At 73.0% G+C, this 41,213-nt stretch carries 31 protein-coding genes; 16 read left to right on the top strand and 15 right to left on the bottom strand.

The annotated features are described in order from the left end of the window. The first annotated feature begins 413 nt into the window (after nt 1-413). Nucleotides 414-1,190, top strand: coding sequence for a PE-PPE domain-containing protein (locus ACFXDE_RS24180; RefSeq protein ID WP_380441304.1), 777 nt, complete (start codon nt 414-416; stop codon nt 1,188-1,190). A 151-nt stretch (nt 1,191-1,341) separates the two neighbouring features. Here ACFXDE_RS24180 and ACFXDE_RS24175 read toward each other — a convergent pair whose 3' ends face one another. After that, nucleotides 1,342-1,638: a hypothetical protein gene (locus ACFXDE_RS24175; protein WP_380441306.1), complete on the bottom strand. Its 297-nt coding sequence runs from the start codon at nt 1,636-1,638 to the stop codon at nt 1,342-1,344. 122 nt (nt 1,639-1,760) lie between these two features. Here ACFXDE_RS24175 and ACFXDE_RS24170 point away from each other — a divergent pair, with 122 nt between their 5' ends. Then, nucleotides 1,761-3,059 (top strand): ALF repeat-containing protein, encoded by a 1,299-nt coding sequence (locus ACFXDE_RS24170; RefSeq protein WP_380496853.1) that lies wholly within the window; start codon nt 1,761-1,763, stop codon nt 3,057-3,059. A 177-nt stretch (nt 3,060-3,236) separates the two neighbouring features. Continuing rightward, on the top strand, nt 3,237-4,604 hold the full coding sequence (locus ACFXDE_RS24165) for an ALF repeat-containing protein (protein ID WP_380496852.1): 1,368 nt from the start codon (nt 3,237-3,239) through the stop codon (nt 4,602-4,604). A gap of 87 nt (nt 4,605-4,691) precedes the next feature. On the opposite strand, the gene ACFXDE_RS24160 is transcribed toward ACFXDE_RS24165, so the two are convergent. The 6 genes from ACFXDE_RS24160 to ACFXDE_RS24135 form a co-directional block, all read right to left on the bottom strand. Continuing rightward, complete coding sequence (locus ACFXDE_RS24160) at nt 4,692-7,247, bottom strand: collagenase (RefSeq protein WP_380496851.1); 2,556 nt, start codon at nt 7,245-7,247, stop codon at nt 4,692-4,694. A 347-nt stretch (nt 7,248-7,594) separates the two neighbouring features. Beyond that, nucleotides 7,595-8,059 (bottom strand): barstar family protein, encoded by a 465-nt coding sequence (locus tag ACFXDE_RS24155; protein ID WP_380496850.1) that lies wholly within the window; start codon nt 8,057-8,059, stop codon nt 7,595-7,597. Next, entirely contained in the window at nt 8,056-12,546 is a 4,491-nt protein-coding gene (locus ACFXDE_RS24150) for a polymorphic toxin-type HINT domain-containing protein (RefSeq protein ID WP_380496849.1), read from the bottom strand. Before ACFXDE_RS24150 ends, ACFXDE_RS24155 begins: the two co-directional genes overlap by 4 nt. Nucleotides 12,547-13,093: 547 nt before the next feature. Continuing rightward, the gene (locus ACFXDE_RS24145; RefSeq protein WP_380496848.1) at nt 13,094-15,040 is read right to left on the bottom strand and encodes a trypsin-like serine protease; all 1,947 of its coding nucleotides are present in this window, start codon (nt 15,038-15,040) and stop codon (nt 13,094-13,096) included. A 456-nt stretch (nt 15,041-15,496) separates the two neighbouring features. Then, complete coding sequence (locus ACFXDE_RS24140; RefSeq protein ID WP_380449123.1) at nt 15,497-16,057, bottom strand: Imm1 family immunity protein; 561 nt, start codon at nt 16,055-16,057, stop codon at nt 15,497-15,499. 11 nt (nt 16,058-16,068) lie between these two features. Beyond that, complete coding sequence (locus ACFXDE_RS24135) at nt 16,069-20,658, bottom strand: polymorphic toxin-type HINT domain-containing protein (protein ID WP_380496847.1); 4,590 nt, start codon at nt 20,656-20,658, stop codon at nt 16,069-16,071. Between the two features lie 796 nt (nt 20,659-21,454). On the opposite strand from ACFXDE_RS24135, the gene ACFXDE_RS24130 reads away from it, so the two are divergent. From ACFXDE_RS24130 to fxsT, 5 genes are all read left to right on the top strand, one after another. Then, nucleotides 21,455-22,411 (top strand): ABC transporter ATP-binding protein, encoded by a 957-nt coding sequence (locus tag ACFXDE_RS24130; RefSeq protein WP_380496846.1) that lies wholly within the window; start codon nt 21,455-21,457, stop codon nt 22,409-22,411. Then, complete coding sequence (locus ACFXDE_RS24125; protein WP_380496845.1) at nt 22,408-23,274, top strand: ABC transporter permease subunit; 867 nt, start codon at nt 22,408-22,410, stop codon at nt 23,272-23,274. Before ACFXDE_RS24130 ends, ACFXDE_RS24125 begins: the two co-directional genes overlap by 4 nt. Before the next feature lie 34 nt (nt 23,275-23,308). Then, the gene (locus tag ACFXDE_RS24120; protein ID WP_380443285.1) at nt 23,309-24,580 is read left to right on the top strand and encodes a sensor histidine kinase; all 1,272 of its coding nucleotides are present in this window, start codon (nt 23,309-23,311) and stop codon (nt 24,578-24,580) included. After that, nucleotides 24,577-25,245 carry a response regulator transcription factor gene (locus tag ACFXDE_RS24115; RefSeq protein ID WP_359970122.1) on the top strand — a complete coding sequence of 223 codons (669 nt, stop codon included), beginning with the start codon at nt 24,577-24,579 and terminating at the stop codon, nt 25,243-25,245. Before ACFXDE_RS24120 ends, ACFXDE_RS24115 begins: the two co-directional genes overlap by 4 nt. 103 nt (nt 25,246-25,348) lie before the next feature. Continuing rightward, nucleotides 25,349-28,924 (top strand): FxSxx-COOH system tetratricopeptide repeat protein, encoded by a 3,576-nt coding sequence (gene fxsT / locus ACFXDE_RS24110; RefSeq protein ID WP_380496843.1) that lies wholly within the window; start codon nt 25,349-25,351, stop codon nt 28,922-28,924. Nucleotides 28,925-28,996: 72 nt separating this feature from the next. Here fxsT and ACFXDE_RS24105 read toward each other — a convergent pair whose 3' ends face one another. From ACFXDE_RS24105 to ACFXDE_RS24085, 5 genes are all read right to left on the bottom strand, one after another. Further along, nucleotides 28,997-30,073 (bottom strand): hypothetical protein, encoded by a 1,077-nt coding sequence (locus ACFXDE_RS24105; protein WP_380496841.1) that lies wholly within the window; start codon nt 30,071-30,073, stop codon nt 28,997-28,999. A 123-nt stretch (nt 30,074-30,196) separates the two neighbouring features. Then, nucleotides 30,197-31,567: a serine/threonine-protein kinase gene (locus ACFXDE_RS24100; RefSeq protein WP_380496860.1), complete on the bottom strand. Its 1,371-nt coding sequence runs from the start codon at nt 31,565-31,567 to the stop codon at nt 30,197-30,199. An 11-nt stretch (nt 31,568-31,578) separates the two neighbouring features. Next, nucleotides 31,579-32,355, bottom strand: coding sequence for a serine/threonine protein kinase (locus ACFXDE_RS24095; RefSeq protein ID WP_380443294.1), 777 nt, complete (start codon nt 32,353-32,355; stop codon nt 31,579-31,581). A gap of 154 nt (nt 32,356-32,509) precedes the next feature. Continuing rightward, entirely contained in the window at nt 32,510-32,740 is a 231-nt protein-coding gene (locus tag ACFXDE_RS24090) for a hypothetical protein (RefSeq protein WP_380443296.1), read from the bottom strand. Nucleotides 32,741-33,171: 431 nt separating this feature from the next. After that, the gene (locus ACFXDE_RS24085; protein ID WP_380443298.1) at nt 33,172-33,654 is read right to left on the bottom strand and encodes an SRPBCC family protein; all 483 of its coding nucleotides are present in this window, start codon (nt 33,652-33,654) and stop codon (nt 33,172-33,174) included. 64 nt (nt 33,655-33,718) lie between these two features. On the opposite strand from ACFXDE_RS24085, the gene ACFXDE_RS24080 reads away from it, so the two are divergent. After that, entirely contained in the window at nt 33,719-34,312 is a 594-nt protein-coding gene (locus ACFXDE_RS24080) for a TetR/AcrR family transcriptional regulator (RefSeq protein ID WP_380496839.1), read from the top strand. 119 nt (nt 34,313-34,431) lie between these two features. Here ACFXDE_RS24080 and ACFXDE_RS24075 read toward each other — a convergent pair whose 3' ends face one another. Next, nucleotides 34,432-35,562 carry a methyltransferase domain-containing protein gene (locus tag ACFXDE_RS24075; protein ID WP_380496837.1) on the bottom strand — a complete coding sequence of 377 codons (1,131 nt, stop codon included), beginning with the start codon at nt 35,560-35,562 and terminating at the stop codon, nt 34,432-34,434. 108 nt (nt 35,563-35,670) lie between these two features. On the opposite strand from ACFXDE_RS24075, the gene ACFXDE_RS24070 reads away from it, so the two are divergent. The 4 genes from ACFXDE_RS24070 to ACFXDE_RS24055 all read left to right on the top strand — a co-directional run bounded on the left by ACFXDE_RS24070 (nt 35,671) and on the right by ACFXDE_RS24055 (nt 38,728). After that, nucleotides 35,671-35,934 (top strand): hypothetical protein, encoded by a 264-nt coding sequence (locus tag ACFXDE_RS24070; RefSeq protein WP_380496836.1) that lies wholly within the window; start codon nt 35,671-35,673, stop codon nt 35,932-35,934. Continuing rightward, complete coding sequence (locus ACFXDE_RS24065) at nt 35,906-36,433, top strand: DUF6879 family protein (RefSeq protein WP_380496835.1); 528 nt, start codon at nt 35,906-35,908, stop codon at nt 36,431-36,433. The genes ACFXDE_RS24070 and ACFXDE_RS24065 overlap by 29 nt, the downstream gene beginning before the upstream one ends. A gap of 23 nt (nt 36,434-36,456) precedes the next feature. Beyond that, on the top strand, nt 36,457-37,305 hold the full coding sequence (locus tag ACFXDE_RS24060) for a helix-turn-helix domain-containing protein (RefSeq protein ID WP_380496834.1): 849 nt from the start codon (nt 36,457-36,459) through the stop codon (nt 37,303-37,305). A gap of 289 nt (nt 37,306-37,594) precedes the next feature. Continuing rightward, nucleotides 37,595-38,728: a methyltransferase domain-containing protein gene (locus tag ACFXDE_RS24055; RefSeq protein ID WP_380496833.1), complete on the top strand. Its 1,134-nt coding sequence runs from the start codon at nt 37,595-37,597 to the stop codon at nt 38,726-38,728. A 128-nt stretch (nt 38,729-38,856) separates the two neighbouring features. Here the strand turns inward: ACFXDE_RS24055 and ACFXDE_RS24050 are convergent, their stop codons facing one another. Next, the gene (locus tag ACFXDE_RS24050; protein WP_380496832.1) at nt 38,857-39,063 is read right to left on the bottom strand and encodes a DUF397 domain-containing protein; all 207 of its coding nucleotides are present in this window, start codon (nt 39,061-39,063) and stop codon (nt 38,857-38,859) included. Then, nucleotides 39,053-39,889 carry a helix-turn-helix domain-containing protein gene (locus ACFXDE_RS24045; RefSeq protein WP_380496831.1) on the bottom strand — a complete coding sequence of 279 codons (837 nt, stop codon included), beginning with the start codon at nt 39,887-39,889 and terminating at the stop codon, nt 39,053-39,055. The genes ACFXDE_RS24050 and ACFXDE_RS24045 overlap by 11 nt, the downstream gene beginning before the upstream one ends. A gap of 117 nt (nt 39,890-40,006) precedes the next feature. Here ACFXDE_RS24045 and ACFXDE_RS24040 point away from each other — a divergent pair, with 117 nt between their 5' ends. The 3 genes from ACFXDE_RS24040 (at nt 40,007) to ACFXDE_RS24030 (ending at nt 40,993) form a co-directional block, all read left to right on the top strand. Then, complete coding sequence (locus ACFXDE_RS24040; RefSeq protein WP_380496830.1) at nt 40,007-40,198, top strand: hypothetical protein; 192 nt, start codon at nt 40,007-40,009, stop codon at nt 40,196-40,198. Next, on the top strand, nt 40,198-40,449 hold the full coding sequence (locus ACFXDE_RS24035; RefSeq protein ID WP_380496828.1) for a hypothetical protein: 252 nt from the start codon (nt 40,198-40,200) through the stop codon (nt 40,447-40,449). The genes ACFXDE_RS24040 and ACFXDE_RS24035 overlap by 1 nt, the downstream gene beginning before the upstream one ends. Nucleotides 40,450-40,531: 82 nt before the next feature. Beyond that, nucleotides 40,532-40,993, top strand: a complete 462-nt coding sequence (locus ACFXDE_RS24030; protein WP_380496827.1) for an NUDIX domain-containing protein — start codon at nt 40,532-40,534, stop codon at nt 40,991-40,993. The last annotated feature ends 220 nt before the right edge of the window (nt 40,994-41,213 follow it).

Genomic DNA, 41,213 nt, shown 5'->3' with positions numbered 1-41,213 from the left:
TGTGGGCGGGCTGCGGCCCTCGCGGCCCTCGCGCCGCTGGCGGGGCCGGCGGGGGAGTACTGGCGGGCGCGTGCGGGGCTGGCGTGGTCGTGAGGAACTGAGGGGTCGGGGGTGTGGGCGGGCTGCGGCCCTCGCGGCCCTCGCGCCGCTGGCGGGGCCGGCGGGGGAGTACTGGCGGGCGCGTGCGGGGCTGGCGTGGTCGTGAGGTCCCGAGCGGTCGGGGCCGACCGGCTCCCCCGATGTCCGCACCCGCTATGACGGCGTCAAAAAACAGCCCCTGACCAGGCATTCCGGGCACCGGCCAGATATGGCCGGTGCCCGTCCTGGTTCCCCGCGGCGCCCGGACAACACGATGGCCACAGGTCGCCGCACCCGACGCGGCGCCCCACCCGACCAGAGGGAGCTGACCCCACATGACCATGCGTGCCAGCCTCGCCCGCCGCCTCAAGGCCGTCCTCGCGACGACGGCGCTCGCGCTCACCGGCGCCGCCGTCGTGCCCACCGCCGCGCACGCCGACACCGCGCAGCCGCACCACTACTACATCGAGCTCGGCGGCACCGGGACGGCCCTGGCGGCACCCCGCTGCACGTACACCTTCGACCTCGCCAACCAGCACCTGCCGGCCGGCAGCACCGCGATCCCGGTCTGCTACCCGGCCAGCGGCGGCCCGTTCATCGGCGGCCAGAACCAGCAGCCGGCCCCGTTCGAGCCGAGCTTCGGCGACAGCGTCAACGCGGGCTACTGGAACGCCAAGGCGGCCCTGGAGAAGGCCTACAAGGCCGACCCCACCGCCCGCTTCACCATCGCCGGCTACTCGCAGGGCGCCTGGGTCGGCGACCTGCTGCTCCAGACCATCGCCAACAACGGCACCGCCGTGCCCCGCGAGCAGGTCGACGGCATGCTCTACGCCGACCCGATGCAGCCCGGCACCGGCTTCTGGCACCTCGTCCCGCAGGGCACCCTGATCCCGTTCGTGGCGTACTCCCCGGGCACCGGCCCGGAGAACTTCCCCGGCGGCATGCCGGTCCAGCGCTTCTGCATCAAGACCGACGGCGTCTGCGACGCGACGTCCCTGGACTCCTTCAGCGGCTTCCTCGCGCAGCACCCGCGCTACCCCGGGAGCATCATCGTCGACACCCTCGCCAACACCGGCGGCAACGGCACCAAGTGGTACCCGGCCGGCGCCTGACCGGATAACGGGGGCGGAGAGCCACGGGGGAACAACGGGGGAGACGGGGGAGCAACGGGGGAGTAACGGGGGAAAACCGGCGCCGCGGTCCGTGGGGGGACCGCGGCGCCACACCCGTCCCTCCTCCTTCCCCCCCCCCGCGGGCGGTGCGTCAGGACAGCTCCAGCCGCGCGTGCGTCGCATCGGCGAAGACCTCCAGCAGTACCCGGCCCACCGGATGCTCCTCCGACAGGAAGGCGCTGCGCCGGGCGCGCACGACCAGGACGTCGTGGGAGTCGAGGAGGTCGGAGAACCCGCGGTTCTCGATGATGTCCCAGAGCGCGTCCAGGCTGCGGCCCTGCCAGTGGTGCAGGGCCTCGTGGTTGACGGCGACGAGGGCCGTGCGGAAGTCCATCAGTGAGTCGACGTCGTGGTCCCGGACGTCGACCAGCAGCTCGCTCTTCTCCATGACGTCAGCGTAGGGGGCGCCGTGGGACGGGACGGTCGGGTAAATGATTGGTATGGCAATAGCAAAAACCGATCTATGCTGTCGTCGTTCACAAACTCTTCGCACGAATCAGGTTTCGCTGGATGAAGCTGCCCAAGGTGTCCGCCGTGCTCGCGGCCGCGGTGCTGGCCCCCGCCGTCCTCTTCCCGTCCTCGGCCGCGGCCGCGGACAGCCCGCAGCCGGCCGGCGTCTCCGGACCCGACACCGCCTCCGACAAGCCCGACATGACCGAGCAGGAGAAGCACGACCGCGCCGAGGTCCAGCGCATCCTCGCCGACAAGGAATCCGGCGTCGGCGTGCGCGAGGCCGCCGAGAAGGCCCTCAAGGGCGGCGCCGCCGAGCTGCGCCACTTCCTGGAGGTCGAGCTCGCAGAGCAGCGGGCCATCGACAACCAGGTGAGGGTCGCCCAGCTCATCAACAATGCCGGGCCCGTGCTCAAGCAGGCCGCCAAGAACGTGCTCCGCAACGGCACCCCCGAGGACGTCGTCAGGTTCCTCAAGGAGGGCCAGTTCACGGCCCGCGCCGAGGACGAGGACCGGGCCAAGGTGCAGGCCGTCCTCGACGACAAGGAGACCGGCGCCGGCGTGCGCGAGGCCGGGGAGAAGGCCCTCAAGGGCGACGCCGCCGCCGTGCGGCACTTCCTGGACGTCGAGCTCCCCGGGGCTCGGGTGCTGGACAACCGGGTGAAGGTCTACCAGATCCTCTCCGTCGCCACCGGCCGGGCCGTCAAGGACGCCGCCAAGGCCGTGCTCCGCAACGGCACCGACGCGGACATCGTCAAGTTCCTCAAGGAGGGCCAGTTCACGGCCCGCGCCGAGGACGACCGTGTCGAGACGCTGCGCATCATCGCTGACAAGAACAACGGCCGGCACGTGCAGGAGGGTGCGCAGAAGGCGCTCAACGGCACGGCTGCCGACGTGCGGCGCTTCCTTGAGGTCGAGCTGCCGCAGCTGCGCGCGAGCGACAACCGGATCAAGGTCTCGCAGATCGTCGAGACCGGCGGGCCGGCCGTGAAGAAGGCCGCGCTCCAGGCGCTCGACGGCAGCAACGACGACATCGCGAACTTCCTCAAGGAGGGCTGGGCCAAGGCCCGCGCCCAGGACGAGGCCGACGCCGCCGGCAAGCCCGCCCAGGACCGGACCCCGGACCAGAAGCCGGTCGCGCAGCCGGAGTCCGGCCAGGACCAGGGCGTCCAGCCCGCCGCCGTGACCGCGGCCACCGGCACCGCCACCACCGCCGGGGCCGCCTCCGTCCGCCCCGGCCAGCTCGCTGCCACCGGCGCGGACGGCTTCGGCTGGGAGGCCGGTGGCGCCGCCGCGGCCGTTGCCGCGGGTGCGGCGCTGGTCGCCGTCTCGCGCCGCCGCCGCTCCACCGAGAGCTGACGCACCCCGCACCCCCGCACCCCCGCACACCCGCGCCCCCGGCCGCCGCACCCCGGCGCCGGGGGCGAGGCGTTCCCGGACGGCGTCGAGTCAGATAAAAACTTGGTATTGAAAACCTTTGAGTTGATCTAAGCTGTCGCCGTTCACAAACTCTCCGCACGAATCAGGTTTCGCTGGATGAAGCTGCCCAAGGTCTCCGCCGTGATCGCGGCTGCCGTGCTGGCCCCCGCCGTTCTCTTCCCGTCCTCGGCCTCGGCCGCCGACAGCCCGCAGCCGGCCGGAGTCTCCGGACCCGACACCGCCTCCGACAAGCCGGACGACGCCGGGCACCAGGACGCGGGCGACCAGGAGAAGCGCGACCGCGCCGAGGTCCAGCGCATCCTCGCCGACAAGGAGTCCGGCTGGGGCGTGCGCGACGCGGCCGGGAAGGCCCTCAAGGGCGGCGCCGCCGAGCTGCGCCACTTCCTGGAGGTCGAGCTGGAGGAGCAGCGTCACAAGGACAACCTGGTGAAGGTCGTTCGGATCGCCGACGGCGCCGGGCCCGCGGTGCGGAAGGCCGCCGATCTCGCGCTCCGGGGCAACGACTACGGCGCCATCCTGAAGTTCCTCAAGGAGGGCCAGTTCACGGCCCGCGCCGAGGACGAGGACCGGGCCAAGGTGCAGGCCATCCTCGCCGACAAGGAGTGCGGCCGAGGCGTGCGCGAGGCCGGCGAGAAGGCCCTCAAGGGCGACGCCGCCGCCGTGCGTCACTTCCTGGAGGTCGAACTCCCCAGGCAGCGCGCGGACGACAACCGGGTGAAGGTCGCCCAGATCCTGTCGGCCGCCACCGGCCGCGGGGTCAAGGAGGCGGCGATCCAGGCGATGAACGGGACCGACGCCGACATCGTCACGTTCCTCACCAAGGGCTGGGCCACGGCCCAGGCCGAGGACGACCGCGTCGCGGTGCTGCGCCTCATGGCCGACAAGGACTGCGGCCGCGGTGTGCGCGAGGCCGGCAGCAAGGCGCTCGACGGCACGGCCGCCGACGTGCGGCGCTTCCTGGAGACCGGGTACGCCGAGGCCCGTCAGGACGACGACCGGGTCAAGCTCTCGCAGATCATGGACGTGGGCGGGCCGGCCGTGAAGGCGGCGGCCGGCAAGGCGCTGAGCGGCACCTACGCGGACGTCGTCAAGTTCCTGAAGGAGGGCCAGTTCACGGCCCGCGCCCAGGACGAGGCCGACGCCGCCCGCAAGCCGGCCCAGGACCGCACCCCGGACGCGCAGCCGGCCGCGAAGCCGGAGTCCGGCCAGGGCCAGGGCGTCCAGCCCGCCGCGGTGACCACGACCACCGGCACCGCAGGCACCGCAGGCACCACCGGTACGGCCACGGGCACCACCGGCACTGCCACGGCCGCGACCGCCGGAGCTGCCTCCGCCCGCCCGGGCCAGCTGGCCGCCACGGGTACGGACGGTCTCGGCTGGGAGGCCGGCGGCGCTGCCGCGGCCGTTGCCGCGGGTGCGGCGCTGGTCGCGGTCTCGCGCCGCCGCCGCTCCGCCGAGAGCTGACAGCGCCGAGAGCTGACACCGTCGGCAACACCAGGGCGGCGCGCCCCCGTTGGGGACGCGCCGCCCTTCGCCGTTGCGGTGCGCGGGTCAGTACTGGGTGCTGACCGTCACGCCGCTGAAGTCGGTGTTGGCGTAGAGGCTGATGTAGCGGTAGCCGGCCGTCGGGTTGGTGACGGTGAGGCTCTGGGCGGTGCCGGGGCCGGTGGAGGAGGCGGTGAAGGCGCTCGGGGAGGCCCAGGTGTCGGCGTTGTAGTAGAGCGAGGCGTTGCCGGTGCCGCCGGAGGTGGAGACCTTCAGCGTGCTGGTGCCGGCCGGCAGGTAGACGTAGAAGTAGTCGAGGCTGCCGGCGGTGCGGGCCTGGCCGGGCCGCGAGCAGTTCTGGCCGAGCGCGTCGGTGCGCGGGTCGGTGCAGGTCGGCAGGGTGGTGCCGGCGCCGGTGGTGACGGTGACGGAGGACGGGGTGCTGGCGCTCTTGCCGGCGCTGTCGGTGACGGTCAGGGCGACCGTGTAGGTGCCGGGGTTGGCGTAGGTGTGCACCGGGTTCTGCTGGTCGGAGGTGGTGCCGTCGCCGAAGGTCCAGTGCCAGGAGGCCAGCTTCGCCTGGGAGTTGGTCTCCACGGACTTGTCGTTCAGGGTGACGGTGGCGCCGTTGACGGACTGGCCGAACAGGGCGGTGGGGCCGTCGGCGTAGCAGGCGCCGGCGGCGCAGGCGTTCAGCCAGGCGTCGAAGTCGGCGTCGTAGGAGGTGCCGAGGCCGTTGTAGACCGCGTAGCCGCCCTGGTAGTCACCGGTGCGGAAGTGGCCGAGCATGCTGTACACGTCGGAGGGGTGCTTCTCCAGCATGTAGCGCACCGCCAGGTAGCCCCACGGGTAGGTGCGCACCGAGTCCGAGTTGTCGTAGGTGTTCTGGAAGACGGTGCTCAGCTTGTAGCGGTGCGCGGCGGCCTCGGTCATCGCCTGGGTGTCGGTGGTGCCGCGGTAGCTGTAGGACTCGTACTCGGCGACGCCCTCGATCCACCAGATGTCCGGGACGGAGATCTCGGTGCCGAAGTTGCCCTTCATGTCGTAGATGTTGTCGAGGTAGTGCGTGTACTCGTGGTTGAGGTTCCACACGTTGGCGGGGAAGCCGTCGTTCCACGACTTCTGGTACATGACCGACACCGGCTGGTTGTTGGGGTCGGTGACGTCCATGACGGTCTGGCCGCCGTTGTTGGTGGAGTTGTTGTAGATGGCCCAGGAGTAGGTGAGGTAGTCGGCCTGGTTCTTGAAGACGGCGAGGGTGATGGTCTTGCCGTACTGGTTCGGGACGGGGCCGTTGTCCTTGACCATGGTGTGGAAGAAGCCGTCCTCGCCGCGCAGGCTGGCGCAGACGGTGGCCAGGTCCTCGGCGGACAGGGCCTCGCCGCGGATGGTGCGGTTGTCGCACACCAGCGTATTGGGCAGGACGGCGGCGGTGAGCTTGCCGGGCAGGTCGCAGGTGCCGTAGGAGGAGCACTGCGCGCTGTCGTACTGGTTGGCGTTGTACGCGGTGTACACGTACAGCGGGCCGGTGCTGCCGGTGACCGGGGTGGTGTCGAGGACCTGCTTGACCAGGGGCCGGGTGAACGCGGCGACGGAGCCGCCGTCGCCGGCGGTGCGGGCGAGGTCGTTGCCGGCGTTGACGTCGAGGAACTGGTCGGCGGTGCCGAGCAGGTCCTTGTGGTTCTGCGCGAAGTTCGCGAGGGCCGTGATCACGCTCGGGTCGGCGGCGACCGCGCTGACGTAGTCGGGGTTCCAGTTGGCCCGCCACAGCGGCGCGAACAGGACGGCGTTGACGGCCTTCACCATCTTCGGGAAGGCGTTGTAGCCGTTGTCGTAGCCGTTCAGGACCTGCTTGTAGACGTTCAGGTAGCGGGCCTGGATGTTGGCGCTGTCGGTGAGGACCAGCACGTCGTAGAGCACGAGGCCGTTGGCGTCGGTGACGTCGTGCCAGCGCGCGCCGGCGAAGAACGCGTCGAGGCCGGCCTTGACGGCGGCGGTGAGCGTGGCGTCGTAGGGGCCGACGGCGGAGGCGTTGTTGGACTGGACGTAGAAGCCGGCCCGCAGGAACAGCACGAGCTGCAGGATGCCGGTGGAGTTGTCGCCGGTGTAGTGCGCGGCCTGGGCCTGGAAGGCGGCGGCGACGGTGAGCATCTGGGACTGCTTGAAGACGTTCCCGGCGTCGGTCCCGGTGACGTTGAACAGCGTGTTGACGCAGTCCGTGGTCGAGCCCTGGACGAAGGAGACCAGGTCGGCGCCACTGCGGGAGCCGAAGTCGGCAGGCGTGCAACCAGCCGCGTCCGCACCGGACTTGGCGGCGGCGAACGCGTGCTTCACGGGGGCGGGAGCCGGCTGCTTGGCACCCGTGGACGGGCCGCTCTGCACGGCCGTCCCGGCCGGCTGCAGGGCCTGCCCGAGCCGGTCGGCCGCCAGAGGGGCGGCCGTGCGTCCTATCGCCTCGGACGCCTGGGAGGCTATCTCGGCCCCGAACGGCGCGGGCGCGGCCGGCGCGGCGGCCTTCACGGGAGCCGCCGCGGGCGAGGCGAGGGCGGGGGTCGGCAGCATGAACGCGGAGCCGGCGAGGGCACCGGCCACCAGAAGGGGAAGGGATTGGCGCAGACGCACTGCGGTGTCCTTGTCCTGAGTGGGGGAGATGAGTAACGGAGCGTCAGCCACGAGGCGTGAGGGAGGGGGACCTTGACGACAATCTGTCACCGGATTCAGGGTCAGAACAATGTCACAGGTTATATGCCACCGCAAGGGTGTGACATGGCACTGCCTTGGGGGGTGGTCCTCGGGGGCGAGCGCCTTGGCGGGTTCGTGAGGCTTGGCAGTGTGGCGGACTCCGGGCCGCCGAGAGTCCTGGTGGCCCGCCAGGTGCGGAACCCGGCCGCTGGCGTTGCCGCCGTCAGACGGCCAGAGGCTCCAGCGGAAGTGAATCCGCTGGAGCCTCTGGGATGTGCGTGGTGGATCTATCGCATGGCTGTCTCTGCGTGCAGCGCCTCGGTGGGCTCGTCATCGCAGAGAAGGAGGACCTTGAATGGCACTCCCTTGCCGTCGGGCTTCCCGAGCGGGTCCGCCCACTCTCGCGCAGCACGCGAAAGAATCGAGAGCAGAATTTCACGCTCCTCGGCATTCCCGGCGAGCATGCTTTCGGTGTGGTCGACGATGATCAGGTAATGATCGGCCGGATGCCACGACAGGTCTCGCAGGCAGTCGGACAGTGCATCCCAATTCCAGCCGAAGTACGCCGGAAACGTCAGGGCGTAGGAAAACTGTTCGAAGGCGTCATGTGCCTCGACCAGCTTCCGGCCGTCCAGGCGGGCTGCGACGATCGAGCCCGACGGTGGCATCAATGCGGCGATCGAGAACTGCGAGTCGGCGCGAGCCGTCAGCAGCGAAGGTCCCTCCAGGGTCCACAGCTCAAGGTCTTTCACGATCCAGGCACCGCCACGATCCAGGTCTGATAGTGGGTCGCAGTATAGTAGATCGACCCGTCCGACCCGGTCACGATCCTCTCGCCGCCAGGCTTTGGATTAGCCCCCGCCTGAACCGTTCCCCACTCTCGGTATGTGATCGCTTTTCCGGTGCTGTCGTACTGCGGAAGCTGGTGGCCGCCATTCTTTCCTGAGTTTTCAAAACGGGCGGGAGTGGACGGTCCGGCAAATTGATTGCCGGCTCCCTGGGCTTCGACGCCGTACTGCTGGATATCCTTGATGACGGCCATTGACTCATCTGGGATGGCGGGCGGAATCCATCCGGAAAGCTTTGACGTGTCCCCGAGGATGTCTCCGCAGCCGGAATTGTGGACGAGAATCGGCGTGTTGCCGGCCAGCACGTAGTACGTGTGGACGAGAGCGACGGTGAGGTTGTACGCGGGCTGCAGCGTCGTCCAGTGCCGGGTACCGGTGATCACGGGGGCCCGGCCGTCGGCGGTGCGGACCGTGTCGCCGACAACCAGATCCACGGCGTCGCGCCAGTCGTGGGCGCTCTCCGACCAGTACGGGTGGTGGTCGGTGGAGGTGATGGCCGAAGCGGTGCCGTCGGGAGCGGCGATCGTGAGTTCGGTGAAGTCACGGTCGTCGGGGGTGTAGATGGTGTTCTCGACGCCCTGCGCGGTCGTGGCGCCGGTGGCGGGGTCGGTGGCCGTGACCGTGTCCCCGATGCGGATCTGCTCGATGGGACGGGTCGTGCCGTCGGCCATGAGCACGAGGGTGCCGGCCGGGAAGCTGTTGCGCTTCGTCAGACAGGCCGGCGCCTTGCGGCCGTTCTCCGAAACCTTGGCTTCGCCCTCGAGTTGCTGGACCAGCGTGCGGTCGACGTTCTGGTCCTGCCGCAGGGCCTGGAGCGCGGCTTCGGTTCCGACGCCGTCCTTCAGGGTGAGGCGGAACTTCGCGACCGCGTCCGCCGTCGACGTCAGCTTGTTGATGGCCGCCTGGCTGTAGCCGTTGAGCGTCGCCTGGACGGCGATCTTGGCGTCCTCGATCCCGACGCCCGTCTCCAGCGCGAAGCGGAACGCCACCACGGCCTTGGCGCCCTTGGCGAGGGTGCCGTACGGGATGAAGTTGGACGCCGCCCACGCGCACGAGCTGTTGAAGCCGAAATCGTGGTAGCACTTGACGAAGTCGTCGGTCAGCGCGTGCCACAGGATCTGGCCGCGGACCGCCTCCGGCGAGTAGTGCGCCTTGTAGTCGAAGTAGGTGATCTGGACGTTCTGGTCACGCTGGTCGTCGACCTTGGTGCTGCTGACGACGACGGTGTTCCAGACGCTGTACTTGCCGGTGCAGGCCGCGATCGACAGGCCCGGCTCCGGGCAGGTCTTCATCACGTAGTTGACCGTGCCGGTGACGTGGACGGTCACCGTGAGGTCACAGACGTCCTGGCCCTTGTCGTTCTGGTGCCAGACCTTGGGGTCGACGTTCTTCAGCAGGACGTCGCCGCGGCCCATGACGAAGTCACCGGCGGTGCAGTGACCCATGTTGTCCTTGACCGGGTCGGCCTTCATGTCGCTCTGCGGGTCGGCCACGACGTAGGAGACCCGGCCCTGGGCGTCGACCGTGGCGGTCTGGTCCTCCAGCGCGCCCTCGATGGTGTCGGTGCACTGCTTCGTGAAGTAGGCGTCCCGGGCGGCGTTGGCGGCCTGCTGCGCCTCGTCGCGGCTCTTGGCAGCCGCGGCGGCGGAGGCCTGGGCCTGGTCGGAGGCGGTCTTCGCGGCGGAGGCGTACTGCTGCGCCTGGTTGGCGTAGCTGGTGGCCGCCGCGGCCGAGAAGTCGGCGCTGCGGGCGGCCGCGTTGGCGTTGGCGGCGGAGGCCTGGGCCTGCTTGGCGGACTGGGCCGCCTGGGCGGCGGACGCCTGCGCGGCCTGGGCGGACTGCGCGGCCTGGGCCGCGAAGTTCTGGGCCTGCTGGGCGGACTGGCTCGCCTGGTTGGCGTAGCCGGCGGCCTCGTTGGCCGCGCCGCGCGCGGTGGCGTACGACTGGGCGGCCTGGGCCGCGTACTGGCGCGCCTGGGCGACCGAGCCGTCGATGGTGGCCAGGTAGGCCGCGACGGTGGCCACGTGGGAGGCGGTCATCGCGTCGCGCTGCTGGGCCTTGGCCAGGCCGCTCTGCAGGAACGGCACGAGCCGGTCGGCGGGGCCGGACAGGACGGCCTGCGCGGCCGCCTTGACCTCGGGGCCGCCACTGGCCAGGGCCTGCGTCACCTGGACGCGGTTGTCGTCGTCGCGGGCCTTGAACTGGCCGGTGGTCAGGAAGGCGCGGACGTCGTCGATCGTGCCGTCCAGGGCCTTGCCGGCCGCGGCCTTCACGCCCGGGCCACCCGTGGCCATGATCTGGGAGAGGGCGACGCGGTCGTCGTCGTCCTTGCCCGGATACTGGCCGGTGGCCAGGAACGCGCGCACCTGGTCGGCGGTGCCGACCGAGGCGGTCTCCGCGGCGAGGCGGCGCTCCAGCTTGCCCGGCGCCTGGGAGATCGCCATCACGCTGGTGCGGTCGTCGTAGTCGCGCGCGGTCGGCAGACCGCTGCCCAGGAACGTCTGGACGGCGCTGTCGTCGCCCTCCAGCGCGGTCTGGGCCGCGGCCTTGGTCCACGGACCGCCGGCGTCCAGCAGCCGGAAGGCGGCCTGACGGCCCTTCAGCACGGCGGTCTTCGCATCGACGCCGGACGCGGTCGCGTCCTTGACCAGCTGGTCGGTGTCGGCCGCGAACTGGGTGGCCTTGCCAGCCTCCCACGCCGCGGTCCTCGCCTTCAGGTCCGCGTCGCGCGAGGCCTCGTCGGCCGCTGCCATCTCGGCGGCCTGCTGGCCGGCGAGGCGCTCGGCGTCGGAGGCACGGGCGATGTCGGCGACCTTGTGGGCCTGGGCCGCGGAGTTCGCCGCGGAGTTGGCGTCCGCGTCGGCCGCGGTGGCGGCGGCCTGCGCGATGTTGGCTGCGGTGTTCGCGTCACCGGCGTGCTGGGCTGCCTGCTCGGCCGCGGTGGCCGCGGCTTCCGCGTGGGCGGCCGCGTCGTTGGCGGCCCGCTGCGCGTCGCCGGCCGCGGCGGCCGCCTGGTTGGCGATCGCGACGGTGGCGTTGGCGGCGCGGGTGGCCTCGGCGGCGGCGCTGCGGGCGCGGGCGGCCGCGTTGCGGGCGCGGGCGGCGTCCTCGGCGGACACGCCGGAGTAGTCGGCGGCCTCGGCGGCGGCCTGGGCGGCCGCGGCGGCGTTCGTGCCGGAGGAGGCGGCGGCCTGCGCGGCGGCGCCTGCCTGGGCGGCCGCGAAGCCGGCCCACTGGCTGGCCTCGCCCGCGGTGCGGGCCTGGACGGCGGCGTCGCGGGCGGTGACTGCGGCGTTGCGGGCCGCGTCGGCCTGCCCGGCGTCACCGGCGGCGCCGGCCGCGGCGGAGAGCGCCCTGGAGGCGGCGTTGCCCGCCTTCGTCGCGGCGGACGCGGCGTCGGCGGCGGCGTTGGCGGCCTGGCGGGACGCCTCGTTGGCGGCCCTCGCGGCCGCGGAGGCGGTCTTGGCCGCGGCGGCGGCGCGGGTGGCGGCGTCGGCGGCGCGGTTGGCCGCGTTCGACGCCTGCCCGGCCGAACCCTGGGCGGCCTTGGTCTCGTTGGCGGCGCGCTCGGAGGCCTCCTTGGCCAGGCGGGTGGCGTCCAGTGCCTTGCCCGCCGCGTCCTTGGCGGCCATCGCCTGCTGCCCGGCCTGGGCGGTGGCGTTCTTCGTCAGGTCGGCCAGCTGGGCGACCGTCAGGGTCTCCTGGTCGTGGGCGGCGGCGGTCTGGTAGCCGTACTGCAGGAACAGCTGGACGTCGTCCATCGAGCCGTCCAGCGCTGCGCCGGCGGCCTTCTTCACCTCCGGCCCGCCGGAGGCCATCAGCTGCGAGAGGTGGACGCGGTCGTCGTCGTCCTTGGCCTTGGACTGGCCTTCGTTGAGGAACTGGTTGACGTCCGTCATGGTGCCGTCGAGCGCCTTGGCGGCCGCGGCCTTCACACCGGGGCCGCCGGCGGCCATGATCTGCGACAGCCGGACCCGCTGGTCGTCCTCGTAGGCCTTCTGGGCGCCGGTGGCGAGGAACTTCTTCAGGTCGTCGGCCGAGCCCTTGAGCGCGGCCTGTCCGGCATCGCGCACGCCGGGGCCGGAGTTCGCGACCAGGTTCTCGATCTTGGTGCGCAGGTCCTGGTCGGTCGCTGCGGCCTGGCCGCTCGCCAGGAACGCCGTCAGGTCGTTGCCGCTGCCGGTCAGCGCGGTCTCGGCGGCGTGCCGCACGGCCGGTCCGCCGGCCTGCCAGGCGGCGACCGCCTTGACCCGGTCGGGGTTCGCCGCGGTCGCCGTCGGCGGCGCGTCGGCCGCGAGGGCGTGCGTCGAGAGCAGCCCGGTCAGCAGGCTGCCGGCCACGAACCCGGCTGCCAGCCGTGATCGGGCCCGTGATGTCAGTGACATCCGCATGGAAGTTCGCAATCCATCCTGGTCTGGGCACCGGAGTGCCGTGAAGAACCGCCGACGGGGGCGCCGGCGGTGCGGGGAAAAGTTCTTCGGGGTGCGCGCGGGGCGGCGGGAAGCGCCGTGGCACGTGCGCGGGGTGGCCCTGCGTCCGTCCGGCGGGCCAGGGGGCCGACGGGGCGGCCGCACCCGGGAGAGCCGGGGTGCGTGCCGCCCTGCGGCACGGCGTCGGAAGCGACGTCCGTGGGCTCCTGCTGCCGGCAGCCGGTGAGCAGGGTGGTGGAATCGCGCGCGTCGAAGCGTGCGGGGAGTCTTCCGGTGGGCCGCTGACGAGCGGTCACGTCCCGTGCTGGAAAGAGCAACCTGGAAAGAGCAACCTGGAAAGAGCAGCCAGGCATACCCGGCCAAGGGCGGGAGAAAGGGACGCGCAGGTGGGCGGATCCGTGGATCCGGCGGCCTCGGCAGCCGGGAATTCCGGTTCGGCCGAACGCAGTTCCCGGGTGGATCGCATCGGGCGCCCGGCCCCGCCGGGCGCCCGATGGGTGCGCGGGTGTCAGCCGGCCGGGGTGGCGGCGATGCCCTGGATGCCGCTGCTGGCGACGGCGTAGAAGGTGGTCCAGCTGTTGTCGGCCTTCTGGTCGGCGGTCCAGATGCGGTCGTCGGCGCCGATGGCGAACAGGCGGGCGGTGTCGCCGATGGTGGTGGCGGCCACCTGCTTGACGCCGGCGGCGTTGGGCACGGCGTTGAACGTGGTCCAGGTGCCGGCCGTGTAGTCGCCGGTGGTGGTCCAGATGCGGTCGTCGCCGCCGATGGCGAACAGGTGCACGGTGTTGCCGATGGTGGCGGCGGTGATGTTCTTGATGGCGCTGCTGGGGATGGCCTGGAAGGTGCTCCAGGTGCCGGCCGTGTAGTCGCCCGTGGTGGTCCAGATCTGGCCGTCGCCGCCGACGGCGAACAGGCGGACCTTGTCGCCCATCGCGACGGCGGTGATGTTCTTGATGGCGCTGCTGGGGATGGCCTGGAAGGTGCTCCAGGTGCCGGCCGTGTAGTCGCCGGTGGAGGTCCAGATCTGGCCGTCGCCGCCGATCGCGAACAGGCGGACCTTGTCGCCCATGGCGACGGCGGTGACCTGCTGGATGGCGCTGTTGCCCGGCACCATCTGGAACGCGCTCCAGGTGCCGTTCGCGCCGTCCTTGCTCGCGCTCCAGATGCGCTGGTCGCTGCCGATGGCGAACAGGCGCACGGTGGTACCCATGGTCACGGCGCTGACCTGGCGGATGCCGCTGTTCTGGGGGACGGCCTCGAAGGTGCCCCACACGTTCGTGGAGTAGGAGCCCTCGTCGGCCCATATCCGGTTGTCGCCGCCGATGGCGAACAGCCGGCTGCCCGGACGGGAGGCCTTCACCTGCTGGATCCAGGCGTTGAGGTCGTCGACGCGGGAGGAGGTGGCGCCGGTGCGGGTCTCGGTGGCGGGGGTGCCGAGGCAGCCGCCCTGCCAGGAGAGGGAGGCGACGGCGGCGATCTCGGGGGTGCCGTTGCGGTCGCGCAGCAGCGGCGCGCCCGTGTCGCCCTGGCAGACGGGGGCCTGGCCGGCGGCCGGGGCGGTGTCGATGCTGGTGGGGTTCACCGCGCCGGTGGTGTGGGCGCTGGTGTGGAGCTTGAGCGGCGCCCAGTCGGTGGTGGTGCGGCCGTAGCCGGGGATGCGCAGGCCGTCCCCGGCCGCCGGGGCGGTGCCGGTGACGGCGATGGGGGCGACGCCGTCCAGCGGGGAGGTCAGGCGGGCCATCACCAGGTCGCGCTCGGCGCGCGGGGCCAGCTCGGCGATGGCGATGGTGCGGCCGGCGATGGTGGCGGTGCTCGCGGTCGCGGGCGCGCCGGCGGCCGGGTGGTCGCCGAAGCAGGACCCGGCGGTCAGCACCCAGTAACGGTCCACCAGGGTGGCGGTGCAGGAACGGGCGTCGGCACGGCCGGGCTGCCCGGCCGTGACCGTGCCGACGGCCGGGAAGTCGGTGTTGGCCGGGGCGGCCGGTCCGTCGGTGGCGGTCAGTTCCAGCAGCGTGGTGGAGCCGCTGGTGCCGCCCTCGCCGACCGGGGTCCAGGCGTTCTTGTTGACGTCGATGCTGCTGACGGTGCCCGCGGTGTTCAACGTGGCCTTGATGGTGTGGTCGTCGCCCTTGATGTTGTAGACCTGCGGGATCTCCAGGGCGAGGTACCCGGTGGGGCCGGTGATCCTGAAGCAGACCTCGCTCGGGCTGGCGGCGCGGCTGAACAGCTGGACCAGGCCCGGGCCCGAGGCGCAGTCGGCGAGGACGATGTGGCCGTCGCCGGTCTTCAGGGTGATGTTCCGGTCGGCGAGGACCTTCGCCGCGTCGGGGTAGGAGAAGCCCTCCACCGCGCTCGGCGGGGCGGCATCGGCGGCCACGGCGGGCATCGGGGCGGCGACGACGGGGATCGCAAGGGCCGCGCCGAGGGGCCAGGCCAGTCTGCGAACGGTACGCACGGGCACTCCAGAAGAGAGATACGCCCAGGGGAAACCAGCACCCCCGAGCCGGCAAAGAAAGAATCAATCGGAAGCTATCGTCGCGGAATTGTGCACGTCAAAGCATGCGGGCACCCCCGGCGCACCCCTGACCCGGGGTCAAGCCCCGCACGGAAAAACGCGGTCGGGCCGTCCGCGGGCCCGGGTGTTCGAATGCGGACATTTCCGGATGAACGCGAGGGCGACGGCCCGCCGCAGGATTATCACGGTTCGGTGACGTTTCCTCCGCAAGTCGGCCCCCCCGGGCGCGGACCCGATGCGGACCCGATGCGGATCCGGTGCGTGAGCGGCGCACGCCCCCCGCGGGCACGCCCACACAGCACGGCGGCCGGCACCGTGCGGTGCCGGCCGCCGTGTTCCGGGGCTGGTGAACAGTCCTGTCGGCCGGGGCGGGGGAATGTCCCCGCCCCGGCGATGTCATTCGGACCGCGGGGCTCCGTCGAAGAAGGTGTCCCAGTTCGGCTCCGTGTGGCCCTGGACCACTTCGTCCTCGAACGGCGGGCGGTCGTGCCGTTGGCCGCTGATCTCCCCGCTCACCCAGTCGACGCATTCCGGGCGCTCACCGGTACCGGACCGGCAGTATTCCTCGACGGCCGCGCGGACCAGGGGCAGCGGAATCGCGCTCGCCCGGTCGTGGAACCTCGGGTGGTACGTCTCCGAGACGAGCCGGGAGTCCGTCCCGGACGGGTCCGGGTTGTCGGAGATCCACGCGTGGTCGTAGATCCCGCCCTTCCGGGGGGCCTGTCCGTCCGTGCACCAGGTGAGGGCGCCGAAGCCGCTCAGCTCGTTGACCGCGACGAAGAGGTAGGTGCTGGGAAACCTCTTCGGCGGCTCGGTGTAGCAGAACGAGGCCTGGCCGCCCGTGACGTACTTCCCGTCACGGACTTCCTTCACGCTGACGGAGTGGAAAGCCTCCGAGATCAGACGGTCGGTTTCCTCGGGGCCGGAAGGATATGCGTCTTCCCCGTCGAACGACATGTGAAGAATCATTACGGGCGCGGCCTCGTCCCTGAGAGCGTTATCTCGTCCAGCTTTCCTGCCGCCTTGTTCCACCAGCGGACCTTCAGGATCTGGTCAGTGTAGAGGATGTCGGGAACGGAGTATCCGCAGGAGAACGCGGGACCGCACAGCCCCTTCTCGTTGTTGATGACGACTTCCGCGTACTTGATGTCGTCCCGTGCCATGACCCACGCGAGTTTCGTCTCGACGTGGTCGGCGGTCGGGTAGATCAGCGTGCTGTCCGGGACCGGGGGAACGGTGGAACCCGGCCGCCGGAGCCAGTTGCTGATGTCCTGGACCATGGCCGCGGTCGCGGGATCGCCGTTGCTGCCGCTGACCACCGGGCCCTTCCACTCCACCAGGTTGTCGCCGTCGCGCAGGAGCACCTGCCCGGCGGTCGGGCCCTCGTCGCCCGGCCGCCGGCCGAGCTTCTGCAGGATCTGCCAGATCCGCGACGGGCACAGGCTGCTGTTGTGCACCAGCAGCGGGCGGTCGCCCGCGAGGACGAAGTAGGTGTGGAGGCCTTCGACCGTGAGGTTGTAGGCGGGCTCCAGGCCGGTCCAGTGGCGCACCGAGGCGACCTGGACGACGGCGCCGGTGTCCGTGCGCAGCGTGTCGCCGGGACGGATGTCGCCGGCGTCGGTCCAGGTGCCGGCCGACTCCACCCAGAACGGGTGGTGGTCGGTCGCGGTGACCGCGCCCTGGCCGCCGTCGGGGGCGCGGACCGTGAGCTCGGTGAAGTCGCGGTCGTCGGGGGTGTAGACGGTGGCGCTCACCGGGCGGGGCCCGCTGGTTCCCGTGGCGGGGTCCGCCGCGAGCACCACGTCACCGGCGTGCAGGGTCTCGATGGCCCGGGTGGTGCCGTCGCCCATGAGCACCTTGGTGCCGGCCGGGAAACTGTTGGTCGGGCACCCCGCGCGGGCGCCGTTGGCGATCGTGAGCTCGTCGCCCAGCTGGTCGACCAGGCCCCGCTCGATGTCCGAGTTGTTCTTCAGGGCCTGCAGCGCCGCGTCGGCACCGACGCCGTCCGCCAGGGTCTGGCGGAACTTGGCGACGATGTCGGCCGTGGAGGTCAGCTTGCTGATGGCGGCCTGGCTGTAGCCGTTGAGCGTCGCCTGGACGGCGAGCTTGGCGTCCTCGATCCCGACGCCGGTCTCCAGGGCGAAGCGGAACGCGACGATGGCCTTGGCGCCCTTGGCGAGGGTGCCGTAGGGGATGAAGTTGGACGCGGCCCACGCGCAGGACGCGTTGAGGCCGGGGTCGTGGTAGCACTTGACGAAGTCGTCGGTCAGCGCGTGGTACAGCAGGTTGCCCAGCTGCGCCTGCGGCGAGTAGTGCAGCTTGTAGTCGGTGTAGCTCAGCTGGACGGTCTCGTCGCGCTGGTCGCTGACCTGGGTGCTGCTGACGACGACGGTGTTCCAGACGCTGTACTTGCCGGCGCAGGCGACGATCGACAGGCCCGGTTCCGGGCAGGTCTTCATCACGTAGTTGACGGTGCCGGTGATCTTGACGTTGACCGTGACGTCACAGACCGTGTCGCCCTTGCCGTTGTCGTGCCAGACCTTGGGGTCGATGTTCTTGATGATGATGCCGCTGCGGCCCTCGGTGTAGTCACCGGCGGTGCAGTGGGACATGTCGTCCTTGACCGGGTCCGTCTTCATGTCGTCCTGGGGGACGGCCTCGACGTAGGAGACCCGGCCCTGGGCGTCGACCGTGGCGGTCTGGTCCTGCAGCACGCCGTCGACGGTGTCGGCGCACTGCTTGGTCCAGACGGCGGCCTGGGCGTCGGCGGCGGCCTTGGCGGCCTGGTCGGCGCTCTGCTTGGCCGCGGCGGCCGAGGCCTGGGCCTGGTCGGAGGCGGTCTTGGCGGCGGCCGCGAACTGCTGGGCCTGGGCGGCGTAGCTGGTGGCCGCCGACGCCGAGAAGCCGGCGCTGCGGGCCGCCGCGTTGGCGGAGGCCGCGGCGGCCTGGGCCTGCTGGGCGGACTGGGCCGCCTGCGCCGCGGAGGCCTGGGCGGCCTGTGCGGACTGGGCGGCCTGGGCGGCGAAGCCCTGGGCCTGCTGGGCGGACTGGCTCGCCTGGTTGGCGTAGCCGGCGGCCTCGTTGGCGGCGTTGCGGGCGGTGGCGTAGGACTGGGCGGCCTGGGCCGCGTACTGCCGTGCCCGGGCGACCGAGCCGTCGATGGTGGCGAGGTAGGACTGGATGGTCGCCACGTGGGCGGCGGTCATCGCGTCGCGCTGCTGGGCCTTGGCCAGGCCGCTCTGCAGGAACGGCACGAGCCGGTCGGCGGGTCCGGACAGGACGGCCTGGGCGGCGGCCTTGACCTCGGGGCCGCCGGTCGTGAGCAGTTGGGTGACCTGGACGCGGTTGTCGTCGTCGCGGGCCTTGAACTGGCCGGTGGCCAGGAAGGCGCGGACGTCGTCGATGGTGCCGTCCAGGGCCTTGCCGGCGGCGGCCTTCACGCCCGGGCCGCCGTTGGCCATGATCTGGGAGAGGGCGACGCGGTCGTCGTCGTCCTTGCCCGGGTACTGGCCGGTGGCCAGGAACGCGCGCACCTGGTCGGCGGTGCCGACGGACGCGGTCTCGGCGGCCAGGCGCTTCTCCAGCTTGCCGGGGGACACGGCGATCGCCATCACGCTGGTGCGGTCGTCGCGGTCGCGGGCGACGGACAGCGTGCTGCCCAGGAACGTCCGGACGGCGCTGTCGTCGCCCTCCAGCGCGCTCTGGGCGGCTTCCCTGGTCCACGGGCCCGCGGAGTCCAGCAGCCGGAAGGCGGCCTGACGGCCCTTGAGCACGGCGGTCCCGGCGTCGGTGCCGGCGGCGGTGGCGTCCTTGATGAGCTGGTCGGTGCCGGCGGCGAACTGCGTCGCCTTGCCGGACTCCCAGGCCGCGGTCCTGGCCTTCAGGTCCGCGTCGCGCGAGGCCTCGTCGGCGGCGGCCATCTCGGCGGCCTGCTGGGCGTCCAGGCGCTCCTGGTCGGAGGCGCGGGCGATGTCGGTGATCTTGTGGGCCTGGGCGGCGGACTGTGCGGCCGAGTCGGCGGAGCTGGTGGCCGCGGCGGCGGCGGTGCCCGCGATGGTGGCCCAGTTCGCCGACTCGCCGGCGTGCTGGGCGGCCTCCGTCGCTGCGGTCGCCGCGGCTTCGGCGTGGGCGGCGGCGTCGTTGGCGGCGCGCTGGGCGTCCGCCGCTGCCGCGGCGGCCTGGTTGGCGATCGCGACGGTGGCGTTGGCGGCGCGGGTGGCCTCGGCGGCGGCGCTGCGGGCGCGGGCGGCGGCCAGGCGGGCCTGGGCGGCGTCCGCGTCGGAGACGCCCGCGTAGGTGGCGGAGTCGGCGGCGGCCTGGGCGGCGGCCGCGGCGTCGGCACCGGAGGAGGCCGCGGCCTGCGCCGCGATACCCGCCTGGGTCGCCGCGAAGCCGGCCCACTGGCTGGCCTCGCCCGCGGTGCGGGCTTCCACGGCGGCCTTGCGGGCGGTCTCCGCAGCCTGGCCGGCGGCGTCGGCCTGGGTCTTGTCGCCCGCGGCGTTGGCCGCGGCGGACAGTGCCTGGGAGGCGGCGTTGCCGGCCTTGGTGGCCGCAGCGGCGGCGTTGGCGGCGGCGTTGGCGGCCTGGCGGGAGGCCTCGTTGGCGGCCCTCGCGGCCGCGGAGGCCGTCTTGGCGGCGGCGGCGGCCCGGGTGGCCGCGTCCGCGGCGCGTCCGGCGGCGTTCGACGCCTGCCCGGCCGAGCCCTGCGCCGCCTTGGTCTCGGCGGCGGCCCGCTCGGCCGACTCCTTGGCGAGCCTGGTGGCGTCGACGGCCTTGCCGGCCGCGTCCTTGGCGGTCATCGCCTGCTGGCCGGCCTGGTCGGCGGCGGTCTTCGTCAGGTCGGCCAACTGCCCGACGGACAGCGTCTCCTGGTCGTGCGCGGCCGCCGTCTGGTAGCCGTACTGCAGGAACTGCTGGACGTCGTCCATCGAGCCGTCCAGCGCGGCGCCGGCGGCCTTCTTCACCTCCGGCCCGCCCGAGGCCATCAGCTGCGAGAGGTGGACGCGGTCGTCGTCGTCCCTCGCCTTGAACTGGCCGGTGGTCAGGAACTGGTTGACGTCCGCCAGGGAGCCGTCCATGGCCTTGGACGCTGCGGCCTTCACCCCCGGCCCGCCGGTGGCGATCAGCTGGGAGACCTTCACCCGCTGGTCGTCCTCGTAGGCCTTCTGGGCGCCCTTGTCGAGGAACTTCCTCAGGTCGTCGGCCGAGCCCTTGAGCGCGGCCGTCCCGGCGTCACGCACCCCGGGGCCGGAGTCCGCGACCAGGTCCTCGATCCTGGCCCGCAGGTCCTGGTCGGCGGCCGTGGCCTGACCGCTCGCCAGGAACGCCTTCAGGTCGTCGGCCGAACCGGTCAGCGCGGTCTCCGCCGCGTGGCGCACGGCCGGCCCGCCGGCCTGCCAGGCGGCGACCGCCTTCACCCGGTCCGGATCCGCCGCGGTCGCCGTCGGCGGCGCGTCGGCCGCGAGGGCCGGGGTCGAGAGCAGCCCGGTCAGCAGGCTGCCGGCCACGAGCCCGGCCGCGAGGCGCGACCGGGCCCGTGAGGTCAGTGACAATCTCATCGAAATTCGCAATCCATCATGAATCGGGCACCGGGGTGCCGTGCGGGCCACCGGAATCCGCAATCCACACCGGTGGTCCTGGACATCGCTCCGTGACAAGCGGCGCGGCAGGGGAGCACGCACCGCACACCCGCCGCCGCGCGGAGCGGCCGGGACGGCAGGGGGTCGTGGTCATCGCGCACCGGGGCAGGCGCCCGCCGGGGCCGGTGCGCGGGAGGGGATCAGCCGGCGGGGGCGCCGTTGCCCGCGTCGCCGCCGGGCAGGGGCCCGGGCGGGGTCCGGGGGCCGTCCGGCGCGGATGCCCCCGGGGCCGCGCCCAGGGGCCGGGCAAGTCTTCGAACGCTACGCACGGGCACTCCGGAAATGAAGAAAGACGCGCCCGGGAGACACCAGCACCCCCGAGCTGGCAAAGAAAAACAAGCGGGACGCTATCGGCCGCCAATCCCGCACGTCAACGCACGAGACCGCCGCCGCAAGGCTTCTGACCTGCGGTCAAGCCCCGCACGGAAAAACACGGCCGGACCGTCCGGCCCCGGGGCGCCCGAATACGGACATTAAGGATGTATGAGAGAGCGCCGCACCCGCCGCCCGACCATCACGGTTCGGTGACGTTTCCTCCCCAACGTGACGGCGCACCCCCGCACCCCGGCATCCGTCGTGAGATGTACACCGGGTGCATCGCGCGGCCCAGCGCGCCCCCCGCAAGATCCTCCCGGTGACCCTCGAACACCCCCCACCCGGTGCCTAGCGTGGAAGACGACAACCCCGGACCGTCCCCCCTCCGCTAGGACCCGCCATGATCGAAGCCGTCGGCCTGACCAAGCGCTACGGCACACGCACAGCCGTCGAAGACCTGAGTTTCACCGTCCGACCCGGCATCGTCACCGGCTTCCTCGGCCCCAACGGCGCCGGCAAGTCCACCACCATGCGGATGCTGCTCGGCCTCGACACCCCCAGCGCCGGGCACGCCACCGTCAACGGCCGCCGCTACGCCGAGCACGGCGCACCGCTGCACGAGGTCGGCGCCATGCTGGAGGCCCGGGCCGTCCACACCGGACGCAGCGCCTTCAACCACCTCGCCGCCCTCGCCGCCACCCACGGCATCCCCCGGCGCCGGGTGGAGGAGGTCGTCGACCTGGTGGGCCTGCGCGAGGTCGCCCGCAAGCGCGCCGGCGGGTTCTCCCTCGGCATGGGCCAGCGCCTGGGCATCGCCTCCGCGCTGCTCGGCGACCCCGCCACGGTGATCCTCGACGAGCCGGTCAACGGCCTCGACCCCGAGGGCATCCGCTGGATCCGCAACCTCCTCAAGTCGCTCGCCGCCGAGGGCCGCACCGTCCTCGTCTCCTCCCACCTGATGAGCGAGATGGCCCTGACCGCCGAGCACCTCATCGTCATCGGCCGCGGCCGGCTGATCGCCGACACCTCGGTGGCCGAGTTCACCGCCCGCGCCGCCGGCAGCGCCGTCCTCGTGCGCACCCCTGACGCGGACCGGCTGCGCGAACTGCTCGCCGACCAGCCCGGCGTCCAGGTCGAGAAGGCCGCCGACGAGAACGAGGAGAGCGACCGCCTGGAAGTCACCGGCACCGACTGCGAGCGCATCGGCCGCCTGGCCGCCGCCCACTCCCTCGTGCTGTTCGAACTCACCCCCAAGCAGGCCTCCCTGGAGGAAGCCTTCATGGAGCTCACCAAGGACGCGGTGGAGTACCAGGCCGTCGTCACCCCCGCCCAGCCGGTCAAGGAGATGGCCGCATGACCACCACCGCCACCCCCGCCGTCCCCACCCCCGCCGCCGCCACCGCGACCCCGGCGTTCGCCCCCTCCTCCCGGCCCGCCCGCCCCGGCGTCACCCTCGCCCGGGCCGTCCACGCCGAGTGGATCAAGTTCCGCTCGCTGCGCTCCACCTACTGGACGCTCGGCATCACCGTCGCCCTCACCATCGGCTTCGGCGCCCTGCTGTGCTGGGGCACGGTCAGCCGCTGGGACCACCTGCCCGCCGACGAACGCATGCACTTCGGCGCCGCCGAGCACAGCCTCCTGGGCTACCACTTCGCCCAGCTGGCCATCGGCGTCCTCGGCGTGCTGATCATCACCGGCGAGTACTCCACCGGCATGATCCGCGCCTCGCTGTCCGCCGTCCCCAAGCGCCTGCCGGTGCTCTGGGCCAAGGCCGCCGTCTTCGGCGCCGTCGCCTGGGCCGTCTCCACCGTCGCCTGCCTGATCGCCTTCTTCGTCGGCCAGTCGATCCTCGCGAGCAAGCACCTCGACACCACCCTCGGCGCCCCCGGCGTCACCCGCGTCGTGTTCGGCATGGGCCTCTACCTCACCGCGGTCGGCCTGCTCGCCGTCGGCCTGGGCACCCTCATCCGCAACACCGCCGGCGGCATCGCCAGCGTCTTCGGCGTCCTCATGCTGCTCCCGCTGCTCACCGAGGCCCTGCCCAGCTCCTGGCGCGACACCATCTCCCCCTACCTGCCCGGCAACGCCGGCCAGGCCCTCGCCACCCTCCAGCAGGGCCCGCACGACCTCGCCCCCTGGACCGGCTTCGGCGTGATGTGCCTCTACGTCCTCGCCGCCCTGATCGGCGCCGCCGTCGTCCTCAAGCGACGCGACGCATGACAGCCACCCGCCCCGCCCGTGTGAGCATGGTCCAGTGACCACCGCCGAACGGACCCCCGCAGCCCGCGCAGGACGCCTCGGCGTCCCGCGCGGGCTCGCCCGGCTGCGCGCGGCCGTCCTCACCGAGCGCTACCCCGCCCTCGTCGACGCCGCCGCCGCCCTCGGCCTGCTCGTGCTCACCGCCCTGCCCCAGCGCCGCGAGCTGCACGCCACCCCCTGGCTCTGGGCCCTGCAGCTCGCCCTCGTCCTGCCGCTCGCCCTGCGCCGGCGCGCCCCCTTCCCGGTCTTCGCCGCGATCTCCCTGGCCGCCCTCGCCCAGTGGGCCACCGGCCACCCCATGCCCGCCGACGCGGCCGTCCTGCTCGCCCTCTACACCGTCGCCGCCCACTGCCGGCGCCGCCTGACCCTCATCGCCTACGGCGTCGCCGAACTCGGCGTCGTCATGGCCCTGCTGCGCTGGCCCCCGCTGACCGAACACGGCAACGCCGCCCACCTGCCGCTGTGGCTGCGCGTGTTCGTCCTGTTCTCCGGCACCGTCCTGGCCGCCGTCGCCCTCGGACTCAACGTCCGCGCCCGCCGCGCCCAGCTCACCGCCCTCCAAGAGCGCGCCCGCGACCTGGAACACCAGCGCGACCAGCAGGCCGCCCTCGCCGTCGCCGAGGAACGCTCCCGCATCGCCCGCGAGATGCACGACATCGTCACCCACAACCTCTCCGTCATGGTCGCCCTCGCCGACGCCGCCGCCTACGCCAACGCCACCGCCCCCGACAAGGCCACCGACGCCATGCGCCGCTCCGCCGAGACCGGCCGCCAGGCCCTCACCGACATGCGCCGCTTCCTCGGCGTCCTGCGCGCCGACGAACCCGACGCGCTGCGCCACCCCCAGCCCGGCATCGGCCAGCTCACCGTCCTCGCCGAACACGTGCGCGCCGCCGGCCTGCCCACCGACCTCCACGTCACCGGCGACAGCACCGCCGTCTCACCCGGCGCCCAGCTCACCGCCTACCGCCTCGTCCAGGAATCCCTCACCAACACCCTCAAGCACGCCGCCCCCGGCGCCCGCGCCCGCGTCACCGTCCACGCCACCCCCGCCGCCGTCACCCTGGAGATCCGCGACGACGGCCGCCCCACCGCCACCGCCCCCGGCCTGGGCCAGGGCCTGGCCGGCATGCGCGAACGCGTCGCCGCCTACGGCGGCAACCTCACCGCCGGACCCGCCCCCGGCGGCGGCTGGCGAGTGGCCGCCACCCTCCACCTGACCGACGACCACCCCGGCGACACCGACGAGGAGCCCAGCCCCGCATGACGATCAAGGTCCTGCTGGTCGACGACCAGCCGCTGCTGCGCCTGGCCTTCTCCATGACCCTCGACTCCCAGCCCGACCTGGAGGTCGCCGGCGAGGCCGGCGACGGCGAGGAGGCCGTCCGCCTGGCCGTCGAGCGGCCCGTCGACGTCGTCCTCATGGACGTCCGCATGCCCGGCACCGACGGCATCGAGGCCACCCGCCGCATCGTCGAGCAGCGCCCCGACACCAAGGTGCTCATCCTCACCACCTTCGACCTCGACGAGTACGCCTTCGCCGGGCTGCGCGCCGGGGCCTCCGGCTTCCTGCTGAAGAACGCCGAACCGGACGAGCTGCTCGCCGCGATCCGCTGCGTGGCGGCGGGCGACGCGGTCGTCTCCCCGCGCGTCACCCGCCGCCTGCTCGACACCTTCGCCTCCCACCTGCCCGCCGACGGCCGCGGCGCCACCCGCGGCGAGGAGGCCGTCGCCGCGCTGACCGCCCGCGAGCGCAGCGTCCTGATCACCGTCGCCCGGGGCCTGTCCAACGCCGAGATCGCCGCCGAGCTCAAACTCGCCGAGGCCACCGTCAAGACCCACGTCAGCCGCATCCTGCTCAAGCTCGGCCTGCGCGACCGGGTCCAGGCCGTCGTGTACGCCTACGAGAACCGGCTCGTCCAGCCCGCCTGAGCACGCACGGCACGCACGCGCCCCGGCCCCTACGCAACCCGCGTGCGCCGGTCCACACTGGACGGACCCGTCCGAGTACGGACACCAGAGTGCCGGGGGACACATGGAGGCGTACTTCTTCCTCAGCTACGCGCGGGCGGACGACAACGGTTCGGCCGTCGCGGGCTTCTACCAGGACCTGCGCGCCGAACTGGCCCGGCGCGACCCGGACGCGGCCGCACTGCCGAGCTTCCGGGACGTCGAGCAGCTGTTCCTCGGGACCGACTGGGAGCTGCGGCTGTCGCGCACCGTCGCCCGCTGCCGCACCATGGTCGCGCTCTACTCGCCCGCCTACTTCGCCAGCGTCTACTGCGGCAAGGAGTGGACCGCCTTCCGCTCCCGCACCATCGCCTACGAACGCGAGACCGGCTGGGACAGCGGCGCCCTGCTGCCCGTCCTGTGGGAGCCCCTGCCCGCCGGGCCCGCAGCCCCCGCCGACGAGGTCCAGTACGTCGAACCCGCCATGGGGGAGCGCTACGCCGAACTCGGACTGCGCCGCCTCATCGAACAGGACCCGGGCGGAGCGGACTACCGGCGCGTCGTCGAGGTCCTGGCCGAACGGGTCCGCCTGCCCGCCCAACGCGCCCGCCTGCCCGAACTCGCCGACCTCGACCTGCGGCACTACCCCGGCGCCTTCCCGCCCGGCCCCCGCCCCGACCAGCCCGCGGCCACCGCCGGCCACCACCCGCCCGCCCACCTGTTCGTCAGCTACGCCCCCGCCGAACGGATGTGGGCCGAGTGGGCCGCCACCGAGCTGACCGCCCTCGGCTACCGCACCACCCTGCACAGCGTCGCCGCCGCTGAGGAAGGCCTGCCCGTCGAGGCCGGCTGGGCCCTGACCGGCCAGGGCCGCGTCGTCGTCCTGCTCTCCGCCGCCTACCCCGGCCACCCCCGCGCCGAGCGCCTCTTCCGCGCGCTCGCCGGCCGCGAGGCGGCCCCGGGCGTGCCCGCCCTCGTCCCGGTCCGGGTCGGCGACCCCGACACCGCCCTGCCCCGGCTCTTCGCCGAGCGGCCCAGCGTCGACCTCGCCGGCTCCTCGGCCGCCGACTCCCTGACCCGGCTGGCCACCGCCGTCGGCCACCCCGCCCGGGAGAGCGCCGGCGCCCGCCCGTCCGCCCGCGGCGGCCACCCCGGCGACCTGCCCGCCGTCCTGGACATCCCCGCCCGCAACACCTCCTTCACCGGCCGCGACCGCGAACTCGAGGCCCTGCGCGACGGCTTCACCACCGCCCCCGCCGGCGCCGTCCGCGTCCTGACCGGCCTCGGCGGCGTCGGCAAGACCCAGACCGCCGCCGAATACGCCCACCGCTTCCGCGCCGGCTACGACGTCGTGTGGTGGATCGGCGCCGAACAGCCCGAACTCATCGCCACCCGGCTGGCCGCCCTCGCCCCCGGACTCGGCCTCGAACACGGCGAGGACAGCCAGGACACCGCCGCCCGCGTCCTCGCCGCCCTGCGCCACGGCACCCCCTACCGGCGCTGGCTGCTCATCCTCGACAACGCGACCGGCCCCGACCAGCTCGCCCGCTGGCTCGTCGACGGCCCCCTCGGCGGCCACATCCTCATCACCTCCCGCAACCCCGCCTGGAGCGGCCGGGCCGGAGTCGTCGAACTCGGCGTCTTCCGCCGCACCGAGAGCCTCCAGCACCTCCACCGCCTCAACCCCGGCCTCGGCCACGACGCGGCCGACCAGGTCTGCGACCGCCTCGGCGACCTGCCGCTGGCCATCGCCCAGGCCGCCGCCTGGCTGCGCGAGAGCGGCATGCCCGTCACCGACTACCTCGACCTGCTCGCCGCCACCATGACCGAGATCCTCGACCGCACCCGCCTGCCCGCCACCGACTACCCGCGCTCGGTGGCCGCGACCTGGCACCTGTCCCTGGAAGAACTCCACCGCACCAACGCCCGCGCCGCCGAACTCCTCGAAATCTGCGCCCACTTCGGCCCCGAGCCGATCCCCACCGCACTGCTGCTCTCCCCGCTGCTGGCCCGCCACCTCGGCCTCGACGGCGACGCCCTGGGCACCCGCCTGGAGATGGGCGAGCTCGTGCGCACCATCCACCGCACCGGCCTGGCCCGCGCCGACGCCGGCCGCCAGTCCCTGACCGTCCACCGCCTCGTCCAGGCCGTCGTCCGCGACCAGCTGCCCGCCCAGCGCGGCGAGGAGATGCGCCGCGTCGTCCAGCTCGCCCTCGCCGCCGCGGCCCCCTCCGACCCCGACCGGGTCGGCACCTGGGAGGCCTTCGCCGAGATCCTCCCGCACCTGTGGCCCAGCGGCGCCGCCGACTCCACCGAGGCCGACGTGCGCCGGCTCATCGTCAACTCCGTACGCTTCCTGTGGAAGCGCGGCCTCTACCCGGAGGCCAGGGAACTCGCCGAACGCACCCTGGAACGCTGGAGCAGGGCCGCCCCGGACGGCGGGCGCCCGGGCACCGACGGCCTCCAGACCGGCATGCTGCGCGTCCAGCTCGCCAACGTGCTCCGCGAACAGGGCGAATTCCGGGCCAGCTACACCATCGACCGCACCGCCCTGGAACGCTTCCGCGGCGAACTGGGCCCCCGCCACCTGCAGACCCTCATCGCCGCCGGCAACCTCGCGGCCGACCTGCGCCTGCTCGGCCGCTACCAGGAGGCCCGCGAACTCGACCGCGACACCCTCGACCACGTCCTCCAGGCGCTCGGCCCCGACCACCCGCGCATCGGCATGACCCTCCACAACCTGGCCGTCTCCGAGGACCTCACCGGCGACTGGCCCCGCGCCCTGGACCTCTACCGCCGCAGCTACCGCCGCCAGCGGCGCCTGCTCGGCCCCGCCGACCTCGACACCCTGCTCTCGGCCGCGGCCTACGGCGGCACACTGCGCGAGATGGGAAGGCTGCGCGAATCGCTGACCGTGCTGGAGGACACCGTCCTCGCCTACCAGCGCACCGTCAGCAGCCGCAACGCCCAGTCCCTGTACGCCAGGGCCGAACTCGCCGCCACCACCTTCCGCCTCGGCGACCTGCCCGCCGCCTGCGAACAGGCCGGCCAGACCTACCAGGACCTCGGCGACGTCCAAGGCCCCCACCACCTGCACTCCCTCGTCGCGGCCACCACCCTGGCCGCGGCCCTCCACGCCCGCGGCGACCACCAGCGCGCCGCCCGCATCGCCGCCCGCGCCCACCGGGCCGGCCAGGACCACTTCGGGGAGGCCCACCCCGTCACCCTCGCCCTGACCGCCGGCCTCGCCGTCCACCTCCGTGCCACCAGCAGCGCCGCGGAGGCCCGCTCCCTGTCCCACACCGCCGTCACCGGCCTCACCCGCGCCATCGGCGCCGACCACCCCTACCTGGGCGCCGTCCTGATCAACCACGCCACCGGCCTCGCGGAGACCGGCGAGAGCGAAGCGGCCGCCGAACTCGGCCGCCGCGCCATGGACCTGCTCACCGCCGTGGTCGGCGACACCCACTACGACGTGCTCACCGCCCGCGCCAACCTCGCCCTCGACCTGGCCGCCCTCGGCCACCACACCGAGGCCGCGCGCCTGCGCGCCCGCTGCGCCCGCCAGGCCGCCGACGCCCTGGGCCCCGCCCACCCGGTCACCACGGCCACCGAAGCCGCCGCCCGCCTGGCCGCCCACGTCGAACTGGTGCGGCTCTGAGACGGCCCGGGCCCCCGGCCGCAGGAGGGCCGGGGGCTGCGGGCGCGTCGGGACCGAGTGCCCTCCGGAGCGTCAGGGACGGGTGACCGAGGTCGTGTTGGTGGCGGCGTTCCAGTGGACGGTCGCGTTCTGGAACTTCTGGACGCGCCCGCCCGGCTCGTCGGCCTCGTCGGTGACGGGGTAGCCGACGGCCTTCTCGTGGCCGGCGGCGTGGAAGGCGTCGTAGATGGCGCCGTGGACGACGTGCGCACCGGTCGGGGCGGACCACAGGATCACGGCCCGCTCGAAGAACTGGTAGCGCCCGCGGGTGCCGTCGGGGGCCGCGGCCCCGTCCGCCTCGTCCATCGTCGGGAAGCCCCAGGCCCGTTCGGCGTCGGTGGCCCAGAAACGGGTGAGGATCTCGCCGTAGACGGGGTGGGCCTCGTCCGGGTGCCACAGGATGATGCCGTTCTTGAACTGCTGGAAGCGCCCGCCGGCCGCCGAGTCGCGCTCACCGCGGATCGGCGCGCCCAGCACGCTGTTCAGACCGCCCATGGCGTCGTACTTGACCCGGATCGCGCCGTAGGGCATCAGGTCGTCCAGGCGGTTGTAGCGGCGCGGGGTGAAGCCGCGCAGCCCGTCACCCCACGTACGCTCCTCGGCGACGTGGCCGAAGTCGTACTCCTCGCGCACCACCGGCTGGGTGTGGGCGGCATCGGCCCAGCGCACGAACAGGGCGACGTGGTCGGTGCCGCCGGCGTCCTTGAGCAGCGCGTCGCCGGGCTGGAGGTCACCGGCCGGGATGTCGGCGGTCACGTTCCACAGCGTCCACGTGGTGAGCGAGGTGCCCAGGTGCCAGGCCATCGACACGAAGCCGGAGCAGTCGGGGCGGTAGCAGCCGAACTGGTTGCCGTGGCAGCCCTGCTGGCTGTACGGCACCTGCTCGGCGATCCACGACCACGCGCGGTCCATGACCTCGCCGCGCCCGATCGGGCCGTCGGTGTCGGAGTCGAGCGCGGCGGCTCCCGCGGCGGGGGAGCGGACGGGGGCGGCGGACGCGGCGTTCGCGGCGTTCGTGGCGGCGGGTATCGCGCCCAGCGCGAGCGCGGCCGCCGCCAGGGCGGGGACCACGGCGCGCGCGGCACGGCGCAGGATCGGCGTAGTGCGCAAGGCTGGCTCCTGGGGGTCTGCGGTGGAAGGGCTCCGCGGTGGAAGGGCCCTGACGGACCGTCCGCAAGCTAGCCGCGGGCGCGCGGGGCCGGTACCCGGAACGCTCCGGATTGACCGGCCCAGTCAGCCAGTCGAGGATGGTGCCGGGCAGGCCGGCAGCTCCGGGCGGTCCAGGGTCCGCACCGCCGGCAGCCACACCGCCGGCTCCGACGGGCCCCCGGGCAGGCGCACCCGGAACCACCGGGGCGACTGGGTGCCCATCTCGTCGACGATCGGCACCCCGTGCGGCTCCTCGCACTCCGCGTCCAGCACGTCCCCGTGCCACACCCGGGTCGCCACCACGTTCCCCGCCAGGTACGGCTCGCGCGGGTCGATCGCCAGGCCCAGGCTGCACTGCGGATCCCGGCCCGGCCGGCTCTGGCAGCCCGGGTCCGCGTTGTACACCCGCACGTGCCCCGCCGCCGGGGCGCTGCCGCCGGCGTCCGTCCAGCCCACCGCCACCGTGCCCGCCACCGCCGCCCCGGACGCCAGCACGGCCGCCGCCGCGAGCGCCGCGGGCCCGTGGCGCCGCCGCCCGTGTCTGCCCCCGCCCCGGTGGGCGCGGATGCGCGCGAGCAGGCTCTCGGCACTGTGGACGGCGCGCTCGGCATGGGTGGGCGCCAGGCAGTCGGCGGCCAGCGCCCGCCAGAACGGCGGCACCCCGTCCGCCATCCGCAGCGGCGCCCGCCGCTCCGCGTACTCCTGGGCGGCCGCCGCCCGCGCCGCCGGGGTCGCGCCGGGAAACGGCGAGGCGCCGCGCGCGAACACCTCGTGCACGACGATCCCCAGCGCCCAGATGTCCCCGCTGGGACGCACGGTGACGCCCTGCTCGCCCAGCGGCGCCCGCCAGCGCTCGGGCGGCAGGTAGTCGAACGTGCCCATCGGCGGCGCGTGGCCGTGCGTGCCACCGGTCCCGGTCAGCTCGGTCGCCAGCCCGAAGTCCGCGAGCAGCACCGAACCGTCGGCGGCCAGCAGCACGTTGTCGGGCTTCAGGTCGCCGTGCACCCACCCGGCGGCGTGCAGGTGGGCCAGCCCCTCGCAGATCCCGGCGATCAGCGCGCCGCCCTCGGCCTCGGACACCTCCGCCGAATCCAGCAGGTCCCGCAGGCTGCGCTCCGCGCGCTCCATCACCAGGACGATCGCGCCGTCCAGGAACGCGTCACCCTCCGCGCCGAGCTGCACGGTGTCCAGCAGGCGCACCAGCCGCGGATGGCGGGTGCGGCGGGCGAACTCCACCTCGCGGCGCGCGGTTTCGGCGACCTTGGCGGCCTGGCGCGGCGTCAGCCCCGCGGTCGGCAGGATCTTCAGCGCGACCTCGACGCCGACCCCGGTGCCGCCCCCGGCACCGTCCTCGTCAACGCTCCCGGCGGAGCGGCCCGCGTACACGCTGGCCCAGCCCCCGGCCGCGATCGGCCCGGTGACCTCCCAGCGCCCCACGCGCCGGCCCGGCGGCAGCGGGTGCACGCTCAGGCACCGGCGGGGCCGACCGGGCCGCGCGGCGGCAGCAGCGCCAGGTGCTCCTCGCGCACCAGCCCGAACCGCAGCGCGATCGCCACGATCGCCTCCCGCTTGCCGTTGCGCCGCCCGCCCCGCTCCTCCGCCGGGGCGGCGATGCGCATCTTCTCCTCGGCCAGGTAATCGATGTGCGAACTGACCGCCCGCGCCGTCAGCCGCGCGCACGCCCGATGACCGGCCAGCCGCTCCACGATCCGCGGCGTCGTCGGCACCTCCAGCGGCGACTCGTCACGCAGCCGCGGCTCGCACAGCGCCACCAGCACCAGGAAGTACGTCGCCGTCTCGTCCAGCGAGTACGCCGTGACCGTCCGGGTGCCCCGCAGGGCGTCGCCGCCCAGCCCGTCCGGATCCAGGTAGACGTGATCGGGGGCGAACACCTGGAAGGCCAGCGTCCCGCCGCCGTGCGTCGGCAGCACCACGCGCGAGAACTCGAACGGGATCGGCGCCCCCGCCCGCCGCGGCGGCACCCGCAGGTACTCCCCGGCCCCCTCCGGGTTCTCCACCAGGTAACTCTGGCTCGCACTGAGGTTGCTCAGCTGCCAGTGGTCCTCCGTCACCCGGATCTCCCCGGCCAGCCGCGACACCGCCGCGTCCGCCAGCGGCAGCTCCACCGGCACCGCCGCCGAACCCCGCCCGAACCGCGCCACCTGACCGGGCCCCAGCCGCAGCGTCACCGCCCCGGCACTGCCGTCGCCCGCAGGCGGCAGATACACGACGACCCCGCTCATGCGCCCGCCTCGCTGCGCCCTGCGGTCGCTTCGCGAAACACGCACCCATCAGTGGTTCGCTCGCTGCGCTCGCTCACGGTCGCGCCCCCCTTCATCGCACCTCAGGGCGACGGTACACAATGTGCCGGGGCGATTGCGAAGCGTGTGCCGATCCTCACGAACCGCTGCTCCCACCGCCGCCGTCGCCGAGGCTGGTGAGGTCGGCCCCGTCGTTACGCGAACCGCGCCGGCGCCGCTTGGCCGCCGAGCGCACCACCTCGCCCGCCCCCAGCGTCACCGCCGCCACCGCCCGCACCCACCCCGGCCCGCCGCGCTGCGCCCACACGACGCACGCGCACCCGCCGACGACGAGCAGCAGGACGAGAACCAGCACCACACCGACCATGCTCCGCACCTCTTCTTCGTGTTCGTATACCGCCGGTGATCTTCCCAGATCCCCCGATACGCGAACGAAACACTCGCTACCGGAATCTGATCTCACCGATGAACCGGTGAAACCCGTTTCGGGGCGGACCTTGACGTTCCGTTCCTGCAGTGCCACCCATGCCAACGACGTCAGCCACCCCCCGAAGGTTCACCCGCCGGTTCTCTGCTGCCGGAGCCCTCCTGCCGAGCGCGGCCACGGCGGCCGTCCTGCTGCCGGCTGCCGCCGTCCGCTTCCCCCGAACACCCCGGACCCCGGGGCGACCTGGACGCACGGCGGCGCGGTGAACGGGAGCGTCGGGCGGCTCTTCTTCACTTTCACCCGGGCGACAGCGCCCGCCGCCTCTGCGCCCGGGCCCAGGCGCAGCCGCTCTGACCGCCGCGCCCGGTGGGTCAGTGCAGGAGGGCGTGCAGCAGCCGTACGTAGCGGCTCCAGCGGGCCGGGCGGGCCACCGTGCCCGAACAGGCCAGTTCGGCGCGGTCCAGGCTGTCCTCCAGGCAGGCGTCGTGGAGCGGGCGGAAGACGAGCGGCCAGGTGAGGCGCGCCGGGCCGCGGGCGGCCATGGCGAGGGTGTGGCGCAGCAGCGTGTGCTCCTCGTCGACGGCCAGGGCGGTGAATTCGTGGAATCCGTGGAAGCCGCGCGGCCCGCTGAAGGTGAAGCGCACCCATTGCGAGGGGACGTGGGCGGCGACGGTGTAGCGGACCGGGCCGTGCCCGCCGACCGCCCCGGCCGCCAGGGGGCGGTCGAACTCCATCGACGGCCAACTGCCCTGCGGCCACAGCCTGTCGTCGCTGCTCGCCAGGGTGTCGATCAGCGCTCCCACCTCGCTTCGCTGCGCGGCCAGCAGGCGCTCGTGCACGTTGTAGACACCCATCGCGGTCTCCCCGGGTTCTTTTTAGAGGGCAATCTCTAATATTGTGGAGGGTACTCTCCACTTCATGGCGAGACCACCCCGCTTCGATGCGAACCAGCTGCTCGACGCCGCCGTGCGGCTGGCCGCCGCCGGGGGACCGGCCGCGGTGACGATGTCCGCGGTCGCCACGGAGGTGGGCGCCCCGAGCGGCTCGGTGTACCACCGGTTCGCCGGACGCTCCGCGCTGCTCGCCGAGGCGTGGCTGCGGACGGTGGAGGGCTTCCAGGACGGCTACTTCAAGGTCCTCGAAGCGAGTGGCGGCGACGCACGGCGGGCGGGCTGCGCGGCGGCGCGCCACGTCGTCGCCTGGAGCCGCGCCCACCCCGAGGAGGCCGCTCTCCTCCTCTACGGCGCCGAGGACTTCGGGCGCGCCGACTGGTCGGACGAGCACCGCCGGCGGGCGGACGACGGCAACCGCCGCGTGCGCGCCTCTCTCGCCGAGCTCGCCACCGCCCTGGGCGCCGAGGGCCCGCAGGCCGCCGAGCGGGTGGCCCTCGCCGTGGTCGACCTGCCCCTGTCCCTGGTCCGCCGCCACCTCCGCTCCGGCGACCCCCTCCCCGCCCACGCCGAAGACCTCGCCGAACAGTGCACCGCCGCCCTCCTGGGCCCGGCCGCCTGAGGACCGCCCCCATGGCCGCCCAGCCCGGACGGCGGGGCGGTGAGCGAAAAGTCGGCGGGCCCGACTTCTGGTGCGGGGCCCGGCCGCCCCATGCATGGGGCGGCCGGGCCGGGCGGAGGTCAGGCCACGGGGTTGCCGGGGTCGTCCAGCCAGACGGACTGCGCACCGTCCACGGCGATGGTCACGCCGAACCGGCACAGGTCGGGCTTGCCCTCCTCCAGCCACCACAGGCGGGCTCTCGTGATTTCGTCCCACAGCCGGCGGGGGCCGGACTGGTGGGCGGCGTCCTCGGTGTCCCATGCGGCGTAGCGGACGGATGCCCACGATCGCGCACCGTCCGAGAGCTGCATGCGGTAGGTGCCGTCGGGGTCGGCGCCGTCCCAGACGTGTTCGTACCGGATGCCCGGCACCCGAAGGCCGATGGCGAATGCGGCGTTCACGTCCTCCAGGGCCAGCTCCGGGTCCATCGTGGAAGGCCCTTTGCGGCCCGGCACGTCCGCTGGCTCGATCACGGCGTGCGGGCGCTGTGCCCGCATCCACATGAAGGAGACGTTGCCGACGAACCGGCCGTGCGAGGCCCCGCCCGGCCGGCCGACCACCAGACGCAGCAGTCCGGCATTGGCGTACGGGGTGCCCCACGGGGTGACGATCACGCCACCGGGCCGGGTCTGTTCGATCCAGGCGGAGGGCACCCGGCGGACGGCTGCCGTCGAGTGGACGCGGTCGTAGGGGGCAGCGTAGGACCATCCCGCCAGCCCGTCGCCGACGACCCGCCGGGGCGCGAATCCGGCGGCGCCGAGTCTCAGCGCCGCCTCGGCGGCGATGGCCGGGTCGACTTCGACCGTGGTCACCCGGTCGTCGCCAAGCAAGCTGCACAGCAAGGCGCTTGTCCAGCCGGTTCCGGTGCCGACATCGAGCACGTTGTGGCCGTCCCGCACGTCCAGGTGGCGGAGCATGGCCGCGGCGAGGGACGGCATGGACGCCGACGACGTGGCGATGCCCGGCCCGTTCTCGTGTCCGTCGTCGACCTGAGTGACGACCACGCCGTCGGCATTCACCAGCGACCACCAGGCGTCCGGGGCGTCGGCCTTGATGATCCGCCGACAGCCGGTCGGTGCGTCCTCGTCCGGGGTCCACACGGCGTCCGGAACGAAGGCAGAGCGCGGGGCACGCTCGAACGCGCCCCGCCACTCCTCGCCCAGCGCGCCGGCCTCGGTCAGGTCGGCCAGCAACTGCGCGTACTTGTCCATCAGTTGGCGCTCACTTCTTCGGGGAGCCGGGCTTGCTTCTTGACGTCTCATCAGGTCTGCGGAACGGTGGGCGCAAGATGTGGCAACCGGCTTGGTATGGGAGGCACCGTGGACCTTCAGTTCGTCGGGATCGACCCGAACACGGAGCACGAGGGATCGCCGACCGTGTGGGTGGACCGCGACGCGGGGGAGATCGTCGTCCAGGGCTGGAAGCCGGACGACGCGATGCTCGCCGCGATCGGCACCACCGAGTGGACCGCCGGACACGGTAGCGGAATCCCGGCGACGGAGGCCGTGGTCCGCATCCCCACCCGGATGATCCCGATGCTGAGGAAGGCCTGCGATGACGCCGAACGTGCCGAGCTTCGCTGAACTACTGCAGGGCGCCCAGCGCTCCGCCGTGCACCTGGAGATGCGCGACACCTACGCCGGCCAGGACAGCGGCGGCTTCGCCGAGTACCTGCGCAGCGGGTACGCGAACACCGACACCACCTCCCCGCACTGGTCGCGCTGGCGCGCCATGGTGACCGAGGCCACCGACCGGGACGTGGCGCTGCGCCGGGCACGCATCGTCTCGGAGCCGGTCACCGACTACATCCGCTACGAGCACGCCCTGACCGTGGCCAACGTGGATCTGGGCGAGGAGGTCCGGTGGCTGTCCCGCAGGCAGGCCTGCGAGATCGCGCTGCCGGGCAGCGACTTCTGGCTGTTCGACCAGGCACGGGTGTTGTTCAACCACTTCACCGGCGACGGCGCATGGGCCGAGCCGCGCCTGACCTACACCGAGGAACCGGCCGTGGTGAGGCTCTGCTCCACCGCCTTCGAGGCGGTCTGGGAGCGCGGCGTCCCACACGAGAAGTACACCGTCTGACCCTCGCTCCGGACCGCCCGCGGATGTACTCCTCCCCCTCCTCCAGTGCCGAAGCCGCCCGGCGGGCCGTCGCCGCGCGGCTGCGCGACCTGATGCTGGACGCCGGCCTCAACGGGCAGCGACTCGCCGCCCGCTGCGGCTGGCACGAGTCCAAGACCTCCCGCATCCTCAACGCCAGAAAAGCCCCCTCCGAGGACGACATCCGCGCCTGGTGCGCCGCGTGCGGCGCCGACGACCAGGTCCCGGACCTGATCGCCACCGCCCGTGCCGTCGACTCGATGTACATGGAATGGCGACGACTGCACCGCAGCGGCCTTGCCCGCACCCAGCAGCAGAGCCTCGACCGGTACGCCAGGACCGCACTGCTGCGCGTCTACGCCTCCAACGTCATCCCGGGCTTCCTCCAGGCCCCGGCCTACGCCACCGCGCTGTTGAACGGCATCACCCGGTTCAAGGGCTACGCCGACGACGTCACCGAGGCGGTCGCCGCCAGAGTCGCTCGCAGCCGCTTCCTGTACGAGGGCGGCCACCGCTTCGTGGTCGTCCTGGAGGAAGCCGTCCTGCGCCACCGGATCGGCGATCCTGCCGCGATGGCCGGCCAACTGCGCCACCTGATCACCTTGATGCCATTGCCCTCGCTGAGCCTGGGCATCATTCCGTTCGGAGCCGAGCGTGCAGTGTGGCCGCTTGAGGCCTTCTACCTCTTCGACGCCTCAAGCTGCTCGGTGGAGACGCTCACGGCGGAGATCAGCGTCACTCAGCCCCGCGAACTCGCCGACTACGCGAAGGCGTTCACCGAGCTGTCGCAGATGGCCGCGCACGGGGACGCCGCCCGGCGCCTGATCGCCGATGCCATCGGCGTCCTCGGATGAAGGTGCGCAAGAATCCGCAAGTGCGTTGAGTGATCGCGACGTTACTCCCTAACGTCGTGGGTGCCGCTCTGCGGAAGGAACCGGGGCACTCGCCCTGAGGGCCCGCAGAGCGGCGGCCACCCCTTGGAGAGGAGCCGGTGATGGAGACGGTCGCACTTGATGGCGGAGGGCACGGCGGCGGCGGTGGCGGGGACGGCGGCGACGGGCACCCTGGGACGCCCTGGACGCCGCCGACCGACCCGCCGTCCCCCGACGGCAGCACACCGCCCGGCGACGGAGGACACAAGAAGTGACGCTCGCACCCGAGCAGGAGGGCCGCCCCGCGCCAGGGCGGTCCTTCCCCATCGCCGACGCGTGGGCGACGGCCTTCGACGCCGTCCCGCGCTCGCTGTTCCTGCCGGACCTGATCTGGGCCCACGACATGGCCACCGGGAAGAGCCGGCCCCTCGACCGCACCGAGGACGAACGAGGCTGGTCGGCGGCCGCCGCCGCGGACATTCCGATCGTCACCCAATGGGACGACGGCGCTCACGCCGGCCGGAAACCCGGCACGGTGCCGACCAGCTCCGCCTCGATGCCGTCGCTCGTCGCCTCGATGCTGGACGACCTCCAGGCCGAGCCGGGGATGCGGGTGATGGAGCAGGGCACCGGCACCGGATGGAACAGCGCATTGCTCGCCCACCGGCTCGGCGACGCGAACGTGACCACCGTCGAGATCGACCCGCTCGTGTCCGCCCAGGCCCGTGCCGCCCTGCACACCGCCGGCTACCAGCCGCAGGTCGTCTGCGGGGACGGCGCGCTCGGCCACCAGGCCGGCGCCCCGTACGACCGGATCACCGCCACCTTCGGGCTGCGCGAGATCCCCCAGGCGTGGATCGAGCAGACCCGCCCCGGCGGGCTGATCCTGGCGCCCTTCGGCACCCACTACTCCAACGCCGACGCCTTGGCCCGCCTCACCGTCCACGGCGACGGCACCGCGAGCGGCCCGTTCCTCCAGCCCGTGGAGTTCATGAAGATGCGCTCCCAGCGCCTGCGATGGCCGGACAACCCCGCAGACGGCGGCACCGTCGCCGAACACACCACCGCCGCCGCCCTCCCGTCGCACAGAAAGTTCGACCCGTTTCCGCTGGCCGCCGGGCTGCGCCTGCGCGACGTGACGCACGCGATCCAGCCGCACCAGGACGGTGCCCGCACCCTGTGGCTCTACTCCCTTACGACCCCGGCCTGGGCCGCAGCGACGTTCCGCGACGGTGAGAGCGTTCACCTGGTCCGCCAGTACGGCGGGCGCCGCCTGTGGGAGGATTTCGAGCGGGCCCTCATCTGGTGGCACGACACGGGCGAGCCCGGAGTCGAGCGTCTCGGACTCACCGTCACCCCGGACGGCTGGCACGCCTGGCTCGACGACCCCGCTCAGACGATCTGACCCCAACTCGGCCCTGCCGCCCCAGGGCTGGGGCGGCAGGGCCGAGAGTGAGAAGTCGGCGGGGCCGACTTTTGGCGCAGGGCCCTGCCGCCCCAGGCGTGGGGCGGCGGGGCGGGGAGCGGTGGTTGTTACCGGGTGTCGAACTCGCCGGTGCGGATGGCGGTGATGAAGGACTGCCAGGCGGCGGTGGGGAAGATGAGGGCGGGGCCGCTCGGGTCCTTGGAGTCGCGGACGGGCATGACGCCGGTGAAGCCGGGGGCCACCTCGATGCACTCACCGCCGCCGCCGCTGTAGGTGCTCTTGCGCCAGTGAACACTTGATAGGTCAGGGTGCACTTTCGAAGTCCTTCCGTACTGCGCGGATCAGCTCCAGCGACGCGGCCAGGGGCAGCGCTTCAACCTGGAGTCGATCGTAGTCCTTGGCCCAGCCGGCGAGCGTCTCCGGATTGCGTTCCAGGATGCCGCGTTGGTGGGTCTCGGAGTAGCCGAGCAGAGAGCGGTTGGGCATCGTCAGCAGAGTCACCGGGTGGGCGAAAGGGCGGTTCTCGCCGAGGCTGATCGGTGCGACCTGGATGGTCATGCTGGGCTGCTCGGTGAGGCGTTCGAGGTGCGCGAGCTGGCCGATCATTACGGATCGTCCGCCGATCGGCCGCCTCAGGCTCCACTCGTCCAGCACGGCGTGGATGTGGGGAGGAGAGGGGCGTTCGAGCTTGGCCTGCCGGGCGAGCAGGAACTTCACGCGCTCGTCAGCGTGTTGCTGGGTGACGGCACCGCGCCTGACGAAGGCCTGCTCGTAGGCGGCTGCGTACTTCGCGGTCTGAAGAAGTCCAGAGATGACGCCGATCTGGAAGAGCCGGATCGCGACGGCTTCGGCTTCCTTGTCGGCGTACTCGGGGAATCCCTCTATCAGGATGCTGTGTTCGAGCTGGTCTAGCATCAGCGCAAGGGTGCCGCCGGTGTCCAGGTACGCGTCGGCGACCTCCACGAACTTGCGGCTGGGCGCGCGGACGCCGCGCTCGATGCTGGAGATGTACGCGCCGGAGTAAGAGATCGCGGTCCCGAGCTGGGTCTGGAGCAGCTTGCGTGCCTCACGGAAGCGACGCAGCTGGATCCCGAGCGATGCGTACGGGGACGATGTGGGGTCAAGCCTCTTGCGGTTCACGGTGTTTCCCAACTGAACCAACTTGAACTGGCGACTACAGATGCTTCCCCACGCAAGGGGCGATCCGCAACCCTTTTCTCGACAGAGCGTAAATGCTTGATTGCGAAGGGTGTTCTCATGGTGTCGTCCAGACTTCACGGGTACGGGGTGCGGTGGGACCCGGAGGGGCGCTGCTACCGGGTGCGGAACGAGGTCACGGGGGAGTGGCTGCGCTGCGGCTCGACCGGTGAGCTGGCCTCCTTCCACTCGTTCTGTGCCGCGTTCTCGGCGTGGCGGGTGTTCGAGGTGCACCGTAGGACCGGTGTGTGATGGCCTCGATGCTCGACCGGGCGACTGCCGAGCAGCGGCGTGAAGCCGCCCTCGCCGCCGACGACTTGGCGGCGGTCCTTGCCCTGGGTGGGGCCAAACTCCCCTCCCTCGAAGTGGACTGGGACTTCGGGCGCCGTACCGGGTGCTACCTGGTCTCCCTCGGTGCCGCCCGCACCTCCGATGTCGTCCGGATCGTCGAACTGCTCCGCAAGGGGCTGCACTTCGAGCGCCTCGCCGCCGATGACGACTGAACTCGCCGTCCGCCTGGCCTGGCTGCTCGGCTTCGCTGCCCTGATCAACTGGTGTTTCTGGAACAGGAAGTAGCACCCCCCCATGCGCGACCCCCGCCTCCTCGCCAAGCCTCCCGTCTGCCGGCTCGGCTGCCTCGCCCTCGTCCGCAACCCCCGCGGCGACGTCCTCCTCGTCGACCCCGACTACATGGACGGGCTCATCCTCCCGGGCGGATCCGCCCGCCCCAACGAGCCCCCGCACGAGGCCGCCGCCCGCCACCTCCTCGCCCAGACCGGCCTCTCCCGGCGCCTCACCGACGTGCTGGCCGTCGACTACACGCCCGCCGACCGCTACCTGGAGCGCCTCAACCTCGTCTTCGACGGCGGCACCACCACCCAGGAGCTCACCGTCCCGCCGCAGAAGCGCAGCGGACTGCTCGGCGCCCGCTTCGTCCCCGTCCAGCAGCTCGGCCAGGTGATGGCCCCCGCCCAGGCCGCCCGCCTCGCCGAAGCGCTCACCGGCCACGCCGTCCCCCTCCTCCTCCACGGCCAGCGCGCCGCCTGATCCCCGCCCGCGCAGGAGGCGGGGCCGGGCAGCCCGGCGATAGGTAGTTGTTCGACATATAAAGAGCAATGGCTTATGTTCGTGACGTGGACGTGGGGGGGGGGGGGCCCCCCGCCCCCCCCCCCCCCCACCCCCCGGCCCCCGCACCAGGGGGGGCGCCCGCCCACCCCCCCCCCCCCCCCCCCCCCCCCCCCCCCCCCCCCCAACCCCCCCCCCCCCC

The organism is Kitasatospora sp. NPDC059408 (assembly GCF_042751525.1).
In the GTDB taxonomy this organism is placed as follows: domain Bacteria; phylum Actinomycetota; class Actinomycetes; order Streptomycetales; family Streptomycetaceae; genus Kitasatospora.
This window is presented reverse-complemented; position numbering and strand designations above follow the sequence as displayed.

Coding starts and splice junctions, on each gene's coding strand:
- ACFXDE_RS24180 (WP_380441304.1), top strand. CDS start 414: ATGACCATGCGTGCCAGCCTCGCCCGCCGCCTCAAGGCCGTCCTCGCG.
- ACFXDE_RS24175 (WP_380441306.1), bottom strand. CDS start 1,638: ATGGAGAAGAGCGAGCTGCTGGTCGACGTCCGGGACCACGACGTCGAC.
- ACFXDE_RS24170 (WP_380496853.1), top strand. CDS start 1,761: ATGAAGCTGCCCAAGGTGTCCGCCGTGCTCGCGGCCGCGGTGCTGGCC.
- ACFXDE_RS24165 (WP_380496852.1), top strand. CDS start 3,237: ATGAAGCTGCCCAAGGTCTCCGCCGTGATCGCGGCTGCCGTGCTGGCC.
- ACFXDE_RS24150 (WP_380496849.1), bottom strand. CDS start 12,546: ATGCGGATGTCACTGACATCACGGGCCCGATCACGGCTGGCAGCCGGG.
- ACFXDE_RS24140 (WP_380449123.1), bottom strand. CDS start 16,057: ATGTCGTTCGACGGGGAAGACGCATATCCTTCCGGCCCCGAGGAAACC.
- ACFXDE_RS24135 (WP_380496847.1), bottom strand. CDS start 20,658: ATGAGATTGTCACTGACCTCACGGGCCCGGTCGCGCCTCGCGGCCGGG.
- ACFXDE_RS24130 (WP_380496846.1), top strand. CDS start 21,455: ATGATCGAAGCCGTCGGCCTGACCAAGCGCTACGGCACACGCACAGCC.
- ACFXDE_RS24125 (WP_380496845.1), top strand. CDS start 22,408: ATGACCACCACCGCCACCCCCGCCGTCCCCACCCCCGCCGCCGCCACC.
- ACFXDE_RS24115 (WP_359970122.1), top strand. CDS start 24,577: ATGACGATCAAGGTCCTGCTGGTCGACGACCAGCCGCTGCTGCGCCTG.
- fxsT (WP_380496843.1), top strand. CDS start 25,349: ATGGAGGCGTACTTCTTCCTCAGCTACGCGCGGGCGGACGACAACGGT.
- ACFXDE_RS24095 (WP_380443294.1), bottom strand. CDS start 32,355: ATGAGCGGGGTCGTCGTGTATCTGCCGCCTGCGGGCGACGGCAGTGCC.
- ACFXDE_RS24090 (WP_380443296.1), bottom strand. CDS start 32,740: ATGGTCGGTGTGGTGCTGGTTCTCGTCCTGCTGCTCGTCGTCGGCGGG.
- ACFXDE_RS24085 (WP_380443298.1), bottom strand. CDS start 33,654: ATGGGTGTCTACAACGTGCACGAGCGCCTGCTGGCCGCGCAGCGAAGC.
- ACFXDE_RS24080 (WP_380496839.1), top strand. CDS start 33,719: ATGGCGAGACCACCCCGCTTCGATGCGAACCAGCTGCTCGACGCCGCC.
- ACFXDE_RS24075 (WP_380496837.1), bottom strand. CDS start 35,562: ATGGACAAGTACGCGCAGTTGCTGGCCGACCTGACCGAGGCCGGCGCG.
- ACFXDE_RS24065 (WP_380496835.1), top strand. CDS start 35,906: ATGACGCCGAACGTGCCGAGCTTCGCTGAACTACTGCAGGGCGCCCAG.
- ACFXDE_RS24060 (WP_380496834.1), top strand. CDS start 36,457: ATGTACTCCTCCCCCTCCTCCAGTGCCGAAGCCGCCCGGCGGGCCGTC.
- ACFXDE_RS24040 (WP_380496830.1), top strand. CDS start 40,007: ATGGTGTCGTCCAGACTTCACGGGTACGGGGTGCGGTGGGACCCGGAG.
- ACFXDE_RS24035 (WP_380496828.1), top strand. CDS start 40,198: ATGGCCTCGATGCTCGACCGGGCGACTGCCGAGCAGCGGCGTGAAGCC.
- ACFXDE_RS24030 (WP_380496827.1), top strand. CDS start 40,532: ATGCGCGACCCCCGCCTCCTCGCCAAGCCTCCCGTCTGCCGGCTCGGC.